The 57,671-nt window shown below is 75.3% G+C and carries 29 protein-coding genes (2 of these 29 cut by a window edge); 23 read left to right on the plus strand and 6 right to left on the minus strand.

The genetic code is table 11. From position 1 onward, the window contains the following. Nucleotides 1–556: the 5' end (the start) of an AfsR/SARP family transcriptional regulator gene (locus tag ACZ5DC_RS23805; protein ID WP_468655722.1), read on the minus strand. 2,315 nt of this gene lie to the left of the window's left edge; the window shows 556 of its 2,871 coding nt (coding positions 1–556); the start codon lies at nucleotides 554–556; the stop codon falls past the left edge of the window. A 767-nt stretch (nucleotides 557–1,323) separates the two neighbouring features. Here ACZ5DC_RS23805 and ACZ5DC_RS23810 point away from each other — a divergent pair. Continuing rightward, nucleotides 1,324–2,211 (plus strand): NAD(P)-dependent oxidoreductase, encoded by an 888-nt coding sequence (locus ACZ5DC_RS23810; protein ID WP_468655724.1) that lies wholly within the window; start codon nucleotides 1,324–1,326, stop codon nucleotides 2,209–2,211. A gap of 190 nt (nucleotides 2,212–2,401) precedes the next feature. On the opposite strand, the gene ACZ5DC_RS23815 is transcribed toward ACZ5DC_RS23810, so the two are convergent. Further along, a complete protein-coding gene (locus ACZ5DC_RS23815; RefSeq protein WP_468655726.1) occupies nucleotides 2,402–3,109 on the minus strand; it encodes a hypothetical protein in 708 nt (235 codons plus the stop codon). Between the two features lie 306 nt (nucleotides 3,110–3,415). On the opposite strand from ACZ5DC_RS23815, the gene ACZ5DC_RS23820 reads away from it, so the two are divergent. The 7 genes from ACZ5DC_RS23820 to ACZ5DC_RS23850 all read left to right on the plus strand — a co-directional run bounded on the left by ACZ5DC_RS23820 (nucleotide 3,416) and on the right by ACZ5DC_RS23850 (nucleotide 36,511). Beyond that, entirely contained in the window at nucleotides 3,416–4,645 is a 1,230-nt protein-coding gene (locus ACZ5DC_RS23820; protein ID WP_468655728.1) for a glycoside hydrolase family 88 protein, read from the plus strand. Nucleotides 4,646–4,802: 157 nt separating this feature from the next. Then, on the plus strand, nucleotides 4,803–5,534 hold the full coding sequence (locus ACZ5DC_RS23825; protein ID WP_468655730.1) for a DJ-1/PfpI family protein: 732 nt from the start codon (nucleotides 4,803–4,805) through the stop codon (nucleotides 5,532–5,534). A gap of 197 nt (nucleotides 5,535–5,731) precedes the next feature. After that, nucleotides 5,732–6,583, plus strand: a complete 852-nt coding sequence (locus ACZ5DC_RS23830; protein ID WP_468655732.1) for an EamA family transporter — start codon at nucleotides 5,732–5,734, stop codon at nucleotides 6,581–6,583. A 235-nt stretch (nucleotides 6,584–6,818) separates the two neighbouring features. Continuing rightward, complete coding sequence (locus tag ACZ5DC_RS23835; RefSeq protein ID WP_468655734.1) at nucleotides 6,819–12,320, plus strand: type I polyketide synthase; 5,502 nt, start codon at nucleotides 6,819–6,821, stop codon at nucleotides 12,318–12,320. Continuing rightward, nucleotides 12,317–17,068 (plus strand): type I polyketide synthase, encoded by a 4,752-nt coding sequence (locus tag ACZ5DC_RS23840; protein ID WP_468655736.1) that lies wholly within the window; start codon nucleotides 12,317–12,319, stop codon nucleotides 17,066–17,068. Before ACZ5DC_RS23835 ends, ACZ5DC_RS23840 begins: the two co-directional genes overlap by 4 nt. Before the next feature lie 85 nt (nucleotides 17,069–17,153). After that, nucleotides 17,154–32,588, plus strand: a complete 15,435-nt coding sequence (locus ACZ5DC_RS23845; RefSeq protein WP_468656096.1) for an SDR family NAD(P)-dependent oxidoreductase — start codon at nucleotides 17,154–17,156, stop codon at nucleotides 32,586–32,588. After that, a complete protein-coding gene (locus ACZ5DC_RS23850) occupies nucleotides 32,585–36,511 on the plus strand; it encodes a type I polyketide synthase (protein WP_468655738.1) in 3,927 nt (1,308 codons plus the stop codon). Before ACZ5DC_RS23845 ends, ACZ5DC_RS23850 begins: the two co-directional genes overlap by 4 nt. A gap of 68 nt (nucleotides 36,512–36,579) precedes the next feature. Here ACZ5DC_RS23850 and ACZ5DC_RS23855 read toward each other — a convergent pair whose 3' ends face one another. After that, the gene (locus ACZ5DC_RS23855) at nucleotides 36,580–36,834 is read right to left on the minus strand and encodes a hypothetical protein (RefSeq protein ID WP_468655740.1); all 255 of its coding nucleotides are present in this window, start codon (nucleotides 36,832–36,834) and stop codon (nucleotides 36,580–36,582) included. 287 nt (nucleotides 36,835–37,121) lie between these two features. Here ACZ5DC_RS23855 and ACZ5DC_RS23860 point away from each other — a divergent pair, with 287 nt between their 5' ends. From ACZ5DC_RS23860 to ACZ5DC_RS23885, 6 genes are all read left to right on the plus strand, one after another. Further along, entirely contained in the window at nucleotides 37,122–37,925 is an 804-nt protein-coding gene (locus tag ACZ5DC_RS23860; RefSeq protein ID WP_468655741.1) for an ABC transporter ATP-binding protein, read from the plus strand. After that, nucleotides 37,925–40,435, plus strand: coding sequence for an FtsX-like permease family protein (locus ACZ5DC_RS23865; protein ID WP_468655743.1), 2,511 nt, complete (start codon nucleotides 37,925–37,927; stop codon nucleotides 40,433–40,435). Before ACZ5DC_RS23860 ends, ACZ5DC_RS23865 begins: the two co-directional genes overlap by 1 nt. 86 nt (nucleotides 40,436–40,521) lie before the next feature. Beyond that, on the plus strand, nucleotides 40,522–41,820 hold the full coding sequence (locus ACZ5DC_RS23870) for a sensor histidine kinase (RefSeq protein WP_468655745.1): 1,299 nt from the start codon (nucleotides 40,522–40,524) through the stop codon (nucleotides 41,818–41,820). After that, nucleotides 41,784–42,428 carry a response regulator transcription factor gene (locus ACZ5DC_RS23875; protein WP_366753513.1) on the plus strand — a complete coding sequence of 215 codons (645 nt, stop codon included), beginning with the start codon at nucleotides 41,784–41,786 and terminating at the stop codon, nucleotides 42,426–42,428. Before ACZ5DC_RS23870 ends, ACZ5DC_RS23875 begins: the two co-directional genes overlap by 37 nt. Before the next feature lie 112 nt (nucleotides 42,429–42,540). Continuing rightward, nucleotides 42,541–43,296: a thioesterase II family protein gene (locus ACZ5DC_RS23880; protein ID WP_366753514.1), complete on the plus strand. Its 756-nt coding sequence runs from the start codon at nucleotides 42,541–42,543 to the stop codon at nucleotides 43,294–43,296. Next, the gene (locus ACZ5DC_RS23885) at nucleotides 43,293–44,156 is read left to right on the plus strand and encodes an SDR family oxidoreductase (protein WP_468655748.1); all 864 of its coding nucleotides are present in this window, start codon (nucleotides 43,293–43,295) and stop codon (nucleotides 44,154–44,156) included. The genes ACZ5DC_RS23880 and ACZ5DC_RS23885 overlap by 4 nt, the downstream gene beginning before the upstream one ends. 78 nt (nucleotides 44,157–44,234) lie before the next feature. Here the strand turns inward: ACZ5DC_RS23885 and ACZ5DC_RS23890 are convergent, their stop codons facing one another. From ACZ5DC_RS23890 to ACZ5DC_RS23900, 3 genes are read right to left on the minus strand one after another with little or no spacing between them, the layout of a single operon-like run. Then, complete coding sequence (locus ACZ5DC_RS23890; protein WP_366754477.1) at nucleotides 44,235–44,426, minus strand: ferredoxin; 192 nt, start codon at nucleotides 44,424–44,426, stop codon at nucleotides 44,235–44,237. 26 nt (nucleotides 44,427–44,452) lie between these two features. Continuing rightward, nucleotides 44,453–45,688 carry a cytochrome P450 gene (locus ACZ5DC_RS23895; protein WP_468655750.1) on the minus strand — a complete coding sequence of 412 codons (1,236 nt, stop codon included), beginning with the start codon at nucleotides 45,686–45,688 and terminating at the stop codon, nucleotides 44,453–44,455. A 58-nt stretch (nucleotides 45,689–45,746) separates the two neighbouring features. Continuing rightward, the gene (locus tag ACZ5DC_RS23900; protein WP_468656098.1) at nucleotides 45,747–46,979 is read right to left on the minus strand and encodes a cytochrome P450; all 1,233 of its coding nucleotides are present in this window, start codon (nucleotides 46,977–46,979) and stop codon (nucleotides 45,747–45,749) included. Between the two features lie 823 nt (nucleotides 46,980–47,802). Between ACZ5DC_RS23900 and ACZ5DC_RS23905 the strand changes: the two genes are divergently transcribed. The 9 genes from ACZ5DC_RS23905 to ACZ5DC_RS23945 all read left to right on the plus strand — a co-directional run. After that, entirely contained in the window at nucleotides 47,803–48,699 is an 897-nt protein-coding gene (locus ACZ5DC_RS23905; protein ID WP_468655752.1) for a proline iminopeptidase-family hydrolase, read from the plus strand. Nucleotides 48,700–48,736: 37 nt separating this feature from the next. Then, nucleotides 48,737–49,672: an ACP S-malonyltransferase gene (locus ACZ5DC_RS23910; RefSeq protein WP_468655754.1), complete on the plus strand. Its 936-nt coding sequence runs from the start codon at nucleotides 48,737–48,739 to the stop codon at nucleotides 49,670–49,672. Between the two features lie 24 nt (nucleotides 49,673–49,696). Then, nucleotides 49,697–49,948, plus strand: coding sequence for a phosphopantetheine-binding protein (locus tag ACZ5DC_RS23915; RefSeq protein ID WP_366754481.1), 252 nt, complete (start codon nucleotides 49,697–49,699; stop codon nucleotides 49,946–49,948). Nucleotides 49,949–49,973: 25 nt separating this feature from the next. After that, a complete protein-coding gene (locus ACZ5DC_RS23920) occupies nucleotides 49,974–51,536 on the plus strand; it encodes an amino acid adenylation domain-containing protein (RefSeq protein WP_468656100.1) in 1,563 nt (520 codons plus the stop codon). After that, a complete protein-coding gene (locus ACZ5DC_RS23925) occupies nucleotides 51,533–53,059 on the plus strand; it encodes an AMP-binding protein (RefSeq protein WP_468655756.1) in 1,527 nt (508 codons plus the stop codon). Before ACZ5DC_RS23920 ends, ACZ5DC_RS23925 begins: the two co-directional genes overlap by 4 nt. Then, nucleotides 53,056–54,294 carry a type III PLP-dependent enzyme domain-containing protein gene (locus ACZ5DC_RS23930; RefSeq protein WP_468655758.1) on the plus strand — a complete coding sequence of 413 codons (1,239 nt, stop codon included), beginning with the start codon at nucleotides 53,056–53,058 and terminating at the stop codon, nucleotides 54,292–54,294. The genes ACZ5DC_RS23925 and ACZ5DC_RS23930 overlap by 4 nt, the downstream gene beginning before the upstream one ends. After that, the gene (locus tag ACZ5DC_RS23935) at nucleotides 54,294–54,746 is read left to right on the plus strand and encodes a cobalamin B12-binding domain-containing protein (RefSeq protein WP_468655760.1); all 453 of its coding nucleotides are present in this window, start codon (nucleotides 54,294–54,296) and stop codon (nucleotides 54,744–54,746) included. Before ACZ5DC_RS23930 ends, ACZ5DC_RS23935 begins: the two co-directional genes overlap by 1 nt. After that, nucleotides 54,743–56,032, plus strand: a complete 1,290-nt coding sequence (locus ACZ5DC_RS23940; RefSeq protein WP_468655762.1) for a methylaspartate mutase — start codon at nucleotides 54,743–54,745, stop codon at nucleotides 56,030–56,032. The genes ACZ5DC_RS23935 and ACZ5DC_RS23940 overlap by 4 nt, the downstream gene beginning before the upstream one ends. Nucleotides 56,033–56,114: 82 nt before the next feature. Next, nucleotides 56,115–57,671 carry the 5' end (the start) of an SDR family NAD(P)-dependent oxidoreductase gene (locus ACZ5DC_RS23945; RefSeq protein WP_468655764.1) on the plus strand. It continues 9,162 nt past the right edge of the window, so only the first 1,557 of its 10,719 coding nucleotides appear in the window; it begins with the start codon at nucleotides 56,115–56,117; the stop codon falls past the right edge of the window.

Raw genomic sequence — 57,671 nt, forward strand, 5'->3', positions numbered from 1 at the left:
CGGGCACGCCCGCGTGCGAGGCCGCGTCGGCCGCCTCCCGCAGTACGGCGAGCCGCTCGCGCTCCAGCCTGTCCGCCCCGAGCCGTTCGCGCACGTCCGGGGCGACTCCGGAGGCGACGGGACCGGCCCACCGCGACAGCGCCTGTTCGAGCAGGTCCACGGCCCGTGCGGGCGCACCCTCGGCGACGGCCCGCCGGGCCTCCTGCCGCAGCTGCCGGAACCGTACGAGGTCCACGTCGTCCCCGTCGGTGAGCAGCCGGTAGCCGCCCGCGCCGCGCACCAGCCGGCTCCCCGGCGTCCGCGGGGGCAGTCCCGGCTCCAGCAGCCGCCGCAGCGAGCCGACGTGCCGGCGCACCACGTTGACGGCGGTGGGCGGCGGGCCCGGTCCCCACAGCACGTCGACGATCTCGGGCACGGGGACCGGCTGACCGGCCCGGAGCAGCAGCAGGGCCAGCAGCGCCCGCGCCTGCGGCCCGCCGGCGTCCAGCTCCTCGGCCCCCCGCCAGACCCGCACCGGCCCCAGCACCGCGAACCGCACCGGCACCCCCTGTGGCATCCCGCCCCCTCCGCTCACTCCTTCGGCCCTCGACTGTACGTGTCCGGAGAAAACCGGCAGGAACGGCGGACCCCGGGACGCCGGCGCGCTACCGGTCCCGGACTCCGCGCCGGGGCGCCGGACGAGCGACAGGCAGGTCAGCGGGGGCACTTCCGGTTCGTGGAGCGGGGCGAGCCGGCGGTCCCGGGTCCGGTCGCGGGCCGCGCGGGGACCGCCCGAGCCGTTGCCGGGGAAGACGCGGACCGGCAGGCGGCAGGCGGCACCGGCTACGGGGCCGGTCCCGTATGCGCCCGGTGGCGGCGACCAGGGCGTACGCACGCACGGCAGCTCCGCCGGGCCGGCCGGACGCACGGCACGGCCCGCCCGGCCGGCGGACCGGTACCGTCCAGGGCGGTGGGCGCGTGGGCGAGTGAGGTGGGTTCCGCAGCGCGCGGCAGCCGCGGGCACCGGCCGGGGACGTGCCGGGCCGGCCGAGTCCGTCGGTGCGCACGTCGTGGGCGGTGAGGGCCGTCCCAACGCTCGCTCCCGGACGGCCCGGCAGGACGGCACGCCGGAGGAGCGCCTCGGCGTGCCGAGCGCCGGGCGGGTGGAAGATCTCCCTGGCGGCCGGGTCCGTATCCTCACCCGGAGACGCGGATCGGCCGGTCCGCCGCCGAACCGGCCCGGAAGACGCCGTACCCGATGCCGCATGCCGACAGACCGCCGGGCGGGGCCGGACGGCCCGGTCCGCGCCGCCAAAGCCGCATAGTCACCTGGGAGTTGACGTCATGACCGACAAGCTCACCGTGAGTGTCCTGGGCACCGGCATCATGGGTGCCGCGATGGCCCGCAACCTCGCGCGGGCCGGACACACCGTCCGCGCCTGGAACCGTACCCGCGCCAAGGCCGAGCCGCTCGCCGCCGACGGCGCGCACGTCGCCGGTACGCCCGCCGAGGCCGTCGAGGGCGCCGATGTCGTCCTGACCATGCTCTACGACGGCCCGGCCACCCTCGACGTCATGCGCGAGGCGGCCCCCGCGCTGCGTTCCGGTACCGCGTGGGTGCAGTCCACCACCGCCGGTGTCGCGGCCGTCCGCGACCTGGCCGCCTTCGCCCGCGAACACGACCTCGTCTTCTTCGACGCCCCGGTGCTGGGCACCCGCCAGCCCGCGGAGGCCGGCCAGCTCCTCGTCCTCGCCGCGGGGCCGAGCGAGCACCGCGCGACGGTGGCCCCGGTGTTCGACGCGGTCGGGTCCCGCACCGTGTGGACCGGCGAGGACGGCGCGGCCGGTACGGCGAGCCGCCTGAAGCTCGTCGCCAACAGCTGGGTCCTCGCGATCACCGCCGCGGCCGGTGAGGTGCTGGCCCTGGCCCGGGGGCTCGAGGTGGACCCGCAGAACTTCTTCGACGCGATCGAGGGCGGCCCGCTGGACATGGGGTACCTGCGCGCGAAGTCGCAGCTCATCCTTGAGGACCGGCTGACGCCGGCCCAGTTCGCGGTGGCGACCGCGGCCAAGGACGCCCGGCTCATCGTCCAGGCGGGTGAGGAGAGCGGTGTGCGCCTCGACGTGGCCGCCGCGAGCGCCGAGCGCATGGAGCGTGCCGCCGGACAGGGCCACGCCGACGAGGACATGGTCGCGGCCTACTTCGCCAGTTTCGGCTCCGCCGAGCGGTGACGTCCTTCCCGCGTGCCGGTGGCGCACCGGTGTCCCCGGCGAGGCCGGGCGCCGGCGCGGCGGGCGCCCGCTGAGGGGCGGCGACGGGGTTTCCGTCCGGCAGCCGGCGCCCGGCAGTGGAGGCCGGCCGAGGCGCGGATCTCCGCGTGGCCTCCCTCGGCCGCCACCGGCCACCCGCAGTGGCGGGCGGTCACGCGCCCGCCCCGGCGCCCTCCGTCGTCTCCTGTGCCGCTTCGCCCGGCACGACGTAGAAGACGGACGTGCCCTGCTTGGTGCGCTGGGCGCCGTTCCTCGCCACGAGGCTCTCCAGCGTCGTGCGCACGACCTTCGCCTGGATCCCCCGGTCGGGGTACGCCTTGCCCAGGGCCTCGCTGATCTCCGCGGCGGAACGGGGCTCCGTCTGCTCCGACAGGTGCCGGCGGACGAGTTCGACCAGGGTGGGCTGAGCGGGCTCGGACGGCGCGGCCGTCGTGGCCGCGGACTTCCCGGCGGCCGCCTTCTTCGCCGTCGCCTTCTTGGCTGTTGCCTTCTTGGCCGTCGCCTTCTTCGGCACCGCCTTCGTGGCCACTGTCTTCGTGGCCACCGCCTTCGTGGCAGCCGTCTTCGTGGCGGCCGGCTCCTTCGCCGCGGGCTTGTTGTCGTCGGCGGGGCGCGTGCCACCGCTCCTCTCGCGCGGGGCGGGTACGACCGCCCGCCCGGCCGGTGCGGCGAGGCCGAGTGCCTGCCGCATGTTCAGCAGGACGGCGTGGTCCTGCTGCAAGGTGCTCAACTGCTCCTGCAGCACGGCGATCTCAGCCGTGATGCGTTCCTGCTCCTTGAGGTTGTGTTCGAGGTCGTTGGTCACCTGGCTGACGTACTGAGAGGTCAATTCGGTGACGGGTCCGGCGCTTTCCGGCATCAGTTCCTCCGCTCCTGACGGTGCGACACGTGGATGATACGGGTGGGTCGACCCGTTTTCCCCGCTGGCGAGACGGCAGCGGCTGACCGGTAACCCGCTCCGGGCCGCTACCGGGCGCGCCAGCATACTCGCCCGCGTGCTCGTCCAGGTTCGACTCCGACGCCCCGCACACCGACTCCGGCTCCCGTGCCGCCGACCCCTCTCTGTTCACGTTGATGAACTCCGCACACATGGGTGTACACCGTCGAGCCCGGTGTGCAAGGCTCGGTCAACTTCAGTCGTTCACAGCGGAGTTGGAGGGCGAGCATGAGCGTTTCCCGGCGTGCGTTGCTGGCCACGGCGGCCGGCGCGGCGGCCGCAGGAGCCTCTGCGGTACCGGCCGCGGCGGCGCCGGACCGGCAGCCATCAGGAGCGACCCCGCGGACACTCCGCGCGGCGGCGGACTACGCCGTGGAGAAGCTCCGCAGCGTCGCGCCCGGGGTGACGGGCTACCCGGTCGGAACCAAGTTCGAGAAGTGGACGTACTCGCGCACCGGGGACTGGGTCGGCGGCTTCTGGCCCGGGACACTGTGGATGGCCTGGCTGTACAGCGAGGACGACGCCTTTCGCGCATGGGCGGTCGAGTCGGCCCGGAACCTCGCGCCCCGCCAGTACGACACGAGCACGCACGACCTGGGGTTCCTCTTCTCCCCGTCCTGGGTCACCGCCTGGCGCCTGACCGGCGACGACGAGTGGCGGACGGGCGCGGTCCGGGCGGCCGACTCCTTGATCCGGCGGTACAACCCGCGCGGGAGGTTCATCCGGGCCTGGGGCGCGCTGACGGACCCCGCCAACGCGGGCCGCGTCATCATGGACACGATGATGAACCTCGATCTGCTGGCGTTCGCGAGCCGGCAGACCGGTGACGACACCTACCTGGACATCGCCGTCGAGCACGCGAGGACCGCGCAGCGCGTCTTCCCCCGGCCCGACGGATCCACCCCGCACGTGTTCGACTTCGACCCGGACACCGGCGCGCCCATCGGACCGAACACGGTCCAGGGCTACAGTCCCGCCTCCTGCTGGTCGCGCGGACAGGCCTGGGGCATCTACGGCTTCACCACGATGTACCGGCGGACCGGGCACACGGAGTTCCGGGACACCGCGCGCCGGCTCGCCGACTTCGCCATCGGAGCGCTGACCCCGGACCACGTGCCGGTGTGGGACTACCGCGCCCCGCAGCAACCGCACGACATCAAGGACGCCTCCGCCGGCGCCATCATGGCGTGCGGCCTGCTCGACCTGCACGCGGCCACCGGCAGGCACACCTACCGCGAGGCGGCGCTGCGGCTGCTCACCGCGCTCGCGGACACCTGCCTGACGAGGAACTCGGCACGCGCCGACGCGGTCGTGGCCCGCTGCACCCGCAACCGGCCGGCCGAGGACGGCATCGAGGTCTCCCTGCCCTACGCGGACTACTACCTCCTCGAAGGCATCCTGCGCGTGCTCCGGCCCGACGCCGTCGACCGGGCGATCGACCTGTCGCAGCCGGCCTGAGCCGGCGACGCGGCGACCGCCGAACCGCCCCGTCCCTGTGGACAGGGTGCCGCCCGGCCCCGCCGGACGGCACGGAGGCCACGGCGCCCTGGGTGCGAACGACTGGCAAACACCAGGTGCAAAGACGGCCGGCGAGTCCGTGGCCGACGCGGTCACCGTGCCCGACACCAGGCTCGCCGTGTCCTGGAGCACTACGTGCCGGGGTTCGAGCGAGGGGCACTTCCCCGGTGTCCTGCTGCCGGACGTGGCGGGACCCGCAGAGGACTTCACGACCGCGAACATCTATGGAGCCCGGTACGACGTGTGGGTCGTGTCCGCCGCCGGCGGTGGGGAGGAGCTGCCGGCGCGGCTGGGCACGCTCGCGGTGCCGGGCCGGCGGGACTGGCGCGCGGCCGTCGCCGACCCGGCGCCGGTGGCCGGGACCGCGGCGCCGGCCGGGCGGGCCCGACGCGTGGCCTCGGTGTGCGCCGGCGCCTTCATGTTCGCCGAGGCCGGGTTGCCGGAGGGGCGGCGGGCCGCCGCGCACTGGCGACCGGCCCGGGAACCGGCGCTCGCCCATCCCGCAGTCGCCGTGCAGACGGACGCCCTGTTCGTCCGGCACGGCGACGTCGTCACCTCGGCCGAGGTGAGCGCGGGCGTCGATCTCGCCCTCACCCGGCCACCCCGGGACGACGGGCGGGCGCTCCGCCGAATCGGTCCGGCTCGAAGCGCGGCCCAGGTGCTCCTGGAGGCGGGCGACGAGCCCGTCGAACACCGTCGCGGCCCGTGCCGGCTTCGGCTCGGCGAAGGCCATGCGGCGGGCCTTCCAGAACGCGCTGGGCATCTCACCGACGGTCTGCCGGGCCCGCGGAGAGCCGTGCCCGGACGACCGCCCCCGGGTGAGCCGTGAACCCCTGTCAGGTACCGGTGCCGGTGAGCGTCCCGCCGGCGGCCGGCCGCCCGCGGGTGCCGCCCGGCTCCGAACGCCCGCCGGGGCGGGGCACGTTGTCATCATCACCGGGATCGCGGGTACGGCCGTCGGTATGGTCCCGTGCGCCGATGTCCCGCCGCCCCGGAAAGCCGCGCCGCCGTGGCCGGGGGGCGCCCGTGGGTGAGGCGCTCGCGCTGGCCTCCGCGCTCTGCTTCGGTGTGACCCACTTCGCGAACGGCCTGGTCGCGCGCAGGAGCGACGGCGTCACCGCGGCCCTCCACGCACAGCTCGCCGGGACCGCGGTCGCGGTGGTGTCGGCGCTCGCGTCCTCCTCCGGCGGCGCGACGGCGGGCGACTACTGGTCCGGGGCCCTGTCGGGCACCGGTACGGGGGTCGGGGTCGCGTTCCTGTACCGGGCCGTGGCGCAGGGGCAGATGAGCGTGGTCGTCCCGGTCAGCGACGTGGGGGCCGTCGCCCTTCCCGTCCTCGTGGGCGTGGCCTTCCTCGGGGAACGGCCGGCCGCCGTCGCCTGGGCCGGGATCGCCGTCGCCGTACCGGCGCTGTGGCTCGTCGCCCAGGCCGCGGGGCCGGGTACGGACCGTCACGGCGCCGGGCCGGTGACCGCCGGGGTGCCCGCCGCGCTGGCCGCGAGCGCCGGCTTCGGGGTGCAGTTCCTGGCGATGGCCCAGGTGGGGGCGGACGGCGGCCTGTGGCCCGTCGTCGTCAGCCGGGTCGTGTCCGTGGTGGTGATCGCCGTGGTGCTCGCCCTGTACCGGTCCCCGGTGACGCTGCCCGGCAGGCTCGCGGCCGTGGCCGGCGCGGGCGGTGCGGTCGGGACCGTGGCCGTCCTCCTCTACCTCGCCGCGACGCGGCACCAGCTGATGGCCGTGGCCACCGTGCTGTCCGCGCTCTACCCGGCCATCCCGGTGCTGCTGGCACTGGCCTTCCTGCACGAGCGGCTCACCCGCCGGCAGACCGCCGGACTGGTGTGCGCGGCCGCCGCCATCGCGCTCGTCGCCCTGCGCTGAGCACCGTGGCCGACACCCCCCACGGCGGACCGGCCCGGGAGACTCGCCGGTCGCCGGGCCGCGCGTCCCGCGGGACCCCTTAGTCGCCGCGGGGGGCCCTGGGGGCTGTAGGGGTGTCCCGCGTCATCGGCGCCTGCCTAGCCTCCGACAGCGGAGGGGAAGCGGACCGGAAACCGTCCGGAGGCGATCCGCACGGCCGAGGCCCTCACTTCGATCTCGATCGGATGGCGCGCTGGTGAACAACGAAGAGCAACTGCTCGACTATCTCAGGCGGACGACCGCGGATCTGCGGGAGGCGCGGCGACGGCTGCGCGAGAACGAGCAACGCGCACACGGCCCCGTCGCCGTCGTCGGCATCGGCTGCCGCTACCCGGGCGGCGTCACCACCCCCGAGGAGCTGTGGGAGCTGGTCGCCACGGGCACCGACGCGGTGTCGGACTTTCCCGCCGACCGCGGCTGGGACGTGGACGCCCTGTACGACCCCGACCCGGCGCGGCCCGGCAGGACCTACGCCCGCACCGGCGGATTCCTGTACGACGCCGCCGACTTCGACCCCGACTTCTTCGGCATCAGCCCCCGCGAGGCCCTCGCCATGGACCCGCAGCAGCGGCTGCTGCTGGAGACCTCCTACGAGGCCTTCGAACGGGCCGGCATCGTCCCGGCCTCCCTGCGCGGCAGCCGTACCGGCGTGTTCGCCGGCGTGATGTACAACGACTACGCCACCCGCCTCACCTCCGTACCCGACGACCTCGACGGCTACCTCGCCAACGGAAGCGCCGCCAGCATCGCCTCCGGGCGCGTCGCCTACACCTTCGGCCTCGAGGGCCCGGTGGTCACCGTCGACACCGCCTGCTCCTCCTCCCTGGTCGCCCTGCACTGGGCGGTGCGGGCGCTGCAGTCGGGGGAGTGCTCGCTCGCCCTGGCCGGCGGGGTCACCGTGATGTCCACACCGGAGACGTTCATCGACTTCAGCCGGCAGCGCGGACTCGCGCCGGACGGACGCTGCAAGGCGTTCTCGGCGGCGGCCGACGGCACCGGCTGGGGCGAGGGCGCCGGCATGCTGCTGCTGGAACGGCTCGCCGACGCCCAGCGCAACGGGCACCCGGTGCTCGCCGTGATCCGGGGCAGCGCGGTCAACTCCGACGGCGCCAGCAGCCGGCTGACCGCGCCCAACGGCCCGTCCCAGCAGCGGGTCATCCGGCAGGCGCTGGCCGGTGCGGGGCTCACCGCCGCCGACGTCGACGTGGTCGAGGCGCACGGCACCGGCACCTCCCTCGGCGACCCCATCGAGGCGCAGGCGCTGCTCGCGACGTACGGCCGCGAACACCCCGCCGACCGGCCGCTGCTGCTCGGCTCGGTCAAGTCCAACCTCGGGCACACCCAGGCCGCGGCCGGTGTCGCGGGCGTCATCAAGATGGTGCTGGCCATGCGGCACGGCGAGGTGCCGCCCACTCTCCACGTCGACGCCCCCACGGACCAGGTCGACTGGGACGCGGGCGCCGTCGAACTGGCCCTGGAACGGCGCCCGTGGCCCGCCACCGGACGGCCCCGCCGCGCCGCCGTCTCCTCCTTCGGCATCAGCGGCACCAACGCGCACGTGGTGCTGGAGGAGGCACCCGCCGACCCGGCTACCGGCGACCCGGTGTCCGCCGACACGGCTTCCGGCGACCCGGCCGCGACCGAGGGCGAGTCCGACTCGTCCGCGGGCAAGGCCGGTCACGTCCCCTGGATCGTCACCGGCCGCACCCGGCAGGCCCTCGCCGCGCAGCTCGCGCGCCTGCGCGACCACGTCGACGCGCGCCCCGGCCTGCGCCCGGCCGACCTCGGCCTGTCGCTGGCCACCACCCGAGCCCACTTCGAGCACCGCGCCGTCGCGGTCGGCCGGGACACCGGCGAACTGCTCGCCGCGCTCGCCGCCGCCGCCCCGCTCACCCCCGTCGGCGGCAAGACGGCGTTCCTGTTCACCGGCCAGGGAGCCCAACGCCCCGGCATGGGCCGGGCCCTGTACCGGGCCTTCCCGGTGTACGCCGAGGCCTTCGACGCGGTGTGCGCGCTCGCCGACCAGGGCCTTGCCCGGCCGCTCGCCGAAGTGATCGACACCGACGCCGAGTCGCTGACCCGGACCGACTACGCGCAGACCGCCCTGTTCGCCACCGAAGTGGCCCTGTACCGCCTCCTGGAGTCCTGGGGCGTGACCCCGGACTTCGTCGCCGGGCACTCCGTCGGCGAACTCGCCGCCGCCCATGTCGCCGGGGTGCTGTCCCTGCCGGACGCCGTCCGGCTCGTGCTCGCGCGCGGCACCCTGATGGCCGCCCTGCCCCCGGGCGGCGCCATGGCCGTACTGCGCGCCGGTGAGGACGAGGTCGCCCCCCACCTGGACGACCGGGTCGGCCTCGCCGCCGTCAACGGCCCCCGGTCGGTGGTCGTCTCGGGCACCGAGGAAGCCGTCGACGCCCTCGTCGCCCGCTTCGGCAAGGGCAAGCGGCTGACGGTGTCGCACGCGTTCCACTCGCCGCTGATGGAACCGATGCTGGCCGACTTCGCCAAGGCCGCCGCCGCGTGCTCCTACTCGGAGCCGCGCATCCCGGTCGTCTCCACGCTCACCGGCGCCCTCGCCGGACCCGGCCTGCTGACCAGCCCGGACCACTGGGTGGACCACGTCCGCGGGACCGTCCGCTTCGCCCCCGCCCTGACCGCCCTGCACGAGCTGGGCGTCCGGACGTTCCTCGAAGTCGGCCCCGACGCGGCCCTCACCGCCCTGGCCGCGGACTGCCTGCCCGAGGACAGCGTGACCGTCGCCGGGCTGCGCCGCGACGGCGACGAGGAACGCGACCTGGTCACGGCCGTGGCCCGCTTGCACGCGGCCGGCACCGCCGTCGACTGGGCGGCGTTCTTCGCCCCGCACGGCGCCCGCCGCACCGAGCTGCCCACCTACGCCTTCCAGCGCGAACGCCTCTGGCTTGAGGCCGCCCCGAGCGGCAGCGGCGACGCCGACGGCCTCGGCCAGAGCGCCACCGGGCACCCGCTGCTGAGCGCCGCGAGCGACCTGCCCGACACCGGGGGAGCGGTCCTCACCGGCCGGCTCTCCCTCGCCTCCCACCCCTGGCTGGCCGACCACGCCGTCCACGGCACCGTGCTGCTGCCCGGCACCGGCTTCGTGGAGATGGCCCTCCAGGCCGCGGAACGCACCGGCTGCGCCACCGTCGAGGAACTCACCCTGCACGCCCCGCTGATCCTGCCCGAGCAGGGCGCGCTCGCCGTACAGGCCGCCGTCGGGCCCGAGCGGGACGGACGGCGGGAGCTGACCGTGTGGTCCCGCCGCGCCGACGGCCCCGACACCCCGTGGACCCGCAACGCCGCCGGCGTCCTGACCACCGCACCCGCCGACGCCGCGACCCCGGCCGGCCTGCCCGACTGGCCGCCCCGGGACGCCGAACCCGTCGACCTGGACGGCCTCTACCCGGGCCTGGCACGCACCGGTTACGGCTACGGCGAGGTCTTCCAGGGCCTGCGCGCCATGTGGCGCCGCGGTGACGAACTGTTCGCCGAGGCGGCACTGCCCGAGGGCGCCCGCGCCACCGCCGCCGCGTTCGCCGTCCACCCGGCGCTGCTGGACGCCGTCCTGCACGTCAACCTGCTGGAGCTGCCCGGCGGCCAGGCGGTGCTGCCGTTCGCCTGGGGCGGAGTCACCCTGCACACGGCGGGCACCGACACCCTGCGCCTGCACCTCGCCCCGTCGGGCCCCGAGGCCGTCACCCTCACCCTCGCCGACGCCGCCGGGGCGCCCGTCGCCACCGTGCGCAGCCTCGTGGCCCGCCCCGTCTCCGCCGAACAGCTCGCCGGGGACGGCGACGACCCGCTGTACCGGATCGACCTCGTCCCGGCACCGGTCCCGGCGGCCACCGAGGTCCCGGCCCTCGCGGTGTGCGGCTTCGGCGGCGCCGCCCCGGGCGAGGGCGAGGCGGCCGGCGCCCACGACGCCGTCCTCGACGCCCCCCGCCACCGCGGCCTGGCCGCCCTCACCGCCGCCGGTCCCGTCCCCGGCCTGGTCGTCCTGCCGGTACCGGGCGCCCCGGACCCCGTGCCGGACCTCCCCGCCCTCGTCCGCGACCGGGTGAACGCCACCCTGGACATCCTCCGCGCTTGGCTCGCCGACGACCGCTGCGCCGGCAGCCGGCTCGCCGTGCTGCTGCGGACCGGCGACCTCGCCCACGCCCCGCTCTACGGACTCGTACGCGCCGCCCAGGCCGAGAACCCCGGCCGGTTCCTGCTGGTCGACAGCGACGGCAGCGCCGCCCCGGGCCCCGCCCTCGCCGCCGCGCTCGCCGCCGGTGAACCGGAGGTCGCGGTGCGGGACGGCGAGGTGCGGGTGCCCCGGCTGGCCCGCGCCAAGGCCGGCGAACCGCCCGTGTGGGACCCGGACGGCACCGTCCTGATCACCGGCGGCACCGGTGGCCTCGGCGCGCTGATCGCCCGTCACCTGGTCACCGAGCACGGCGTACGGCACCTGCTGCTGGCCGGCCGGCGCGGCGCGGACGCCCCCGGCGCCGCCGAACTCGGCGACGAGCTCGCGCAGTTGGGCGCCGAGGTGACCCTCGCCCGGTGCGACGCCGCCGACCGGGACGACCTGGCCGCGCTGCTCGCCGCGCACGAGGTGCGGGCGGTGGTGCACGCCGCCGGTGTCGTCGACAACGGCGTGCTGGCCACCCTGGACGCGGACAAGGTCGACCGGGTGCTGCGGCCCAAGGTGGACGCCGCCTGGAACCTGCACGAACTGACCCGCGACAGCGGCCTGTCGGCCTTCGTCCTGCTGTCCTCCACCGCCGGTCTGCTGGTCGGCGGCGGCCAGGCCAACTACGCCGCCGCCAACACCTTCCTCGACGGCCTCGCCGCCCACCGGCGTTCGCTCGGCCTGCCCGCCGTCTCCCTCGCCTACGGACTGTGGTCCGGCTCCGGCGGCATGAGCGCCGGCATCGATGCCGCCGACCTGGAACGGCTGCGGCGGCTCGGCCTGCCGCCGCTCACCCCGGCCCAGGGACTGCGCACCTTCGACGCCGGCCTCGGCACCGAGGACGCGGTCCTGGTGCCCGTACGCATGGACGCCGCCGCGGTGCGCGCCCGGCCGGACGGCGTACCCGCCCTGCTGCGCGGCCTGGTCCGGCCGGCCCGGCGGCGCGGCGCCGAACCCGCCGCGGGCGCCCCCGCCGGCTCCTGGCGCGAGCGGCTCGCACCGCTGCCCGACGCCGACCGGGACCGCGCCCTGCTGGAGCTGGTCCGCACACACGTCGCCGGCGTCCTCGGGCACCCCTCGCCGGAGTCGGTCGACCCGGGGCGCGCCTTCCAGGAGATGGGCTTCGACTCGCTCGCCGCCGTCGAACTGCGCAACCTCCTCGCCGGCGCCACCGGCCTCACCCTCCCGGCGACGCTGGTGTTCGACCAGCCCACCCCTCACGCCCTCGCCGCCCACCTCAAGACCGCGCTCGTGCCCGGACCGGCCGACCAGGCCCGCTCCGCACTGGCCGAGCTGGACCGGCTCGAAGCCGCCCTGCACGCCCTGCCCGACCAGGACGGCAGCCACGCCCGCGTCACCGCGCGCCTCGAAGCGCTGCTGCGCGGCTGGCAGGACAGCCACGCGCGCCCCACCGACCCCGGGTCGCCGGCCGACGTCCGCGACGTCCGCGACGCCAGCGACGAAGAACTCTTCGCCAGGATCGACAACGAACTGGGAGCCCTGTGATGGAAGACTCGGCCACGGCCGGCAAGCTCCGCGACTACCTCAAGCGGGCCACGACCGAGCTGGAGCGCAGCCGCCGCCGCGTACGGGAGCTGGAGGAGCAGGACCACGAGCCCGTCGCCATCATCGGCATGGGCTGCCGCTACCCCGGCGGCGTGCGCACCCCCGAGGACCTGTGGCGCGTCGTCGACGAGGGCGTCGACGTCGTCACCGAGTTCCCGGCCGACCGCGGCTGGGACGTCGAGGCGATCTACGACCCCGAGCCCGGTGCCCCCGGCAAGACCTACGTCCGCCACGGCGGCTTCCTGCACGACGCCGCCGAGTGCGACCCGGCCTTCTTCGGCATCAGCCCCAAGGACGCCCCCGGCACCGACCCGCAGCAGCGGCTGCTGCTGGAGGTCACCTGGGAGGCCTTCGAGCGGGCCGGCATCGACCCCACCACGGTGAAGGGCACCCCGACCGGCGTCTTCGTCGGCCTGATGCACCACGACTACATCGGCGGCACCATCTCGGGCAGCATCGTCTCCGGCCGCATCGCCTACACCCTCGGCCTGGAGGGGCCCGCGGTCACCATGGACACCGCCTGCTCCTCCTCCCTGGTCGCGCTGCACTCGGCGATCCAGTCGCTGCGCAAGGGGGAGTGCTCCCTGGCGCTGGCCGGCGGCGCCGCCGTCATGGCCAGCCCCGAGATGTTCATCGAGTTCAGCGAGCGCCGCGCGCTGTCCCCCGACGGCCGCTGCCACTCCTTCTCCGAGGACGCGGCCGGCGCCGCCTGGGCCGAGGGCGCCGGCATGCTGCTCGTGGAGCGCCTGTCGGACGCCCTGCGCAACGGCCACCAGGTGCTGGCCGTCGTCCGCGGCTCCGCCGTCAACCAGGACGGCGCCTCCAACGGACTGACCGCGCCCAGCGGCCCGGCCCAGATCCGCGTCATCCGGCAGGCCCTCGCCGACGCCCAGCTCGCCCCGCACCACATCGACGCGGTCGAGGCGCACGGCACCGGCACCACGCTCGGCGACCCCATCGAGGCGCAGGCCGTCATCGCCGCCTACGGGCAGGACCGGCCGGAGGGCCGGCCGCTGTGGCTCGGCTCCATCAAGTCCAACATGGGCCACCCGCAGGCCGCCGCGGGCGTCGGCGCCGTCATCAAGATGGTCATGGCGATGCGCCACGGCACCCTGCCCCGCACCCTGCACGTGGAGAAGCCGTCCACCGCCGTCGACTGGAGCGCGGGCGACGTCCGCCTGCTCACCGAGCCCCGCCCCTGGGAGACTCCCGACGGCCGCCCGCGCCGCGCCGGTGTCTCCTCCTTCGGCATCTCCGGCACCAACGCCCACACCATCCTGGAGGAGGCGCCGCCCGCCGCGACGGACGGGACGCCGAAGGAGCGGGCCGCGCTGCCCGTCGTGCCGTGGGTGCTGTCAGGCAAGGGCGCCGACGCCGTCCAGCGGCAGGCGGAGCGGCTGCTCGCCGTCGCCGGTGACCTCGAACCGTACGACGTCGGGTACTCGCTGGCCACCACGCGCACCGTGTTCACCCACCGGGCCGCCGTCACCGGCCGCGACCGGGACGAGCTGCTGGCCGGCCTGCGCGCCGTCGCCGACGGCAGCCAGGCCCCCGTCGTGGCCCCCGAACCCGGCAGGCTCGGCGTGCTGTTCTCCGGGCAGGGCTCCCAGCGTCCCGGCATGGGCCGCACCCTGCACGCCGCGTTCCCGGTGTTCGCCGCCGCGTTCGACGAGATCTGCGCCGCCTTCGACGCCCACCTGGACCGGCCGCTGCGCGAGGTGATGTCCGACGAGGACACCGACCCCGCCCCGCTGCACCAGACCGTCTACACCCAGGCCGCGCTGTTCGCCTTCGAGACCGCCCTGTACCGGCTGCTGGAGCACTGGGGCGTCCGCCCGGACCTGCTCGCCGGGCACTCCATCGGCGAGGTCGTCGCCGCGCACGTCGCCGGCGTCCTGGACCTGCCCGACGCGGTCGCCCTGGTCGCCGCCCGGGGCCGGCTGATGCAGGAACTCCCGGCCGGCGGCGCGATGGTGTCCCTGCTGGCCGCCGAGGCCGAGGTCACGCCGCTGCTCACCGACGGCGTCGACATCGCGGCCGTCAACGGCCCGCGCGCGGTGGTCGTCTCGGGTGACGAGGAGGCCGTGGCCGCCGTGGCCGCCCGCTTCGACAAGACCAAGCGGCTGACGGTGTCGCACGCCTTCCACTCCCACCGCATGGACCCCATGCTCGACGCGTTCCGCGAGGTGCTGGCGGGCCTCACCTTCCACGAGCCCCGCCTGCCGGTCGTCTCCAACGTCACCGGCCGCCTGGCCGACGAGCTGACCTCGCCCGACTACTGGGTGCGGCACGTCCGCGAGGCCGTCCGCTTCCACGACGGCGTCACCGCGCTGGCCGCCGAGGGCGCCACCCGCTTCCTGGAGGTCGGCCCCGACGCCGTGCTCTCCACCATGGCGCAGGACGTCGTACCGCACGTCATCGCCACCCAGCGCCGCGACCGCGCCGAGGACGCCGCCCTCCTCGACGCCCTGTGCCGGCTGCACCTGACCGGCACCGGCCCCGACTGGCGGACCGTGTTCGCCGGGGGCCGCAAGGTCGACCTGCCCACCTACCCGTTCCGCCGTGACCGGCACTGGGAGGACGCCCCCATCCTCCAGGCCGAGCGCGCCGCGGCGGGCCGCGCGGCCACGGACGCCGCCGACCCGTTCTGGGAGCTGGTCCGGGACCAGGACGTCAGCGCCGTCGCCGCCACGCTCGGCGTCACCGACGAACCCTCCGTCGCCGCCGTCGTACCCGCGCTGGCCGCCTGGCACGAGCAGCGGCAGGCCAACGCCGCCGCCGACGGCTGGCGTTACCGCGTCGCCTGGGAGCCGCTGGCCCCCTCCGCGACCCCCGCGCTCGGCGGCCACTGGCTGGCCGTCGTCCCGGAGGCCGACGACCCGTGGACCACGGCCGTCCTGACCGGGCTCGCCGACCAGGGGCTGCGCGTCGACACCCTCACCGCACCCCAGGCGGCCGGCCGGGCGGAGCTGGCCGCGCTGCTCGCCGGCCGGGGCGGCGTCGACGGCGTGCTGTCCCTGCTGGCACCGGCCGCCCCGCTCACCGCGACCGCCGCCCTGGTGCAGGCCCTCGGCGACGCCGGGATCACCGCCCCGCTGTGGTGCGCCACCCGCGACGCCGTCGCCCACGGCACGGCCGCCACCGTCAGCGGCTTCGCCCAGGCCCCGGTGTGGGGCCTCGGCCGGGTCGCCGCCCTGGAACACCCCGACCGCTGGGGCGGACTCGTCGACCTGCCCGCCGAGACGGGCCCGCGGACCGCCGCCCGGCTGGCCGCGCTGCTCGCCGACGCCGGCGGCGAGGACCAGGTCGTCGTCCGCGAGTCCGGCGCCTACGGCCGCCGGCTGGAGCACGCCCCGGCCCGCGCCGGCGCCCCCTGGAAGCCGTCCGGCACGGTGCTGGTCACCGGGGCCACCGGCGCCGTCGGCGCGGCCGTCGCCCGGTGGCTCGCCGCCGAGGGCGCCGACCACCTGCTGCTGACCTCCCGCCGCGGCCCCGACGCACCCGGCGCCGCCGACCTCGTCCGCGAACTCACCGACGCCGGCACCCGGGTGACCCTCACCGCCTGCGACGTCGCCGACCGGACGGCACTGGCCGCACTGCTGGACTCCGTACCGCGGCAGCACCCCCTCACCGCCGTCGTGCACCTGGCCGGCGTCCTCGACGACGGCGTCCTGGACGCGCTCACCCCGGACCGGTTCGCCGGCGTCCTCGCCCCCAAGGCCGACGCCGCCCGCCACCTGCACGAACTGACCGCGGACCGGGACCTGTCGGCGTTCGTGCTGTTCTCCTCGCTGACCGCCACCGTCGGCGGCGCCGGACAGGCCAACTACGCCGCCGCCAACGCCTTCCTCGACGCCCTCGCCGAGCACCGGCGCGCCGCCGGGCTGCCCGCCACCTCGATCGCCTGGGGACCGTGGGGCGGCGACGGCATGGCCGCGCACGGCACCGTCCGCTCCGCCGCCCGCGCCATGGGCATGTCCCTCCTCGACCACGGCCGCGCGCTGACCGCGCTGCGCCGCGCCCTGGACGGCGGCGACACCACCGTCACCGTCGCCGACGTCGACTGGTCCGCGTTCGCGCCCGCGTTCACCGCGACCCGGCCCAGCGCCCTGCTGTCCGCGCTGCCCGAGGCGCGGCGCGGCCCGGCCGGGCCCGCCGAGCCGGGCGCGGCCGACGGCTTCGCCGAGAAGCTCGCCGGCCTCACCGGCGGCGAACGCGAGCGCGCGCTCCAGGAGCTGGTGTGCGGCCAGGCCGCCGCGGTCCTCGGCTACGGCGGCGCCGACGCCGTCGAGCCCACCACCGCCTTCCGCGACCTCGGCTTCGACTCGCTCACCTCCGTCGACCTGCGCAACCGGATCAGCGGTGCCGCCGGGGTGCCGCTGCCGGCCACGCTCATCTTCGACTACGCCACCCCCGCCGCCCTCGCCAAGTACCTGGGCACCGAGCTCGCGGGCGCCGACACCTCCGTGGACTCCGTCCTCGCCGACCTCGAACGGGTCGCGGCCCGGCTCGGCGACCTCACCGCCGAGGACATCGAGCAGGGACGGATCACCGCCCGCCTCCAGACGCTGCTGGGCGACCTGAACAAGACCCTCGGCCAGGACGCCGCCGCCCTCGCCGGACGGCTGGAGGAGGCCTCCGCCGACGACGTCTTCGCCTTCATCGACAACGAACTCGGCTCGGCGTGACCCCACCCTCCCACGACGCCCCGGCCCCACCGCAGTCCACCTCTTCGCACAGGAGTGGCGACACCCGATGACCAACGACGAAAAGCTGCTCTCCTACCTCAAGCGGGTCTCCGCCGACCTGGCCCAGACCCGGCAGCGGCTGCGCGAGGTGGAGACCCAGGACCGGGAACCCATCGCGATCGTCGGGATGAGCTGCCGCTTCCCCGGCGGCGTGACCACCCCGGAGGAGTTCTGGCGGCTCGTCCACGACGGCACCGACGCCATCGGCGACTTCCCCGACGACCGGGGCTGGGACATCGAAGCCCTGTACGACCCCGACCCGGACGCCACCGGCAAGAGCTACGTCACCCGCGGCGGGTTCCTGTCCGACGCGGCCGGGTTCGAGCCGGACTTCTTCGGCATCAGCCCCCGTGAGGCGGTCGCGATGGACCCCCAGCAGCGGCTGCTGCTGGAGGTGTCGTGGGAGGCCCTGGAACGTGCCCGCATCGCCCCCGACTCGGCGCACGGCGCCCGGATCGGGGTGTTCGCCGGCACCAACGGCCAGGACTACAAGGACCTGCTGGCGCGGATGCCGGAGGACAGCGAGGCCGCGCTCGGCACCGGCGTGCTGGCCGCCGTGATCTCCGGCCGCATCTCCTACACACTGGGCCTGGAGGGCCCGGCCGTCACCATCGACACCGCCTGCTCCTCGGCGCTCGTCGCCGTGCACCTGGCCGTGCAGGCGCTGCGCAACAAGGAGTGCACCCTCGCCCTCGCGGGCGGCGCCACCGTGATGGCCACACCGGGCAACTTCATCGCCTTCAGCCGGCAGCGCGGCCTCGCCCCCGACGGCCGCTGCAAGTCCTTCGCGGACGCGGCGGACGGCACCGGCTGGAGCGAGGGCGCCGGCATGCTGGTGCTGGAACGGCTCAGCGACGCCCGCCGCAACGGCCACGAGGTGCTGGCCGTCGTCCGCGGCTCCGCCGTCAACCAGGACGGCGCCTCCAACGGACTGACCGCCCCCAACGGGCCGTCCCAGCAGCGCGTCATCCGCGCCGCGCTCGCCGGGGCGCAGCTCACCGCCGCCGACGTGGACCTGCTGGAGGCGCACGGCACGGGCACGACGCTGGGCGACCCGATCGAGGCGCAGGCGCTGCTCGCCACCTACGGCCAGGACCGGCCCGCCGACAGCCCGCTGTGGCTCGGGTCGGTGAAGTCCAACATCGGGCACACCCAGGCCGCGGCCGGTGTCGCCGGCATCATCAAGGCCGTCATGGCGATGCGGCACCGCGTCCTGCCGAAGACGCTGCACGCCGACGAGCCCTCCACCAAGGTCGACTGGGACCAGGGCCGGGTACGGCTGCTGACGGAGAACCGGCCCTGGCCCGACCCCGGCCGCCCGCGCCGCGCCGCCGTCTCCTCCTTCGGCGCCAGCGGCACCAACGCGCACACCATCCTGGAGGAGGCCCCCGCCGGGGAACCGGCCGGGACCGGCCCGCGCACGGCACCGCCGCTGGTGCCGTGGGTGGTCTCCGGCCGCACCGAGCAGGCCCTGCGCGAGCAGGCCGCCCGCCTGGCGGCCGCCGCCGGCGAGCTGGACCCGGTGGACGTGGCGCACTCCCTGGCCGCCACCCGCACCGCCCACCCCTACCGGACCGTCGTCCTCGGCGCGGACCGGGACGCGCTCCTGGCCGGGCTGACCCAGGTCGCCGACGGCGGCCGGGGCGCCGCATCGGGCCGGGTCCGCAAGGGACAGACCGCCTTCCTGTTCACCGGACAGGGCGCCCAGCGCGCCGGCATGGGCCGGCACCTGCACGCGCACTTCCCCGTCTTCGCCCGCGCCTTCGACGAGATCTGCGCGCTCTTCGGCGACGACGACCTGCGCGACCTCGTCCTCGGCGACGACCCCGAACCGCTCCACCGCACCGCCCGCACCCAGACGGCGCTGTTCGCCTTCGAGGTCGCGCTGTACCGGCTGGTGGAGTCCTGGGGGCTCACGCCCGACTACCTGGCCGGGCACTCCATCGGCGAGATCGCCGCCGCGCACGTCGCCGGCGTGCTGGACCTGAAGGACGCGGCCACCCTGGTGGCCGCGCGCGGCCGGCTCATGCAGGCGCTGCCCGAGGGCGGCGCGATGATCGCCGTACGCGCCACCGAGGAGGAGGTCCGCCCGCTGCTCACCGAGCGGGTCGGCATCGCCGCCGTCAACGGCCCCGAGTCCGTGGTGATCTCCGGGGACGCCGCCGAGGCGGAGGCGGTGGCCGTCCACTTCGCCAAGAGCCGCCGCCTGACGGTCTCGCACGCCTTCCACTCGCCGCTCATGGAACCGATGCTGGACGGGTTCCGGGCGGTCGCCGAGTCCCTGACCTACCACCGTGCCACCGTCCCGGTCGTCTCCAACGTCACAGGCGCCCTCGCCACCCAGGACATCGCCGGCCCCGACTACTGGGTGCGGCACGTGCGCGAGGCGGTGCGCTTCCACGACGGGATACGCGCCCTCACCGCCGAGGGCGTCACCCGCTTCCTCGAACTCGGCCCGGACGCCGTGCTGACGGCCATGGCCCGCGAGTGCCTGGCCGCCGACGACACCGGCACCGACGCCGTGCTCGCCGCCGCCACCCGCCGCGAGCGCGACGAGACCGAGACCCTGCTCACCGCCGTGGCCCAGCTGTACACCGGCGGCGCCGCCGTGGACTGGACCGCGCTGTTCGCCGGCGCCCGCACCGTCGACCTGCCCACCACCGCCTTCCAGCGCGAGCGGTTCTGGCCCGAGACCGCCGCACCGGTCGGCGACGTCGGCTCCGCCGGCCTTGACCCCGCCGACCACCCGCTGCTCGGCGCGGCCACCGTGCTCGCCGACTCCGACGGCGCCGTGCTCACCGGCCGGCTGTCGGTGCGCACCCACGCCTGGCTCGCCGACCACGTCGTCGGCGGCTCCGTCGTCGTCCCCGGCACCGCCATGGTCGAACTCGCCGTCCGCGCCGGGGACCAGGTCGGCTGCGGACGCCTGGAGGAACTCGCCCTCGAAGTACCGCTGGTGCTGCCCCCGGACGACGGCGTGCGCGTCCAGGTCGCCGTCGGGGCGCCCGACCCGTCCGGCGCCCGCACGGTCCAGGTCTACGCCCGCGCCGAGAGCCTGCCCGCCGACGAGCCGTGGACCCTGCACGCCTCCGGCCTCCTCACCGCGGACACCGGCACCCCGGGCAGCCGCCTGGACGTGTGGCCCCCCGAGGACGCCGAACCCCTCGGCACCGACGGGCTGTACGAGCGGCACGCCGCCGCCGGACTGGCGTACGGGCCCGCCTTCCGGGCGCTGACCGCCGCCTGGCGGCGCGGCGAGGAACTGTACGCCGAGGTACGGCTGCCCGAGCGGCCCGCCGCCGACGCGCCCCGCTTCGGCCTGCACCCGGCCGCCTTCGACGCCGCCCTGCACGCCCTGGCCCTGCTCGGCGACGGATCCGCCGACGACACCGCCCGGCTGCCGTTCCTGTTCGCCGGCGTCACCCTGCACGCCGTCGGCGCCTCCGTGCTGCGGGCCCGGCTGGTGCCCACCGGGAACCACGCCTTCGCCGTCGACCTGGCCGACGCCACCGGCGCCCCCGTCGCCACGGTCACCTCGCTCGCCTCACGCCCGCTCACGAACCTGCGCGCCGCCCGCGACACGACCGCCGACGCCCTGTTCACCCTCGACTGGCAGCCGCTGCCCCTGGACGCCGACGCCCCCGACACCGCCCACCGGGTGCTGCACAGCACACCCGGCAGCGACGCCGCCGCCGTACGCCAGGCGCTGCACACCGCGCTCGCCGCCCTCCAGGACGGCGACCCGCGCCCGCTGGCCGTCGTCACCCGCGGCGCGGTCGGCGTCGCGCAGGAGGACGTGCCCGACCTGGCCGGCGCGGCCGTCTGGGGCCTGGTGCGGTCCGCGCAGTCGGAGAACCCCGACCGGTTCGTCCTGCTCGACCTCGAACCCGGCGCGGACGCCGACGCCGTCCTGCCCGCCGTCCTCGCCTCCGGCGAACCGCAGGTCGCCGTGCGGGCCGGCACCGCCCACGCCGCCCGGCTGGTGCGCGCCGAAGCACCCCCGGAAGCGGCCGGGCCGGACCTCGGCCCCGAGGGCACCGTCCTGCTCACCGGCGCCACCGGCGGCCTCGGCCCGGTGATCGCCCGCCACCTGGTCACCGCCCACGGCGTCCGGCACCTCGCCCTGCTCAGCCGGTCGGGCCGCGCCGACGACCTGATCGCCGAACTCGCCGCCCTCGGCGCCACCGCGACCGCCCACGCCTGCGACATCGCCGACCGCGCCGCCCTCGCCGCCGTCCTCGCCGGCATCCCGGCCGAGCACCCGCTCACCGCGGTCGTCCACGCCGCCGGCGTCCTGGACGACGGTGTCGTCTCCTCGCTCACCCCCGAGCGCATCGACGCCGTCCTCGCACCCAAGGCGCTCGGCGCCCTCCACCTCCACGAACTCACCGGCGGCCTCGCGGCGTTCGTGCTGTTCTCGTCCGTCGCCGGCACCGTCGGCGCACCCGGCCAGGGCAACTACGCCGCCGCCAACGCACTCCTGGACGCCCTCGCCGCGCACCGCCACGCCCAGGGCCGGCCCGCGCTGTCCCTGGCGTGGGGGCCGTGGGCCCCGACGGGCGGCATGACCAGCTCCCTGGACGAGGCGGACCGCGCCCGGATGGCGCGCGGCGGCATGACCGCCCTGTCGGCCGAGGAGGGCACCGCCCTGTTCGACCGGTCGCTGCGCGCCGGCCGTGCCGCCCTGGCACCGGTGCGGCTCAGCCTGCCCGCGCTGCGTGCCCAGGGCAGCGGCCTCGCCCCCGTCCTGCGCGCGCTGGCGGGCCGCCCGGTGCGCCGGGAGGCCGTCGCCGAAGGCGCCGGCGCCGGCTTCGCCGAGCGCCTGGCCGGCCTCGGGGACGAGGAGCGCGCCGAGGCGCTGCTGCACACGGTCCGCACCCATGTCGCCGCCGTGCTCGGCCACGCGAACCCGCAGAGCGTGGAGACCGACCGGGCCTTCAAGGACCTCGGCTTCGACTCGCTCGCCGCGATCGAACTGCGCAACTCCCTCTCCGCCGAGCTGGGCCGGCGGCTCGCCGCCACCCTCGTCTTCGACCACCCCTCGCCCGAAGCGCTCGCCGCCCACCTCGGCACCCTGGTCGACGGCGGCGCCCGGACCGGGGCCCGCCGCGGCCGCCGTACCGGCAAGGCGCGCGCGGACGAGCCGCTGGCGATCGTCGGAATGGCGTGCCGCTACCCGGGCGACGTGCGCACCCCGGAGGACCTGTGGCGGCTGGTCGCCGACGGCACCGACGCCATCAGCGCGTTCCCCGCGAACCGGGGCTGGGACGTGGACCGCGTCGTCGACCCCAGCCGGCGGCGCCCCGACACCTCCTACGTCGGCGAGGGCGGCTTCCTGCACGACGCGGGCGCGTTCGACGCCGCGTTCTTCGGCATCAGCCCCAAGGAAGCCCTCGTCATGGACCCGCAGCAGCGGCTGCTGCTGGAGGCGTCCTGGGAGGCGCTGGAGAGCGCGGGCATCGACCCGCACAGCCTCAAGGGCAGCCGCACCGGCGTGTTCGCCGGTGTCCAGTACCACGACTACTTCGGCAGCTTCGGCTCCGGCAGCATCATCTCCGGCCGCGTCGCCTACACCCTCGGCCTGGAGGGCCCGTCGCTGTCCGTCGACACCGCCTGCTCCTCCTCGCTGGTGGCCCTGCACCTGGCCGCCCAGTCGCTCCGGCAGGGCGAGTCCGGCCTCGCCCTGGTCGGCGGCGTCGCCGTCATGGCCACCCCCGAGACCTTCATCGAGTTCAGCCGGCAGGGCGCGCTCGCCCCCGACGCCCGCACCCGCGCCTTCGCCGACGCGGCGGCCGGGACCGTGTGGGGCGAGGGCGTCGGCGTCCTCGTCGTGGAACGCCTCTCCGACGCCCGCCGCAACGGCCACGAGGTGCTCGCCGTCGTCCGCGGCACCGCCGTCAACCAGGACGGCGCCTCCAACGGCCTGACCGCCCCCAACGGACCTTCCCAGGAACGCGTCATCCTCGAGGCCCTGGAGAACGCCCGCCTCACCACCGCCGACGTCGACGTGGTGGAGGCGCACGGCACGGGGACGACGCTGGGCGACCCGATCGAGGCGCAGGCGCTGCTGGCCACCTACGGCCAGGACCGGCCCGCCGGCAGCCCGCTGTGGCTGGGCTCGGTCAAGTCCAACATCGGGCACACCCAGGCCGCCGCCGGTGTCGCCGGTGTCATCAAGATGGTCATGGCGATGCGCAACGGCGTCCTGCCCAGGACCCTGCACGTGGACCAGCCGTCCACGAAGGTCGACTGGGACGCCGGACAGGTGCGGCTGCTGACCGAGCAGCGGGACTGGCCGCGGCACGAGCGGCCGCGCAGGGCCGGCGTGTCCTCCTTCGGGATCAGCGGCACCAACGCCCACGTCATCCTCGAACAGGCGCCGCCCGCCCCCGCCGAGCCGGAGCGCACGGCACCGCGGGGCCCCGCCGTGCCGTGGCTGCTCACCGCCAAGACGCCCGCCGCGCTCGCCGGCCAGGCCGCCGCGCTCCTCGGCCACCTCGACACCCACCCCGGGCTCGACCCGTCCGACATCGGCTGGACCCTCGCCACCACCCGGGCCCGCTTCCCCTACCGGGCCTCGATCACCGGGACCGACACGGCCGAACTGCGCGGCGCCCTCGCCGCGCTGGCCGACGGCGGCACCGCCCGCACCCTGGCCGAGGGCACCGCGCCCGGCCGCGCCCGGCCCGTGTTCGTCTTCCCCGGCCAGGGCTCCCAGTGGTCCGGCATGGCCACCGGACTCCTCGAGGAGTCACCGGTGTTCGCCGCCCGCATGGCCGAGTGCGCCGCCGCGCTCGCGCCGTACACCGACTGGGACTTCGCCACCGAACTGCGCGGCGGCCTGGACCGCGTGGACGTCGTCCAGCCGCTGCTGTGGGCCGTGATGGTGTCCCTCGCCCACACCTGGAGCGCGTACGGCGTCACGCCCGCCGCCGTCATCGGCCACTCCCAGGGCGAGATCGCCGCCGCCTGCGCGGTCGGCGCGCTGTCCCTGGAGGACGGCGCCCGCGTCGTCGCCCTGCGGTCCCGGGCCATCGCCGAACTGCTGTCCGGCTCGGGCGGCATGATGTCCGTCGGCGAGGGCGCCGACGCCGTCCGCGCCCGGCTCGCCGCCTGGGACGGCCGGCTGTCCGTCGCCGCCGTCAACGGCACCGCCTCCACGGTGGTGTCCGGCGACGCCGACGCCCTCGACGAACTCTTCGCGCGGCTCAGGCAGGAGAAGGTCCGCGCCAAGCGCCTGCCCGTGGACTACGCCTCCCACAGCGCCCACGTGGAGACCCTGCGCGAGCGCCTCGCCGAGGTCCTCGACGGCATCGAGCCGCGCGCCACCCAGGTGCCGTTCTACTCGACGGTCACCGGCGGCCCGCTCGACACCACCGAACTCGGCGCCGGGTACTGGTACACCAACCTGCGCGGCACCGTGCTGTTCGAACAGGCCGTGCGCGCCGCCGTCGCCGACGGGCACCACCTGTTCATCGAGTCCAGCCCGCACCCGGTGCTCACCGTCGGCATCCAGGAGACCGACGACGCCGTGGCCGCCGTGGGCTCCCTGCGCCGCGACGAAGGCGGCCGGGCCCGGCTGCTGACCGCGCTGGGCGAGGCGTTCACCCACGGCGCCGGCGTCGACTGGACCGCCGTCGCCGAGGGCCGCCGGCCGCGCCGCGTCCCGCTGCCCGGCTACGCCTTCCAGCGCGAGTGGTACTGGCTGGACTCCACCGCGAGCGGCGCCGACGTCACCTCCGCCGGCCTCGCCCCCACCGACCACGCCCTGCTCGGCGCCGCGATGGTGCGCGCCGACAGCGAGGGCGTCGTCCTCACCGGGCGGCTCTCCCCGGGCACCCAGCCCTGGCTGGAGGATCACCGGGTCGGCGGCCGGCTGCTCTTCCCGGGCACCGGTCACCTGGAGCTCGCGCTGCGCGCCGGCGACCAGGTCGGCTGCGGCGACATCGCCGAACTCACCCTGCACGCACCGCTGGTCCTGCCCGACCACGGCGCCGTCCAGCTCCAGGTCACCGTCGGAGCGCCCGAGGGGGAGACCCGCCCGGTCACCATCTGGTCGCGGCCGGAGGACCCCGACGCCGACCTGCCCTGGACCCGGCACGCCGACGGCCTGCTCGCTCCCACCGGCACCCTGCCCGCCGGCCCCGCCCCGCTCGCCGCCTGGCCCCCGCGGGGCGCCGAACCGGTCCCGCTCGACGGCCTGTACGACGAACTCGCCGCCCTCGGCCTCGGCTACGGCCCCCTCTTCCAGGGCCTGCGCGCCGCCTGGCGCACCGCGGACGGCCTGTACGCCGAGGTCGCCACCGACGCGGCCCCCGACGGCTTCGCCCTGCACCCCGCCCTGTCCGACGCCGCCCTGCACACCGTCGGCCTCACCGACGCCGCCAGCGACGAGGCCCTGCTGCCGTTCGCCTGGTCCGGGGTACGGCTGTACGCCACCGGCGCGACCGCGCTGCGCGTCCACGTCCGGCCCGCCGGCGAGGGCACCGTCTCCCTCACGCTCGCCGACCCCGCCGGCGCCCCGGTCGCCACGGTCGACGCGCTCACCCTGCGGCCCCTGCGGACCGAGGCCCTGCACGCCGCGGCACGTTCGGCCCGCGCGGGCGCGCTGTACCGGGTCGCCTGGGTGCCGGCCCCGCCGGCCGCGCCCGCCGGCACGGCACCGGAAGTGGTGCGCGCCCCGGCCGGCACCAGCGCCGCCGAGGCACGGGCGGCCGTCGACACGGTCCTGGACCGGCTGCGCACCGCGCTCGCCGCCGCCGACACCACCCTCGTCGTGATCACCGGCACCGACCCGGCGGGAGCCGCGGCCGGCGGCCTGGTGCGCTCCGCCCAGTCGGAGAACCCCGGCCGGATCGTGCTCGTCGAGGCGGAGGCGGGTCAGGAGCCGGACGACAAACGCCTCGCCGAGGCCGTCGCCACCGGCGAACCGCACCTGGCCTACCGCGACGGCGCCTGGCTGGTCCCCCGGCTGGCCCGCGTCACCGACGCCGACGCCGGCGCCGGCGGGCAGGCCACGGCCGACGGAGCCGACCCGGTCCCCGGCGCCGGGCAGATCCCCGGCCTCGGCGGCGGTACCGTGCTGCTCACCGGGGCCACCGGTGCCCTCGGGCGGATCCTCGCCCGGCACCTGGTCGCCGAACGGGGCGTGCGGCACCTGCTGCTGGTGAGCCGTGGCGGCGCCCCGGACGACCTGGTCGCCGAACTCACCGCACTGGGCGCCGAGGTGACGAGCGCCGCGTGCGACGTCGCCGACCGCGCCGCGCTCGCCGCCGTGCTGGACGCCGTACCGGCCGCCCGGCCGCTGACCGCCGTGGTCCACGCGGCCGGCGTCCTCGCCGACGGCGTGCTCACCTCCCTCACGCCGGAGCGGATCGAGAAGGTGTTCCGGCCCAAGGCCGACGCCGCCTGGAACCTGCACGAACTCACCGCCGGCCTGGACCTCGCGGCGTTCGTGCTGTTCTCCTCGTCCGCCGCCACGCTGGGCTCGCCCGGCCAGGCGAACTACGCCGCCGCCAACGCCTACCTCGACGCCCTCGCCGTGTACCGCCGTAGCCTCGGACTGCCCGCGCACTCCCTCGCCTGGGGCCTGTGGGCGCAGGCCGGCGGCATGACCGGCACCCTCGACGAGACGGACCTCACCCGCATCGCCCGGGGCGGCGTCGCCCCGCTGGAGACCGAGGAGGGCGTCGCCCTCTTCGACGCGGCCCTGCGCGGCGCCGACCCCGCCGTGCTGCCGGTGAAGCTGGACATGGCCTCCCTGCGCGCCCAGGGGGAGGGCCTGGCCCCGCTGTTCCGCGCCCTGGTGCCCGTACGGCGGGCCGGCGCGGCCAGCGGGCCGGGCGCCGCCGGCGGCGCCGACGGCCTGCGGGAGCGGCTCGCCGGGCTGCTGGAGGCGGAGCGCGAACCGTTCCTCACCGAACTCGTGCAGAGCCACGTCGCGACCATCCTCGGCTACCGCTCCGCGCAGGACGTCGGCCGCACCCTGGCCTTCCGCGAACTCGGCTTCGACTCGCTGGCCGCCGTCGAACTGCGCAACCGGCTCTCCGCGGCCACCGGCCTGCGGCTGCCGGCCACCCTCGTGTTCGACCACCCCACCCCCGCCGAACTCGCCCGCCACCTGCTCGGCGAACTCACCGGCACCCTCACCGCGACCACCGCCCCCGCCGCCCCCGCCGCCGCCCGGGACGCCGCCGCCGACGAACCGATCGCCGTCGTCGGCATGGCCTGCCGCTTCCCCGGCGGCATCGCCTCCCCGGAGGACCTGTGGCGGCTGGTGGCCGAAGGCCGCGACGCCGTCGGCGAGTTCCCGGCCGACCGCGGCTGGGACGTCGAGAACCTCTACGACCCGACCCTGGACCGGCCCGGCACCAGCTACACCCGGCACGGCGCCTTCCTGTACGACGCCGCCGGCTTCGACCCGGCGTTCTTCGCCATGGACGACGAGGAGGCCCTGGTCACCGACCCCCAGCAGCGGCTGCTGCTGGAGACCTCCTGGGAGGCCCTGGAGCGGGCCTCCATCGACCCCGCCACCCTGCGCGGCTCCGACACCGGCGTGTTCGCGGGCGTCATGTACCACGACTACTTCGGCAGCTTCGGCTCCGGCAGCGTGGTCTCCGGCCGCGTCGCCTACACCCTCGGCCTGGAGGGCCCGACCCTGTCCGTCGACACGGCCTGCTCCTCCTCGCTGGTGGCACTCCACCTGGCCGCGCAGGCACTGCGGCAGGGCGACTGCTCCCTGGCGCTGGCCGGGGGCGTGACCGTGATGGCCACCCCGGGCACCTTCGTGGAGTTCAGCCGGCACCGCGGCCTGTCCCGGGACGGCCGCTGCAAGCCCTTCGCGGACGCCGCCGACGGCACGGGCTTCGGCGAGGGCGCCGGAGTCCTGCTGCTGGAACGGCTCTCCGACGCCCGCCGCAACGGCCGGAAGATCCTCGCCGTGCTGCGCGGCACCGCCGTCAACCAGGACGGCGCCTCCAACGGCATCAGCGCCCCCAACGGCCCCGCCCAGCAGCGCGTCATCCGCCGCGCCCTCCAGGCGGCCGGCGTCCCGGCGGCCGAGGTGGACGTGGTCGAGGCGCACGGCACCGGCACCACCCTCGGCGACCCCATCGAGGCCCAGGCGCTGATCGCCACCTACGGCGCCGAGCACACCGAGGACCGCCCGCTGTGGCTCGGCTCGGTCAAGTCCAACCTGGGGCACACCCAGGCCGCCGCCGGTGTCGCCGGTGTCATCAAGATGATCGAGGCCCTGCGCGCCGAGACCCTGCCGGCCAGCCTCGGCGTCGACCGGCCCTCCCGGCACGTGGAGTGGGAGGGCAGCAACGTCCGCCTGCTGACCGAGAACCGCCCCTGGCCCGACCCGGGCCGCCCGCGCCGCGCCGGCGTCTCCTCCTTCGGCATCTCCGGCACCAACGCCCACGTGATCATCGAGGCCGCGCCGCCCGCCGCGGAACCGGCCGAGGAGGCCCCGGCGCCGCCGGCCGGCATCGTGCCGTGGCTGCTGTCCGGCCACACCCCCGAGGCCCTGCGCGCCCAGGCCGCACGGCTGCTGGAGCACCTGGCCGCCACCCCGGACGCCGACCCGCACCGCCTCGCCGGCGCGCTCGCCCACGCCCGCGCCCGCCTCGGCCACCGGGCCGCCGTCCTCGGCCGCACCCGCGACGAACTCACGGCGGGCGTCCGGGCCCTGGCCGAGGGCCGCACCCCGCCCGCCGGCGTCCTCGGCACCGCCACCGACGGCCGGCTCGCCTTCCTCTTCTCCGGTCAGGGCTCCCAGCTGCCGGGCATGGGCACCCGCCTCGCGGCGGCCTTCCCCGCCTTCGCCGCCGCCTTCGAGGAGGTCCGGGCACACCTCGACCCGCTGCTGGACCGGCCGCTCGCCGACGTCCTCGGCTCCGCCGAGCTGCTGGAGCGCACCGAGTACACCCAGCCCGCGCTGTTCGCCGTGGAAGTCGCCCTGTACCGGCTGCTGGAGTCGTTCGGCGTCCGGCCCGACCTGCTCGCCGGGCACTCCGTCGGCGAGTTCGCCGCCGCCCACGTCGCCGGCGTGCTCACCCTGGCGGACGCCTGCACCCTCGTCGCCGCCCGGGGACGCCTCATGCAGGCCCTGCCCGAGGGCGGCGCGATGATCGCCGTACGCGCCACCGAGGACGAGATCACGCCGCTGCTCGGCGACGGCGTGGGGATCGCGGCCGTCAACGGGCCCACGTCCGTCGTCGTCTCCGGACCCGCCGGACCCGCCCGCGCCCTGGCCGCCCGCTTCGAGCGCACCCGGGAACTGGCCGTCAGCCACGCCTTCCACTCCGAGCTGATGGAGCCGATGCTCGCCGAGTTCCGCGAGGTCGCCGCGTCCCTGTCGTACGGCACACCGCGCATCCCGCTGGTGTCCACCCTCACCGGCGCCCCGGCCGCACCCGAGGAGCTGTCCGCACCCGAGTACTGGGTACGGCACGCCCGTGAGGCCGTCCGCTTCGCCGACGCCGTCACCGCCCTGCACACGGCCGGCGCACGGCACTTCGCGGAGGTCGGCCCGGGCAGCGCCCTGACCGCCGCGGCCGGCGAGTGCCTGCCCGACGGGACGGCCGTCGTACCGCTGCTGCGCAAGGACCGCGAGGAGACCGAAGCCCTGCTCACCGGGCTCGCCGCCCTGCACGTGCACGGCAGCGCCGTCGACTGGGCGCCGCTGCTGCCCCACCGGGACGGCTCGGACCTGCCCACCTACGCCTTCCAGCGCGGCCGCTACTGGATGACCGGCGACACCGGCCTGCCCCGCCCGGCGGCCGACCACCCGCTGCTCGGCACCGCCGTCGAACTCGCCGGCGCCGACGGCACCCTGCACACCGGCCGGCTCTCCCTCGCCGACCACCCCTGGCTCGCCGACCACAGCGTCGGCGGGGTGCCGCTGCTGCCGGGCACCGCCTTCGTCGAGATGGCCCTGGCCGCCGGCGCCCGCGTCGGCTGCGGCACGGTGGAGGAGCTGACCGTCACCGAACCGCTGCCGCTGCCCGAGGACGGCGCCGTCCGCCTCCAGTGCACGGTCGGCGAACCCGACGCGACGGGCGCGCGCGCCTTCCGCGTGTACGCCACCGCGGCCGACGGCGACCCGTGGACCACCCACGCCACCGGCACGCTCCGCCCCGCCGGGGACAGGCCCGGCCACGACCTGGCCGCCTGGCCGCCGCCCGGCGCCGAACCGGTCGACCTGGACGGCGTCTACGACCGGCTGGCCGGACTGGGCGCCGAGTACGGGCCCCGCTTCCAGGGCCTGCGCGCGGCCTGGCGGCACGGCGACGAGGCGTACGCCGAGGTCGCCGTCCCCACCGACGGCGCCGCGTTCGGCCTGCACCCGGCGCTGTTCGACGCCGTCCTGCACGCCATCGGGCTGCGCGCCGGGGCCGAGGAGCGCATGACGCTGCCCTTCGCCTGGACCGGGGTGGAGCTGTACGCGCCGGGCGCGACCGCCCTGCGGGTGCGGATCGCCCCGGCCGGCACCGGCGCGGTGCGCGTCGAGGCCGCCGACGACACCGGCCGGCCGGTGGTACGCGTGGACTCCCTGTCACTGCGGGAGGTCGACCCGGAGCGGATCGCCGCGGCCGCGAGCGGGGGACACGACGACCTGTTCGCCCTCGACTGGGTGCCCGTCTCCGTACCGGCGGCCCCACAGGCCGGGCGGTGGACCGTCCTCGGCCCCGGCCGCCGGGAACTGGCCGGCGCCCTGGCGGGCGAGGTCGCCGAGGTCGCCGTCGCCGGCGACCTGGCCGAGGCCGCCGGACAGGACCCCGAGACCCTGGTCGTCGTCCACACCGGCGGCGACGGGCCGGACGCGGCCCGGGCCGGTGTCCGGCGGCTGCTCACCCTGGTGCGGGACTGGCTGGCCGACGCACGGTTCGCCGACACCACCCTGGTGGTGGCGACGCGCGGCGCGGCCGGCCCCGGGGACGTCACCGATCCCGGCGCCGCCACCGCGTGGGGCCTGATCCGCTCCGCCCAGACCGAGCACCCCGACCGGATGGTCCTCGCCGACCTGGACGACACGGACGCCTCCCGCGCCCTGCTGCCCTCCGCCGTCGCCTCCGGCGAACCCCAACTGGCCCTGCGGGACGGGGCGCTGAGCGTGCCCCGGCTGGTGCGCGCGCCCCGACTGGCCGAGCCCGCCCCGGCCGTCTTCTCCGGCGGTGTCCTCATCACCGGCGGCACCGGCGCCCTGGGCCGGCTGGTCGCCCGGCACCTGGTCACCGCGCACGGCACCGAGCGGCTGGTGCTGCTCAGCCGCGGCGGAGGCGACGCCCCCGGCGCGGCCGGCCTGCGCGAGGAACTCACCGCGCTCGGCGCCGAGGTGACCGTGGTCGCCTGCGACGCCGCCGACCGCGCCGCCCTCGCCCGCGTCCTGGACGAGCACCCGGTCTCCGCCGTCGTGCACACCGCGGGCGTCCTCGCCGACGCCGTCCTGACCTCGCTCACCCCCGAGCGGCTGGACGCGGTCCTGCGGCCGAAGCTGGACGCCGCCTGGCACCTGCACGACCTGACCCGCGAGCGGCCCCTGACCGCGTTCGTGCTGTTCTCCTCCGCGGCGGGCCTGCTCGGCAGCCCCGGCCAGGCCGGTTACGCCGCCGGCAACACCTTCCTCGACGCCCTCGCCGCCCACCGCCGGTCGCTCGGCCTGCCCGCGGTCTCGCTGGCCTGGGGCGCCTGGGCGGGCAGCGGCGGCATGGCCGACCGGCTCGGCGACACCGACGCCCGCCGCATGGCCTCCGGCGGTGTGCTCGCCCTCGACGCGGAGAGCGGGCTCGCCCTGTTCGACACGGGCGTGGGCCGCGCCGAACCGGTGCTGCTGCCGGCCCGTCTGGACCTCGCCCCGCGCGAGGCCGCCCGGGTCGCCCCGCTGCTGCGCTCCCTGGTGCGGGCGCCGCGCCGGACCGGACCCGGGGCGTCGGCCGCCGCATCGGCGCTGCGCCGCGAACTGGCCGCGCTCGCGCCCGAGGAGCGCACCGAACGGCTGCTGCGGCTGGTGCGGGACGAGGCCCGCGCGGTGCTCGGCGTCGAGGAGTTCGAGGCCGGCCTGCCCTTCAAGGACCTCGGCTTCGACTCGCTGACCGCCGTCGAGTTCCGCAACCGGCTCAACGAGGCCACCGGCCTCAGGCTGACCGCCACGCTGGTCTTCGACCACCCCACGCCGGCCGCGCTCACCGACCACCTGGCCGGCGAGCTGGCCCCGCGCACCGGCGACGGCCCGCGCGCCGAGGAGGACACCGTGCGGGCCGCGCTCGCCACCATCCCGGTGGGACGCCTGCGCGAGGCCGGCCTGCTGGACAGCCTGCTCGAACTCGCCGGGGCGCGGCCCGCGCCGGAGCAGGCGGAAGACGGCGGAACCGGGCGCGCGCCTATCGACGCGATGGACGCCGAGAGCCTGATCAGCATGGCGCTCGACGACCTCGTCGGCGACGACGACGCGCTGTGACGACGAACGGTGGGACCGCGCCGAGACGGCGTGCTGTTCCGACGCCCGTGACAAGGAAGAGGACCATGGCCGAGTCCGAGAAGCCGGACACCAGGATGGTCGAGGCGCTGCGCGCCTCGCTGAAGGAGATCGAGCGGCTGCGGGAACGCAACCGCGCGCTGACCGCGGCGGCCCGGGAACCGATCGCGATCGTCGGCATGGCCTGCCGCTACCCGGGCGGAGTGCGGTCCCCGGAGGACCTGTGGCGGCTGGTCGCCGACGGCGCGGAGGGCATCACCCCGTTCCCCGGCGACCGCGGCTGGGACCCGGACCTGTACGACCCGACGCCGGGCGTGCCGGGCCGCTCCTACACCCGGGAGGGCGGCTTCCTGCACGACGCGGGGGACTTCGACGCCGCGTTCTTCGGCATCAGCCCCAACGAGGCCCTGGTCATGGACCCGCAGCAGCGACTGCTGCTCGAAGGCTCCTGGGAGGCCCTGGAGAACGCCGGCATCGACCCCGTCGCGCTGCGCGGCAGCCGCACCGGCGTGTTCGCGGGCGTCATGTACCACGACTACTTCGGCAGCTTCGGCTCGGGCAGCATCGTCTCCGGCCGCGTCGCCTACACCCTCGGTCTGGAGGGCCCGACGCTCAGCGTGGACACCGCCTGCTCCTCGTCGCTCGTCACGCTGCACCTGGCCGCGCAGGCGCTGCGGCAGGGCGAGTGCACGCTGGCGCTGGCCGGGGGAGTGACGGTGATGGCCTCGCCGGGCACGTACGTGGAGTTCAGCCGGCAGGGCGCCCTGTCCCCGGACGGGCGCTGCCGCTCCTTCGCCGAGGACGCGGCCGGCACCGGCTTCTCCGAGGGACTGGGCGTCCTGGTCCTGGAGCGGCTGTCGGACGCGCGGCGCAACGGGCATCCGGTGCTGGCCGTCGTCCGGGGTTCCGCCGTGAACCAGGACGGGGCGTCCAACGGTCTGACCGCGCCGAACGGTCCGTCGCAGCAGCGGGTGATCCGGCAGGCGCTGGCGTCGGCCCGGTTGTCGGCGGCGGACGTGGACGTGGTGGAGGCGCACGGCACGGGTACCACGCTGGGTGATCCGATCGAGGCGCAGGCGCTGCTGGCCGCCTACGGCCAGGAGCGCTCCGCCGGCGCCCCGCTGTGGCTGGGGTCGGTGAAGTCGAACATCGGGCACACGCAGGCCGCCGCCGGTGTCGCGGGTGTCATCAAGATGGTCCTGGCGATGCGCAACGGGGTGCTGCCCAGGACCCTGCACGTGGACCGGCCGTCGACCAAGGTCGACTGGGACGCCGGACAGGTGCGGCTGCTGACGGAGGAACAGCCCTGGCCCCGCACCGACCGGCCGCGCCGGGCCGGTGTGTCCTCCTTCGGCATCAGCGGCACCAACGCCCACGCCATCATCGAGGAGGCCCCCGAGGAGGAGCCGGCGGACGCCGAACCGGACGCCCCGGCGGTCGTATGGCCGCTGTCCGCCCGCTCGGCAGCGGCCCTGCCCGCGCAGGCCGAGCGCCTGCACGCCTTCCTGGCGGAGCGGCCCGAGCTGCACCCGGCGGCCGTCGCCAGGGCCCTCGGCACCCGGCGCACCGCCTTCGACCACCGCGCGGCCGTCACCGGAACCGACCGGGACCAGCTGCTCGCCGGACTGCGCGCCCTCGCCGAGGGCGCCCCCGCCCCGACGGCCGTCACCGGCAGGGCGCGGACCGGCGCCCGTACGGCGTTCCTGTTCACCGGCCAGGGCGCCCAGCGCCTCGGCATGGGCCTCGAACTGCGCGCCCGCTACCCGGTGTTCGCCGAAGCCTTCGACGCGGTCGACGCCCGGACCGGCCTGGACCTCGCCGGGGTGCTGGCCGGCGACGACGCCGACGCCGTCCACCGCACGTGGTACGCGCAGACGGCGCTGTTCGCCTACGAGGTGGCCCTGTTCCGGCTGCTGGAGTCCTTCGGTGTGCGGCCCGACGTGCTGGCCGGGCACTCGGTCGGGGAGATCGCCGCCGCCCATGTGGCCGGCGTCCTCGACCTGGACGACGCCTGTGCCCTGGTCGCCGCCCGGGGCCGGCTCATGCAGGCGCTGCCGGAGGGCGGCGCGATGGTCGCCGTACAGGCCGGCGAGGAGCGGGTACGGCCGCTGCTGGACGGCCGCGTCGGGCTCGCCGCGGTCAACGGGCCGTCCTCCGTGGTGCTTTCGGGGGAGGAGGCGGCGGTGCTCGCCGCCGCCGAGGGCTTCGCGAAGACCAAGCGGCTCGCCGTCTCGCACGCCTTCCACTCACCGCTGATGGACGGCATGCTCGACGACTTCCGTGCCGTGGCCGAAAAGCTGACGTTCCATCAGCCGCGCATCCCGCTGGTGTCCACGCTCACCGGGCGTCCCGCCGACGGGCAGCAGCTGTGCGACCCCGGCCACTGGGTGCGGCACGTGCGGGAGACGGTCCGGTTCGCCGACGCCGTCGCGGCCCTCACCGCCTCGGGCGTCGGCCGCTTCGTGGAAGTCGGCCCGGACGCCGTGCTGACCGGCCTCGTCCGCGAGTGCCCGGACACCGACGGCGCCGTACTCGTCGCCCTCGGCCGGCGCCACGGCAGCGAGCCCGCGGCCCTCCTGTCGGGCCTCGCCCGTCTGTACACCGACGGCCTCGCCCCCGACTGGGCGGCGCTCTTCCCCGGCACGGCCCGCGCCGGACTGCCCACCTACGCGTTCCGGCACGAGCGGTACTGGCTGAACGCGGACGCCGCCCTCACCGCCCTCCCGGCGGCCGCGCCGGCGCCCGCCGGGACCGCGGACGCCGAGCCGCTCGGGCAACGGCTCGCCGGCGCCCCGCCGGCCGAGCAGGAGGCACTGCTGACCGAGCTGATCCGAGCCCAGACCGCCGCCGTCCTCGGGCACCCGGGACCGGAGGCCGTCGAACCCGACGCCGTCTTCCTGGAGATCGGCATGGACTCCGTCTCCGCGGCCGAACTCCGCGCGGCCCTCGGCGCCGCCCTCGGCAGCACCCTGCCCGCCGGCGCCGTCTTCGACCACCGCACCCCGGCCGCCCTCGCCACCGCCCTGCGCGGGCACCTGGCGGGCGGCGCCCCCGGCCCGGCGGGCGCCGGCGACCTGGAATCGGTCAGCGGGCTGGTGCGGCGCGCGGCGGCCGACGGGCGGATGGACCGGGCCATCGACCTGCTGCGCACCGTGGCCGACATCCTCCCCGGCTTCTCCAGCCTGGACGAGCCCGGCGCCGTCCCGGACCCGGTGCGGCTGGCCACCGGTGACGCCTCCCCGCGGCTCGTCTGCCTGCCGTCGCCGATGGCGCTCGGCGGCGCCCACCAGTACGCCCGCTTCGCCCGGCACTTCGACGGCCGCCGTGACGTCGTGGTGCCCGCGGTGCCCGGCTTCGGGCCCGGCGAGGCGCTGCCGCGTTCCGTGGACGCGGTGGTGGAGGTGGTCGTCGAGGGCATCCGCCGGGCCTGCGCGGACGAGCGGCCGTACGTGCTCGTCGGCTACTCCTCCGGCGGGCAGTTCGCCCACGCGGCGGCCGAGATCATGGAGAAGGCCGGACAGCCGGCCGCCGGCGTGGTGCTGCTGGACACCTATCTGCCCGGGGACGACGGCAAGGACGACCTGTGGCGGCAGATGTTCGACGGCATGCTGGACCGGGAGTCCTCGCTCGGGGGCTTCGGGACCACCCGCCTCGCCGCCATGAGCCGCTACAGCGACCTGATCCAGCACTGCCTGCCCGGCGCCCTCGCGGCACCCGTGCTGTTCGTACGGCCGACGGAGTCCTTCGCCGCCGGCACCGACGACTGGCGGGCGAGCTGGCCCGCGGAGCACGAGCCGGCCGATGTGCCCGGCACGCACTTCACGATGCTGGAGGACCGCGCGGAGGCCACCGCCGAGGCGGTCGAGACATGGCTCACGGCGGCACGGTCCGCCGCCGCGTCCTGAAATCGGGGGGGCGGTCGAAAGGGAGGGGGCGTGGGTGGCCGAAAGGCTGCCCGCGCCCCCATTTTCCTTCACTCACCGGCCTCGCGGAAATGCGCCAACCACGCGTGGATATCGCATTGGATACTGGCCGGATCGATACCTAATTGCACGGCGATTTCGTCGGCGGCCGATTCCGGCTGCCAGCCGCTTCGCTGGAGTGCCAGCCACATCGTCGTGCCGCGTGGGCCGCATCGGTGCCGCTTGCCGGTGCGCCGGGAGAAGAGCTCTAAATATCCGTCGGGCCGGACCTGTGCGGTCAGTTCGTGGTCAGGCCTCGTGGCCATGGGACTTCCCATCTTCCGTGGATTTCTGCGGACGGTTTCGACGTTACCCGTGCGCAAGCCCCGGGACACGGGTGGCAACCGGCCCTTTCGAAGGGAAGTCAAATATGCGGACAAGGGTGACGGCATCGCTGCACAAAGCTGGTGGACACCCGTCGGAACCTGCCGCTTCGAGGTAGAGAAACCTCTACCTCGAACTGGCCGGACAATGCCAATGTGCCGCGGGGCCGGCGTTCCTAATCTGGTCCCCAGACACCGCGTGAGAAGCGAAATCTCGTAGGGGAGCCCCCGTGCACACTTCACACGACCTCCGCCGGACGGAGGCGGTACGGCTGGATGCCGTGTCGAAGACCTATGGCCGAGGAGACAGCCAGGTGGCGGCGCTCCGCGGGCTCACCGTGAGCTTCGCCGACGGCACCTTCACCGCCGTCATGGGACCGTCCGGATCGGGCAAGAGCACCTTCCTGCACTGCGCCGCGGGACTGGTCCAGCCCACCTCCGGCACGGTCACCGTCGGCGGCACCGACCTCGCCGGCCTGGACGACACCCGGCTGACCAAGCTCCGCCGCGACCGGATCGGCTTCATCTTCCAGTCGTTCAACCTGCTGCCCGCGCTCACCGTCATGCAGAACATCACCCTGCCGCTGCAACTGGCCGGACAGCGGCCCGACAGGAACCTGATCCGCACCGTCGTGCAGCGCGTGGGCCTGGCCGAGCGGCTCGGGCACCTGCCCTCCCAGCTCTCCGGCGGGCAGCAGCAGCGCGTCGCCATCGCCCGCGCCCTGGTGACCCGCCCCGCCGTGGTCTTCGCCGACGAGCCCACCGGCGCCCTCGACACCCGCACCGCCGCCTCCGTGCTCGGCCTGCTGCGCGAGTCCGTCGACACCGCCCGCCAGACGCTGGTCATGGTCACCCACGACCCGGTGGCCGCCTCCTACGCCGACCGCGTGGTCTTCCTCGCCGACGGCGCCTTCGCCGGCGAACTGCTCCGGCCGACGGCCGACGCCGTCGCCGCCCGGATGACCCGGCTCGGCGCCTGGGAGGACGACACCCACCGGCAGAACGCCGCGCAGCCCTCGGGAGGTCGGTACTGATGTGGCGCCTGGCACTGCGCACCCTGAAGTTCCGCCGGACGAGCTTCATCGCGACCTTCCTCGCCATGTTCCTCGGCGCCGCGATCGTCATCGGCTGTGGCGGCCTGATGGAGACGGGCGTCCGCATGGCGGCCGAGCCCCAGCGCCTGAACGGCGCACCGGTCGTCGTCACCGGTGAACAGACCTATGACGCAACCGCCCTGACCGAACGTCACCGCATCGACCCCCGCCTCGTCGGCGAGGTCGCCCGGGTCCAGGGCGTCCGCACGGCCGTCGGCGACGTGTCCGTCCCGGCCACCGTCCTGAAGGACGGCAAGCCGGTGACCGGCAAGTCCGCCTCGTACGGCCACGGCTGGGCCTCCGCCCGGCTCACCCCCTATACCCTCGCCGCCGGTAAAACCCCCGTCGCCGGCGGCGAGGTCGTCCTCGACGCGGACCTCGCCCGGCGCGCCGGCGCGCGCCCGGGGTCCGCCGTCGACATCGTCGTCCAGGGCACGCCCCGCCGGTTCCTGGTCAGCGGCGTCGCCGAACAGCACGGCGACCGCAACCCCGACGCCGCCGTGTTCTTCACGGACGACGAGGCCCGCGCCCTCGCCGGCGGCCGGATCGACTCCATCGGCGTGCTGCCCGACCCCGGCACACCGGTCACCGCGGTCGCGGACGCGGTGCGCGCCGAGGTCGGCGACCACGCCGAGGTGCTGACCGGCGAACGCCGGGGACTGGCCGAACTGCCCGGCACCCTCGCCAGCCAGCGCACCGTCGTCATCCTCGCGGCCGTCTTCGGCTCCTCCGTCGTCCTGATCGTCATGTTCGGCGTCGCCTCCACCCTCGGCCTCTCCCTCCAGCAGCGCGCCCGCGAGATGGCCCTGCTGCGCGCCGTCGGCTCCACCCCGCACCAGCTGCGCCGCATGATCCTCAGCGAGACGGCCGTGCTGTCGGTGGGCTCCGTGCTGCTCGCCCTGCTGCCCGGCTACGCCATCGGACGGCTGCTGTTCGGGGTGCTGACCTCCAGCGGCGTGGTGTCGTCAGCGATCGTCTACCACGCCGGATGGATGCCGATGGCCGTCGGAGCCGTCGTCACCGTGCTCGCCGCGGCCGGCGCCACCCGGTTCGCCGGACGGCGCGCCGCCCGCACCGAACCGGTCGCCGCGCTGGCCGAATCCGCCGCCGGCACCCGCTGGTTCAGCGTGCCGCGGCTGCTGCTCGCGCTGTTCTTCCTCGCCAACGGCATCGGCCTGGCCGTCGCCACCGCCACCGTCATGGACGACGGCCCCACCCTCGCCAGCACCGCCGGGCCCGCCTCCGTGCTGTTCTGCATCGGCCTCGCCCTGCTCGCCCCCGGCATCACCAAGGCCATGGTCGCGGTGCTCCGCCTGCCGGTACGGGCGCTGTCCGGGCTCTCCGGTCAGCTGGCGCTGCGCAACGCCGCCACCGCCAACGTCCGCATGGCGGGCGCGGTCGCGCCGATCGTCCTGCTCATCGGCATCGCCACCGGCACCCTGTACATGCAGTCCACCGAGGACCACGTCTCGCGGACCTCCTACGACCGCAACATCCTCGCCGACTACGTCCTCGACTCCACGACCGGCGGATTCGCGCCCGGTGTCGTCGACCGGGTGCGCGCCACGCCCGGGGTGGCCGCGGCCTCCGAGTTCGTCACCAGCCGCGGCTTCGTGGACCGCGCCGGCGGCCCGGACCAGGTCGACCTGCGCGGCGTCTCCGCCGACGGCGTGCGGCAGAGCCTGGACCTGCCCGTCGTCGCCGGGTCCCTCACCGGCCTGCGCGGCGACACCGTTTCCCTGTCCGACAAGAAGGCCCGGGAGTACGGGGTGAAGGTCGGCGAGCGGCTGCCGATGCACCTCGGGGACGGCACCGCCGTACGCCCCACCGTCGTGGCCCTCTACCGCGACAACCCCAAGCAGGAGTACCTGACGCTGCCCGCGGCCACCCTCGCGCCGCACACCGGCGACGGGCTGCCGCACCAGATCCTCGTGCGCACCGCGCGCGGCGCCGGCGCCGGCGTCCACGAACGCCTCGCCGCGCTGGCCGCCGGGGTGCCCGGCACCGAACTGGACGACAGCTCCTCGCTGGCCGGCCGCAACAACCAGATCCAGCAGATCCTGGTCTCCGCCAACTACACCATCGTCGCCATGATCGTCGGGTACGCCGCGATCACCGTCGTCAACACCCTGGTGTCCGTCACCCGGAAACGGAGCGCGGAGTTCGGTCTCCAGCGGCTCACCGGCGCCACCCGCGCCCAGGTGCTCGGCATGCTGACCGTCGAGGGCCTGCTGACCGGTGTCGTCGCCACCGTCCTCGGCACCGTCGCCTCCGCGACGACCATCGTCCCCTACAGCCTCGTCAAGAGCGACTCCTACCTGCCCTCCGGATCCATCGGCATCTACCTCGCCATCGTCGGCGGATCGCTGCTGCTGGTGTTCGGCGCCACGCTGCTGCCGTCCTGGCGCGGCATGCGCAGCCCCGCCGTGGAGACGGTGAAGGCCGCGTGAGCCACCCCCTGACCGGGCCGTCCCCGCTTCCCCCGGGCGGGGGCGGCCCCTGCGTGACGGGCGGCCGGGAATGGGAGCATGAGGACATGAAGACTGTGCCGGTCACGTGGCGCGGCCGACTCGGCCGCGCCACCGTGGACACCCTGGTCGGCGTGGCCATCGCCTCCGGAGCGCTGCTGTCGGTCGTCCTGTTCGTCACCACCACCTACTTCATCGTCCTGTGCCTCATCGGCATCGGCTTCCTCGCGCTGCCCTACCTGACCCGGGCCGTGCGATGGCTGTGCGACCTCAACCGGCGGGCCGCCGCGCGCTCCGGCGTCCCGGTGGAGCGGCCCTACCGGCCCGAGCCGGAGGAGATCGAGAAGGACATCGTCGGCTGGACGCGGCGCTGCAAGTGGATCCTCGCCGACCCCGCGACCTGGCGGGACCTGCTGTGGCTGCTCCTCAACTGCGTCGTCGGCCTCGTCGGGTTCGTGCCGGCCGCGCTGCTCTACTACGCGGGGGAGGGACTGTTCCTCGCCGCCGGCCTGTGGCGGCCCCTCGCGGAGGACGGCCACGGCCGCTGGTACTGCTTCGTCACCGTCGACAGCTGGCCGGCGGCGCTCGCCGCGGCCCTGCTCGCCCTCGTCGTGCTCACCGGCTGGCTGTTCCTCGGCCCGCTCGTCCTCAGGGGCTTCGCCTACTTCGTCCGCCTGCTGCTCGGCCCCACCCGCCAGTCCCAACTCGCCTCCCGCGTCCAGCACCTGTCCGAGACCCGCTCCGGCGCCCTGGACATCCAGGCCGCCGAACTGCGCCGCATCGAACGGGACCTGCACGACGGAGCACAGGCGCGGCTCGTCAGCCTCGGCCTCCAACTCGGCGCCGTGGACCGGAAGATGAACCAGGACCCGGAGGAGGCCCGGCGGCTGCTGCGGCAGGCCCGCACCTCGTCGGTGCAGGCGCTGCGCGAACTGCGCGACCTGGTCCACGGCATCCACCCGCCGGTCCTCGCCGAACGGGGCCTGCCCGACGCCCTGCGCGCCCTGGGCCTGGCCAGCCCGCTGCACGTCACCGTGGTGGTGGACCTGCCCGGCAGACTGCCCGACCCGGTCGAGTCCGCCGTGTACTTCGCGGTGTCCGAACTGCTCGCCAACGCCCTCAAGCACGCCGACGCGCGGCGCGTGGAGGTCGTCGCCTGGCGCGAGGAGGACACGCTGCACGCCCGGGTCACCGACGACGGCCGCGGCGGCGCCGACGCGTCGGCGGGGAGCGGCCTCGCGGGCATCCGACGGCGGCTGGCATCCTTTGACGGGGTCCTGGAGATCGACAGTCCACCGGGCGGTCCGACCGTGATGAAGATGGAGTTGCCGTGCGCGTTGTCCTCGCCGAAGACCTCTTCCTCCTGAGGCAGGGGATCATCCAACTGCTGGAGGCGTACGACTTCGAGGTGGCCGCCGCCGTCGACAACGGCACGGACCTCGCAGCCGCGATCACCGAGCACCGGCCCGACATCGCCATCGTCGACGTACGGCTCCCGCCCACCTTCACCACCGAGGGCCTCCAGGCCGCCCTGCGCGCCCGCCGGGAGCGGCCCGGCCTGCCGATCCTCGTCCTCTCCCAGCACGTCGAGCAGATGTACGCCCGGGAGCTGCTGGCCGACGGCACCGGCGGCATCGGCTACCTGCTCAAGGACAGCGTGCTGGACGACGAGCAGTTCATCGACGCCGTGCGCCGCGTCGCGGCCGGCGGTACGGCCATGGACACCGCCGTGGTCGCCCAGTTGATGACGAGTCACTCCCGGGACGAGCCGCTGGCCGCGCTCACCGCCCGCGAGCGCGAGGTGCTGGAGCTGATGGCGGAGGGCTGCTCGAACACGGCGATCGCCCAGCGGCTCACCATCACCGAGGGCGCGGCGGCGAAGCACATCTCCAACATCTTCACCAAGCTGATGCTGCCGCCGTCGAGCGACAGCAACCGCCGGGTGCTCGCCGTGCTGGCCTACCTCAACGCCTGAGCAGGGCCGGTTGGGGCGGGTAGGGGTGGTCCGCCCCCGCCCCGGGCGTGAGACTGCTGGGGCACCGCCCCCGCGCCGAGCGCCGCAGCCCAGGAAGGGAACGCCCGCCCCCATGACCACGCTCACCGAGCAGGACAGCCTCTGGATCCGCCGCTACCATCCCCGCCCGGACGCGGCGGCCAGGCTGGTGTGCCTGCCCCACGCGGGCGGCTCGGCGACCTTCTACCACCCGGTGTCGGCGGGCATGCCCGCCTCCGTGGACGTGCTCGCCGTGCAGTACCCGGGGCGTCAGGACCGCCGCGGCGAGCCGTGCGCCACGAGCATCGGCGAACTCGCCGACCAGGTCACCGCCGTCCTGCTGCCGTGGGCGGACCGCCCCCTGGTCCTGTTCGGCCACAGCATGGGCGCCACCCTCGGCTTCGAGGTCGCCCGCCGGCTGGAACGCGACCACGGCATCGTCCCGCGCGCCCTGTTCGCCTCCGCCCGGCGGGCCCCCTCCTGCCCGCGCCACGAGACGGTCCACCTGCGCGACGACGACGGACTCATCGAGGAGATGCGCCGGCTGAGCGGCACGGACGCGTCGATCCTCGACGACGAGGAACTGATCCGCATGGCCCTGCCCGCGATCCGCGCCGACTACCGCGCGGCCGAGACCTACACCTACGAGCCGGGCCCGAACCTCACCTGCCCCATCGTCAGCCTGGTCGGCGACGACGACCCCAAGGTCACCGTGGACGAGGCCCGCGCCTGGTCCGGCCACACGGACGCGGCGTCCGAGTTCCACGTGTTCCCGGGCGGGCACTTCTACCTGACGGCGCATGCCCAGGACGTCCTGGGCATGCTGGCGAAGTGGACGGTACGCGCGTGACGTCGGTGCTGATCACCGGGTGCAGCAGCGGCATCGGCCTGGAGACGGCCCTGGCGTTCGCACGGCGCGGGGACCGCGTCCACGCCTGCGTCCGCAACCCCGCCGGCGCGGAGGAACTGCTGCGCCGCGCCCGCGCCGAGGACCTCACCCTCGACGTCCCCCGGCTGGACGTCACCGACGACGCGTCCGTCACCGCCGCCGTCACCGCGGTGCAGGACCGGCACGGGCCCGTCGACGTGCTGGTCAACAACGCGGGCATCGACCGGACCGGACCCGTCGAGACCATGCCGCTCGACCGGGCGCGGGAGCTGATGGAGACCAACCTCTGGGGCCCGCTGCGCGTGTCCCGCGCCGTGCTGCCCGGCATGCGGGCCCGGGGCAGCGGGGTCATCGTCAACGTCTCGTCCCTCGCCGGGCGGACGTTCGCCGTGCCGCACGGCGGGTTCTACGCGGCGAGCAAGGCCGCCCTGGGAGCGCTCAGCGAGGCCCTGTACGCGGAGGTCCGGCCCTTCGGCATCCGGGTGGTGTGCCTGGAACCCGGCAGCTTCGCCTCCCGCATCCAGGGCAGGTCCGTCGCGGGCGCCACCGGCGCGGAGCCGTCCGGGGACGACCCGTACCGCGCGGACCACGCCTGGCTGGCCCGGTTCCTCACCCGCGTCGCGGAAGGCGCCGCGGACTGCGCGGAGGCGGCCGAGGCCGTCGTCGCCGCCGCCGACGACCCCGGCACCGCACTGCACACGGTGGTCGGCAAGGACGCGGAGGCGGCCCTGGGTTTTCTGGCGGGCGTCTCCTACGAGGAGTGGCTGCCCCGCTTCCTCGGCCAGGCCGAGTCCCTTGCGGGGCCCCGGCCCACCCCGTGAACGGCCGCCGGTACGACGCGGGCCTCGGAAGTGACAGTCACTTCCGAGGCCCGCGCCGTACCGGCGGCCGGCGGACGTTCAGCCGTGCACGCGGATCGACTGCGCCGGGCACAGGTCGGCGGCCTGGTGGACCGATTCGTGGTGATCCGCGGCCGGCTCCTCCCGCAGCACCAGGACGAGGCCGTCGTCGTCCTGGTCGAACACCTCGGGGCTGAGCATCGCGCACTGGCCCGAGCCCACGCACCGGTCCCGGTCGGCGGTGACACGCATGAGGGGGACTCCGTTCGGGTCGGCCGTCACCAGGTGACGGGGAGTTCGTAGACGCCGTAGACCATGGCGTCGTCCTTGAAGCGCAGTTCCTCCGGCTCGGCCGCCAGCCGCAGGCCCGGGACGCGGCGCAGCAGCGTGCCGTAGACCGTCTCCAGCTCCACCCGGGCCAGGTTGGCGCCGATGCACTGGTGGATGCCGTAGCCGAACGCCAGGTGGCTGCGGGCCTCCTTGCGGCGGATGTCGAGGGTGCCCGGGTCGGGGAAGACGGACTCGTCGTGGTTGGCGGCGTTGTTCAGGGCGAGGATGCCCTCGCCGGCGCGGATGGTGACGCCGCCGACCTCGATGTCGTCCACCGCCACCCGTGCCGTGCCGGAGTCCGAGATGGAGAACACCCGCAGCAACTCCTCGATGGCGTTGGGCAGGAGCGCGGGGTCGTCCCGCAGCGCCGTCATCTGCTCGGGGTGCTGGAGCAGGGCCAGCACCCCCAGGGCGATCATGTTGGCCGTCGTCTCGTGGCCGCCGACCAGCATCAGCCGGGCCATCGTCACCACGTCGGCGTGGTCGGCGACCTGCTCGGTGCGGTTCTTCTCCAGGAACCGGCTGATGAGGTCGTCGCCCGGCTCGTTCTCCTTCAGGGTGACGAGCTTGTCGAGGTACGCGTCCAGGGCCTGCACCGCCGCCCCGTACTCCGCCGGGCTCAGATCGTGGTTCATCATCGCCGCGGACCACTCCTCGAACTGCGCGTGGTCCTCGTAGGGCACACCGAGCAGTTCGCAGATGACGAGGGACGGCACCGGCAGCGCGAGCGCGGTCACCAGGTCCACCGGGCCGCCCTTCGCCAGCATCGCGTCGACGTGCTCGTCCACGATCTGCTGGATGCGCGGGCGCAGCTCCCTCACCCGCCGCGCGGTGAACTCCGGTATGAGCATGCGCCGCTGGGCGGTGTGCTCCGGCGGGTCCATGTTGAGCATCATCAGCCGGACCTGCGCCAGCATCTCCTCGGGGATGTGGAACTGGTGCGGGTAGCCCGGCAGTTTCAGGTTGGAGCTCACCCGGCTGTCGCCCAGCACCTGGCGGACGTCCTCGTGCCGGGTGACCAGCCAGGCCGGCTTGCCGTTCACCTTCAACGCGGCGCGCGAGACGGGTTCGTCCGCGCGCATCCGGGCGTACTCGCGCGGCTCGCTGAACGGGCAGGTGCGCCGCATCGGGAACCGCTGGAGCGGCTCATCCGTCTCGGGCAGGGCGTCGGCGGACTGGGTCATGGCTGCCTTTCGGAACGTGTCGGTGACAAGAGCGGGGTACGGGGGCGGGGTCGCGGTGTCACCAGGTGACGGGCAGCTCGTACAGGCCGTAGACGATCGCGTCGTCCTTGAACCGCAGCTCCTCGACCGGGGCGGCCAGGCGCAGCGTGGGCACGCGCCGCAGCAGCGTCGAGTACACGACGTCCAGCTCCATGCGCGCCAGGTTCTGCCCGATGCACTGGTGGACGCCGTAGCCGAACGCCAGGTGGCTGCGTGCCTCGCGCCGCACGTCGAGGCGGTCGGGGTCGGGGAACACGCGCTCGTCGTGGTTGGCCGCGTTGTTCAGCGGCAGGATGCCCTCGCCGGCCCGGATGGTCACCCCGCCGAGCTCGATGTCCTCCAGGGCGACCCGGGCGGTGCCCGCGTCGGAGATGGAGAAGAAGCGCAGCAGCTCCTCCACCGCCTTCGGCATCAGCTCGGGCTCCTCGCGCAGGGCGGCGAGCTGCTCGGGGTGCTCCAGCAGGGCCAGCACACCCAGGGCGATCATGTTGGCGGTGGTCTCGTGCCCGGTGACCAGCATCAGCTTGGACATGCTGACGATGTCGGAGTGCTCCACCGCCGGCGTCTGCCGGTTGAACTCGATCAGCCGGCTGATCATGTCGTCGCCGGGCTCGCTCTCCTTGGCGGTGACCAGCCCGTCCACGTACCGGTCCAGCTCGTAGTGCGCCAGGCCCCGGTCCTCGTCGCTGATGTCGTGGTTCATGATGGCCCACGCCCACTCCTCGAACCGGCCGTGGTCCTCGTAGGGCACGCCGAGCAGTTCGCAGATGACGAGGGACGGCACCGGCAGCGCGAGCGCGGTGACCAGGTCGACCGGACCGTCCGCGCCCTTGGCGAGCATCTGGTCGATCTGCTGGTCCACGATCTGCTGCACCCGGTCGCGCAGCTCGCGCATCCTGCGGACGCTGAACTCCGGTGCCAGCATGCGGCGTTGCACGGTGTGGTCCGGCGGGTCCATGGAGAGGAAGGTCAGCGGCACCGACTGGAGCGTCTCCTCGGGGACCGGCACCTGGAGGGGATATCCGGGCAGCTTCAGGTTGGCGCTGACCCGGGAGTCGCCCAGGATCTTCTTGTACAGGTCGTGGCGGGTGACCAGCCAGGCGGGCTTGCCGTTCACCTTCAGCCGGGCCCGGGAGACCGGCTCGGTCTCGCGCAGCCCGGCGTAGGCGGCCGGCGGGCTGAAGGGGCAGGCCCGCCGCATCGGGAACTCCGGCAGCGCGGCCCCGTCGGCCGGTTCGGCAGGTGCAGTCATCATGTCCTCATCGCACGGAGGGAGCGGGACACGCCGGTATCGGAGCGGGTCCGGGCCCGGCGCCGGTGCGGCGCTGTCAGCCGCCCCTCGCACGCTAGGCAGCCACGACCGGGGCCCCAACCCCTAGGCGCCCCTAGGCACCGCTGCCCGTGACATGCGGGTGCGCGCGAGGCCGCCCACGGCCGGGGACGGCTGCGGCTCCCGGCGACGGGACCCGCTGCGGGCGCCCACCGTGGACGGCCATGCCGCTGGGCGGTGCACCGGGCCTGGGGGGAGTGGGCGCGGTCGGTGTGGGTGGGCCGGCAGCCGGTGGTGTGGGGGCCGTGGGCAAGGGCGGACGCGGTCGGCTGGGGTGAGTTCGCTTCCGGTGGTGTGCGGGTCGTGGCCGAAGGCGGGCGTCTTCCGTGTGGGTGAGCTCGCCGCCGGCGGGGTACCGCAGGGTGGGCGCAATCCGCGTGGGCAGGCCCCCGACGGGCGCCGGGAGGTGCCGGCGGGGGCGCGTGTCCCGGCGCCCGCCCCGCCGCTCAACCGGCCGCACGGAGCCCCACGGTCCGGTTCATCGGGGCACGCCGCGGCTCGCGGACGGCCGGCGCCCCGCCGCCCGCCGACCCCCTAGGCACCGCCCTCCCGGACGGACCCCGCCTAGGGGCGGTTAGGGGTCCGGCGGCGGCGCGGCGGCGGTTAGCGTCGGCTGCGGAACACGGGCAGAGGCACCGCGGACCGGACAGGGGCACGGACCCCGCCGCCCCGGCTCTCCCGGTCCCGGCCGGCGTCCCGTCCCCGGCCGCCGCAGACGTCCCGCAGCCGAGCAGAGGTGATCAGCGTGTCCCCGGATCCCAGCGCGAAGGGCACCGTCCCCTTCGGGGAGTACCGGACCTGGTACCGGGTGACCGGTGAACTCGGCGCGGGACGCCCGGCGGTCGTCGCCGTGCACGGCGGCCCCGGCAGCACCCATGACTACCTGCTGCCGCTGGCCCGGCTCGCCGAGGACGGCTGGCCCGTCGTCCACTACGACCAGCTCGGCAACGGCGGCTCCACCCATCTGCCTGACAAGGGCGCCGAGTTCTGGACCGTCGAGCTGTTCGAGAGGGAACTCGCCAACCTGGTCGAGCAGTTGGGGATCGGCGACGACTACGTGCTGTTCGGCCAGTCCTGGGGCGGCCCCCTGTGCGCCCGGCACGCCATGACCGCCCCGGCCGGTCTGCGCGGACTGGTCATCGCCAACGCGCCCGCCTCGTACCCGATCTGGCTGCAGGAGATGGCCCGCCTGCGCGCGGAGCTGCCGCCGGAGGTGCAGGAGGCGCTGCTGCGGCACGAGGCCGCCGGCACCTACGACAGCGAGGAGTACCTGGCCGCGATGCGGGTCTTCTACGACCGCCATGTGTGCCGCGTGACGCCCTGGCCCCGGGACTTCCTGTCCTCCTTCATGGAGATCTACAACGACCCGACCGTCTACTACGCCATGAACGGACCCAACGAGTTCCATGTCATCGGCTCTCTCAAGGACTGGTCGATCGTCGAAGACCTGCACCGCGTCCGCACGCCGACCCTGCTGATCAGCGGCCGCCACGACGAGGCCACGCCGGCCGTCGTCCAGCCGTACCAGGACGGCATCCCCGGAGCGCGCTGGGAGATCTTCGAGGAGTCCAGCCACCTCCCGCACCTGGAGGAACCGGAACGGTTCTTCGCGGTGATGACCGACTTCCTCAAGAGCCTGTGACATCCACGCGTCCGTGAAAGGGGGCGGAGAACCCGCCATGGCACACGACACCGCGCTCGTCTTCCCCGGCATGGGCCCCGTCCCGTTCGCCGAGGTCGGCAGGTTCATGGTGGCCAACCCCTTCGCCCGGGACCTGGTCGCCGTCGCCGACGAGGCACTCGGCTACTCGCTCGTGGACGCCTTCCGGACCTCCCCGGGCGACTACTCCGAGGCCGCCCAGGTCGCCTTCCTCGTCAACTGCCTGGCCTGCGCCCACTGGGCCCGGGACCACCTCGGCGTGGAACCCGGCATCGTCGCCGGGCCCAGCTTCGGCGAGAAGGCCGCCCTCACCTGGTCCGGCGCCCTGGAGCTGCCCGACGCGGTCCGGCTGACCGCCGAGATCGCCCGCTGCCTGGAGGAGTACTTCGCCGAGGAGCACCAGGACAAGGTCACCCTGTCCTTCGTCCGCGCCCCCCGCGACGGACTCGACGCGATCCTCGCCGACCTCGACGCGGCGGGGGAGTGGCACGAGATCTCCTGCCACGTCGACGACGGCTTCTACATGCTGTCCCTGTCCGAGCACCGCGTGGAGTGGATGCAGCAGCGGCTGCGCGCCATCGGCAGCCTCCCGCTGTACACCATGCGGCCCCCCATGCACGCCTCGGCCTTCCGTTCCCTGCGCGACAAGGCCGCGCGCGAGGTGGTGTCCCGCTACACCTTCGCCGACCCCGAGCTGCCCGTCGTCGCCGACCAGGACGGCAGGCTGCTGCACACCGGCGAGGAACTGCGCACCATGCTGCTCGACGGCTTCGACCACGCGATGAACTGGCCGAGCGTCACCACGGCCCTCAAGGACGCGGGCGTCCGCCGCCTGTGCGTCGCCGGGCCCGACAGCCTCTTCGGCCGGGTTCCCAGCACGACCCGCCAGTTCGACGTCGTCGCCGCGCAGCCGCGGCTGGCGATGACCCCCCGGCGCCGCTCGCGCGCCGCCTGACCCCCCGACACGTTGGAGGCACCCATGTGGGACGACCGGTTCGAACAGATACTCCGCCCCTTCCTGCCGTTCCTTCCGCCGCAGGAGGAGCTGACGCCGGAATCCGACCTGAAGGACCTCGGCCTGGATTCGCTCGGCACCGTCCAGCTCCTCGGCACGCTGGAGGAGGACTACCAGGTCCGCTTCCGCGACAGCGCGCTGACCATGGACACCTTCCGCACCGCCGGCGTGCTGTGGGACACCGTGCACAGCATGCTCCAGAGCACCGCGAGCTGACGGGACGGCCACCGTGCACCCCACCATGGACGGCACGCTGTCCGGCCGGTTCGCGCGCGGCCTGGCCCTCGCCCCGGACCGGCCCGCGCTGCGCGCCGACGGCGTCGAGCTCACCTACCGCGAACTGCACGAACGCGCCCTGCTCCTGGCCGGCTCGCTGCTGGCCGGGCTCCCCGGGCGGCAGCCCGCCGTGGGGGTGCTCGCCGGCAAGGGACCCACGGCGTACGCGGCCCTGCTGGCCGGCCTGTACAGCGGTGTCACCGTCGTACCGCTCCAGCCGGCCTTCCCCGCGGCCCGCACCCGGCAGATGATCGAGGCCGCCGGGGTCGGCGCGCTGCTCGCCGACGACGACGCCCTGCCCGCCCTGACCGCGCTGCACGAGGCCGGTGTCACCCTGCCGACCCTGTTCGCGCCCGGCGGTCACCCCATGCCGGCGCTCGCCGTCGACCCGGACAGCGCCCTGAAGGCGCCCCTGCCGGCCCGGCCCTCCGACATCGCCTACGTGCTGTTCACCTCCGGCTCCACCGGCCGGCCCAAGGGCGTTCCGGTCACCCACGCCAACACCGCGCACTACTTCCGCCTGCTGGACGAGCGCTACGACTTCGGGCCGCACGACGTCTTCTCGCAGACCTTCGACCTCAACTTCGACTGCGCGATGTTCGACCTGTTCTGCGCCTGGGGCGCCGGCGCCGCCGTCGTACCGGTCCCGGCACGGGCGTACGCGCACCTGCCGGAGTTCGTGGCCGAGCAGCGGATGACCGTGTGGTTCTCCACGCCCAGCGCGATCACCCTGGTGCGCCGCACCGGCGGACTCGCGCCGGGCGCGCTGCCGTCGCTGCGGTGGAGCTTCTTCGCGGGGGAGGCGCTCAGCTGCAAGGACGCAGAGGACTGGGCCGCCGCCGCACCGGGCGCCACCCTGGAGAACCTGTACGGCCCCACCGAGCTCACCATCACCGTCACCGCGCACCGCTGGACGCCGGGCCGGCACCTGAACGACATGGTGCCCATCGGCGCCGTCCACCCCGGCCACGCGACGCTGCTGCTGGACCCCTCCGGTGCGCCCACCGCCGGTGACGAGGGCGAACTGTGCGTGGCCGGGCCCCAGTTGACCCCCGGCTACCTCGACCCGGCCGACGACACCGGGCGGTTCCTGGAGCACGACGGCCACCGCTTCTACCGCACCGGCGACCGCGTCCGGCGCGCCGGTGACGGCGGCTGGCTCTACCTCGGCCGCCAGGACGCCCAGGTCCAGGTGCACGGCGTGCGGATGGAACTCGCCGAGGTGGACGCCGCCGTGCGCACCTGCCCGGGCGTCGAGGACGCCGTGACCGTGGCGGTGCCCGTGGACGGCACGGTGGAACTGGCCGTCTTCCACACCGGCGAGCCCCTGCCACCGGCCCGGCTCGCCCGACATCTGCGGGAGCTGCTGCCGGCCGGGGTCGTCCCGCGCGCCTTCCACCACCTGGACGCGCTCCCGCTCAACTCCAACCGCAAGACCGACCGCAGGAAGCTCGCCTCCCAGGCCACGGCCATGCGGCAGGCCACCGGGGCGGGACGCACACACGAAAGGCGGCAGGAGTCGCAGTGAACGGTCAACCCACAGCCCCGGCCCGTACCGACGCCCGGGTCCACGACCTGCTCGACGAGGCCACCGCCGAGCGCCCCGACGCCCCGGCGGTCACCGACGGCACGGGCCGCTGGACCTACCGGGAACTCGCCGCCCACAGCCACGCCGTCGACGCCTGGCTGGAAGAGCGCGGCATCGGCCACGGCGACCGGGTCCTGGTCCAGCTGCCCAGCACCCGCGAACTGGTCGCGCTGCTGTACGGCACCGCGCGCCGGGGCGCCGTCCTGGTCCCCGTCAACACCGGCATGAAGGACTACCACCTGCGGTCGGTCGCCGAGAACGCCGACCCCGCGCTGGTCGTCGTCGGCGACCCCGCCGTCGACCGGATCACCGCCCTCGCCGGCGGCGTCCCGGTCCTCGGCCTCGGCGAGGCGTGGCGGGAGATCACCGCGCTGCGGGTGCGGGGCGCCCGCTCCGGCGGAGCGGACGTCGACCCCGAGGACATCGCCGTCCTCGTCTACACCTCCGGCTCCACCGCCGCCCCGAAGGCGGTGATCTGCCCGCACGGCCGGATGGTCTTCGCCACCGAGGCCATCAACCTGGAACTCGGCTACCGCCCCGACGACGTGGTGTTCTGCCGCTTCCCCATCTCCTGGGACTACGGCCTGTACAAGGTGCTGCTCACCGCGGCCGGCCGCTGCGAGATCGTGCTCGCCGACGGCGAGTCCGACCTGGTGCTGCTGCGCCGCATCCGCGAGACCGGCGCCACCATCGTGCCCATCGTGCCGTCCCTGGCCACCATGATCTGCGCCCTCGCCGAACGCGAACCCGGCCGGGAGTCCCGGGTGCGCATGTTCACCAACACCGGTGCCGCGCTGCCGAAGTCCACCGCCGACGGGCTGCGCGCCGCGTTCCCCGGCGCCGAGGTGGTCATCCAGTTCGGGCAGACCGAGTGCAAGCGCGTCTCCGTGCTGCCGCCCGCCCACCAGGACGCCAAACCGGACTCGGTCGGCCGCCCGCTGCCCGGCACCCGCGCCTTCGTGGTGGACGACGACGGCAACGCGCTGCCGCCGTGGCAGACCGGCGAGATCGTGGTCGAGGGCCCGCACGTCATGCCCGGCTACTGGCGCGCGCCGGAACAGACCGCGCGCGCCTTCCGGCCCGCGCCCGGCGGCGGACTGCGGCTGCACACCGGCGACTTCGGCCACGTGGACGAGGACGGCTTCCTGTACTACGAGGGCCGCCGCGACGACATGTTCAAGCACAAGGGCGTGCGCATGAGCACCACCGAGATCGAGAGCGCCGCCACCGACGTCCCCGGCGTCCGCGCCGCCGCCGTGCTGCCGCCCGCCCCCGGCCGCGACCTCGCGGTGTTCGCCGAGGGCGACATCGACCCGCACACCCTGCTGAAGGAGCTGTCCCTGCGGCTGGAGCCCGCCAAGGTGCCCGGCGTGAGCCGCGTCGTGGCCGAGCTGCCGCTGACCCCGCACGGCAAGCACGACCGCAAGCAGCTCGCCCGCCTCCTGGAAGGAACCACCCCGTGACCGGCCCCACCGAGCTGGCCGAACGCTTCGGCACCCCGTCCTACGTGTACGACCTGGACCGGGTGGCGGCGGCCCGCGACGACCTGTTCGCCGCGCTGCCCGACGAGGTCGAGGTGTTCTACGCCGCCAAGGCCAACCCGCACCCCGAACTGCTGCGCGAGCTGCGCTCCGGCGGCGCCCGCGGCTGCCGCGCCGAGATCAGCTCCGTCGGCGAACTCGACGCGGCCCTGCGGGCCGGCTTCCCCGGCGACCGGATCCTCTACACCGGCCCCGGCAAGACCACCGGGGAACTGACCGAGGCGCTCACGCGCGGTGTCCGCCTGTTCTCCACCGAGTCCTACGGCGACCTGTGCCGCGTCGGCGAGACCGCGCTCGGACTCGGCGTCACCGCCGACTGCCTGATCCGGGTCAACAACGCCACCGGCGCCGCCGCCACCAGCATCCGCATGACCGGCGTCCCCTCGCAGTTCGGCTTCGACAGCGAGACCCTGCCCGGCCTCGCCGCCGCACTGCGCGAGGTACCCGGCACCCGCATCGCCGGACTCCACTTCTTCCCGCTGAGCAACGCCAAGGACGAGGCCAGCCTCGTCGCCGAGTTCCGCCACACCATCGCCACCGCCGCCGCCCTCCAGGACGCCCTCGGCGTCGCCTTCCGCTTCCTCGACATCGGCGGCGGGTTCGCCGCGCCCTACGCCGTGCAGGGCGAGCGGCCCGTCTACGGCGGGCTCCGCGACGCCCTCGCCGGGGCACTGGACGAACACTTCCCCGGCTGGCGGGACGGCGCCCCGCGGATCGCCTGCGAGTCCGGCCGCTACCTGGTCGCCGACAGCGGCACCCTGCTGACCTCCGTCGTCAACGTCAAGGACAGCCGCGACACCCGCTACCTCGTCCTCGACGCCGGCATCAACACCTTCGGCGGCATGTCCGGACTCGGCCGCATCCTGCCCGTGTCCGTCGAGCCGCACGAGTCCGTCGGCGCGGACGGCACCCCCGCGAGCCTCGCCGGGCCCCTGTGCACCCCGGGCGACCTGCTGGGCCGGAACGTCCCGCTGCCCGACCTCGCACCGGACGACGTGCTCACCGTGCCCAACGCCGGCGCCTACGGCCCCACGGCCAGCCTGCTGATGTTCCTCGGCCGGCCCGCACCCGCCGAGATCGTCGTCCGCGGCGACGCCCTCGTCTCCGTCTCCCGCATCCGGCACACCCGCACCTACGACCACGGACAGGCCCTGTGATGAGCCCCTTCCCGACCGCCCCCGCCCCCGGCGACCAGCCCGTGCTCGTGGCCGGCGGCATCTCCGACTCCCACACCTGGAACCTCGTCTACCTCCAGCTCCTCCTGGAGGAGCACGGGCACCGCGTGGTCAACCTCGGCCCCTGCGTCCCCGAGGACCTGCTCATCGGCGAGGCCCTCGCGCACCGCCCGGCCCTCATCGTGATCAGCAGCGTCAACGGCCACGGCTACCACGACGGCATGCGCACCGTCACCCGGCTGCGCGAACACCCGGAACTCGCCGGTGTGCCCGCCGTCATCGGCGGCAAGCTCGGCATCGCCGGCCCCTGCGGCGACGACGAGGTGGCCGCGCTGCGCGCCGCCGGCTACGACGCGGTGTTCGACGACAGCGCCGAGGGCGTCGCCGCCTTCCGGCGGATGCTCGACACGCTGCCGCAGCGGGCCCTGGTGTGACCGGCGTCGGGTTCGGCGCGTTCGTGCGCCGGGCTCACGACGCCGGCCACCTGGTGGTCCAGCCCCGGATGGGGATGAGCAGCCCGGCACGGATGCGGGCCGGGCTGCTCGCCACCCGGAGCGCCGCGGCGACCACCGTCGGCACGATCACCCTGGACAGCTACACCCGGGTCGGCGACCTGGAGTCGGCCGGACTGGCCGTCCTGGAGGGCGTCGCCCTCAACGGCTACCCGATCGTGAGCCACGAGACGACCACGACCCTGAACGTCCTCGACGGGATCCACGGACCCGACTTCCCGGTCCAGGTCCGGCACGGGTCGGCCGCGCCGCAGGACATCTTCCGGGCGCTGACGGCCGTCGGACTCGACGCCTCCGAGGGCGGACCGGTCTCCTACTGCCTGCCCTACGGCCGGGTCCCGCTGCGCGAGTCCGTCGCCCACTGGGCCGTCTCCTGCGAACTGCTCGCCGCCCAGCGTGAGTCGGGCGGCGAACCGCACCTGGAGACCTTCGGCGGCTGCGTCCTCGGCCAGCTCTGCCCGCCCGCCCTGCTCGTCGCGGTCAGCGTGCTGGAGGCACTGTTCTTCCGCCGGCACGGCATCCGCAGCATTTCCGTGAGTTACGCCCAGCAGACCGACCCGGCCCAGGACGCCGAAGCCGTGGCCGCGTTGCGCAGCCTGTGCGCGCGACTGCTGCCGGACACCGAATGGCACGTCGTCGTCTACGCCTACATGGGGCTGTTCCCGGAAACCGAGCAAGGCGCCTACCGGCTGCTCGGGAAAGCCGCCGAACTCGCCGTCGCCAGCGGCTCCGAACGGCTCATCGTGAAAACCGTCGCGGAATCCCGCCGCATTCCGTCGGTCGAGGAGAACGTCGCCGCCCTCGAATACGCCGCGACCGTCGCCGCGCGCACCCCCCGCGCCCCGCTCGACGGCACCGCCACCCAGACCTACGCCGAGGCGTCGGCGCTGGTGAACGCCGTACTGGAGCTGGACGACGACCTCGGCGCCGCGCTGCTCACGGCATTCGCCAGGGGATATCTCGACGTTCCCTACTGTCTGCATCCGGACAACGCCGGATTCAGCCGGAGTTACATCGCCGCGGACGGCCGGCTGTGCTGGGCCGACATCGGCAGGATGCCGCTGAACGGTGTCGCCGACGTACGCCCGGCCCGGGCCATCACCTCCGCGGACCTGCTCGACTCGCTGTCCTATGTGCGCCGTTCGTTCGACCGGCACCACCCCGGGGACAGATCGCCGGTCGAGGTGCCGGCCCCTAGGGGTGCTTAAGGGTGTGGCCTTTCTGGGGCCGTCACTACGGTGTGGAAAAAGGAGAGGAAAACCGGTGTCGGCCGAAAGCGGAGATGCGTGGATGAACGGGCCCGGAACCGACTCAGCTCTGGCACGGCGGCTCGCCACGGCCGTACCGTCCCAGCACCGCAGGCTGGTGACCGAACTGGTGCGCACCGCCGTGACCGAGGCGATCGAAGCGGCCCGGCCGGGCACGGTGGACGGCCTCGACCCGGCCGCCCCGTTCGCCGCGCAGGGACTCGACTCCCTCGCCGCCGTCGACCTGCACCGGCGGCTGACCGAGCGCACCGGGCTCGACCTGCCGGTCGGTGTCGCCTACGACTGCCCGACCGTGCACGACCTCGCGGCCCGTCTGCTCGCCGAGGTCCACGGCCGGGCCGACGTCCCCGACGAGCCGGCCGCCGACGGCAGCGCCGACGAACCCGTCGCGGTCGTCGGCATCGGCTGCCGCTTCCCCGGCGGCATCTCCTCGCCCGCCGACCTGTGGCGGCTGCTCACCGAGGGCGGCGAGGTGCTGTCCGGCTTCCCGCAGGACCGCGGCTGGGACCTGGACGCCCTCTTCGACGAGGACCCCGAGGTGCCCGGCAGCGCCTACGTCCGCAGCGGCGGATTCCTCGACACCGCCACCGAGTTCGACGCCGACTTCTTCGGCATCAGCCCGCGCGAGGCGCTCGGCATGGACCCCCAGCAGCGGCTCGTCCTGGAGACCTCCTGGCAGGCCCTGGAGGACGCCGGCATCGACCCCACGGGGCTGCGCGGCACGCCGGCCGGCATGTTCTTCGGCGCCGAGGTGCAGGAGTACGGGCCGCGTCTGCACGACGCCCCGGACGGACTCGACGCCTACCTGCTCGCCGGGAACGCGAGCAGTGTCATCTCCGGCCGCGTCGCCTACGTGCTGGGCGCCGAGGGACCGGCCGTCACCGTCGACACCGCGTGCTCCGCCTCCCTGGTCGCCGTCCACCTGGCGTGCCGCTCGCTGCGGCAGGGCGAGTCCTCGCTGGCGCTCGCGGGCGGTGTCGCCGTCATGGGCGGCCCCGGTGTGTTCACCGCCTTCAGCCGGCAGCGGGGCCTCGCGCCCGACGGCCGCTGCAAGGCGTTCGCCGCCGCGGCGGACGGCACCGGATTCGCCGAGGGCGTCGGTGTGCTCGTCCTGGAGCGGCTGAGCGACGCGCGCCGCAACGGGCACCGCGTCCTCGCCCTCGTGCGCGGCTCGGCCGTCAACCAGGACGGCGCCTCCAACGGCCTCACCGCGCCCAACGGCACCTCCCAGCAGCGGCTCATCCGCCGGGCACTCGCCGACGCCGGCCTCACCGCCGCCGACGTCGACGTGGTCGAGGCGCACGGCACCGGCACCCGGCTCGGCGACCCCATCGAGGCGACCGCGCTGCTGGCCACCTACGGCCGGGGCCGGCCCGCCGACGCCCCGCTGCTGCTCGGCTCGGTCAAGTCCAACCTCGGCCACACCCAGGCCGCCGCCGGCGTCGCCGGCATGATCAAGACGATCCTCGCCATGCGGCACGGCCGGGTACCGGCGACCCTGCACGTCGACGCCCCCACCCCGAACGTCAACTGGGCCTCCGGCGCCGTCGAACTCGTCACCGAGGAGCGCGCCTGGCCG

The organism is Streptomyces sp. NPDC031445, assembly GCF_055581365.1.

Bases quoted from the DNA above. Each gene is read 5' to 3' on its own strand.
- ACZ5DC_RS23820 (WP_468655728.1), top strand. From the start codon at position 3,416: ATGAGCGTTTCCCGGCGTGCGTTGCTGGCCACGGCGGCCGGCGCGGCG.
- ACZ5DC_RS23855 (WP_468655740.1), bottom strand. From the start codon at position 36,834: ATGGCCACGAGGCCTGACCACGAACTGACCGCACAGGTCCGGCCCGAC.
- ACZ5DC_RS23910 (WP_468655754.1), top strand. From the start codon at position 48,737: ATGGCACACGACACCGCGCTCGTCTTCCCCGGCATGGGCCCCGTCCCG.
- ACZ5DC_RS23895 (WP_468655750.1), bottom strand. From the start codon at position 45,688: ATGACCCAGTCCGCCGACGCCCTGCCCGAGACGGATGAGCCGCTCCAG.
- ACZ5DC_RS23920 (WP_468656100.1), top strand. From the start codon at position 49,974: ATGGACGGCACGCTGTCCGGCCGGTTCGCGCGCGGCCTGGCCCTCGCC.
- ACZ5DC_RS23900 (WP_468656098.1), bottom strand. From the start codon at position 46,979: ATGACTGCACCTGCCGAACCGGCCGACGGGGCCGCGCTGCCGGAGTTC.
- ACZ5DC_RS23915 (WP_366754481.1), top strand. From the start codon at position 49,697: ATGTGGGACGACCGGTTCGAACAGATACTCCGCCCCTTCCTGCCGTTC.
- ACZ5DC_RS23810 (WP_468655724.1), top strand. From the start codon at position 1,324: ATGACCGACAAGCTCACCGTGAGTGTCCTGGGCACCGGCATCATGGGT.
- ACZ5DC_RS23815 (WP_468655726.1), bottom strand. From the start codon at position 3,109: ATGCCGGAAAGCGCCGGACCCGTCACCGAATTGACCTCTCAGTACGTC.
- ACZ5DC_RS23935 (WP_468655760.1), top strand. From the start codon at position 54,294: ATGAGCCCCTTCCCGACCGCCCCCGCCCCCGGCGACCAGCCCGTGCTC.
- ACZ5DC_RS23880 (WP_366753514.1), top strand. From the start codon at position 42,541: ATGACCACGCTCACCGAGCAGGACAGCCTCTGGATCCGCCGCTACCAT.
- ACZ5DC_RS23865 (WP_468655743.1), top strand. From the start codon at position 37,925: ATGTGGCGCCTGGCACTGCGCACCCTGAAGTTCCGCCGGACGAGCTTC.
- ACZ5DC_RS23870 (WP_468655745.1), top strand. From the start codon at position 40,522: ATGAAGACTGTGCCGGTCACGTGGCGCGGCCGACTCGGCCGCGCCACC.
- ACZ5DC_RS23890 (WP_366754477.1), bottom strand. From the start codon at position 44,426: ATGCGTGTCACCGCCGACCGGGACCGGTGCGTGGGCTCGGGCCAGTGC.